General features: G+C 55.3%; 56 protein-coding genes and 1 riboswitch (1 of these 57 running past the window's edge). Of the genes, 25 read left to right on the top strand and 31 right to left on the bottom strand.

Annotated elements, in window-relative coordinates; translation table 11 throughout:
* Positions 1-749 carry the end of a sensor histidine kinase gene (locus CPJ18_RS10250; RefSeq protein ID WP_245445386.1) on the top strand. It extends 1,069 nt beyond the left edge of the window, so the window shows 749 of its 1,818 coding nt (coding positions 1,070-1,818); its start codon lies off the left edge, out of view; the stop codon is at positions 747-749.
* A gap of 1 nt (position 750) precedes the next feature.
* Positions 751-2,109 (top strand): sigma-54-dependent transcriptional regulator, encoded by a 1,359-nt coding sequence (locus CPJ18_RS10245; protein ID WP_103658020.1) that lies wholly within the window; start codon positions 751-753, stop codon positions 2,107-2,109.
* Between the two features lie 46 nt (positions 2,110-2,155).
* Here the strand turns inward: CPJ18_RS10245 and CPJ18_RS10240 are convergent, their stop codons facing one another.
* From CPJ18_RS10240 to CPJ18_RS10215, 6 genes are all read right to left on the bottom strand, one after another.
* On the bottom strand, positions 2,156-2,638 hold the full coding sequence (locus tag CPJ18_RS10240; RefSeq protein ID WP_077103429.1) for a BA14K family protein: 483 nt from the start codon (positions 2,636-2,638) through the stop codon (positions 2,156-2,158).
* Between the two features lie 118 nt (positions 2,639-2,756).
* On the bottom strand, positions 2,757-3,503 hold the full coding sequence (locus CPJ18_RS10235) for an aspartate/glutamate racemase family protein (RefSeq protein WP_103658018.1): 747 nt from the start codon (positions 3,501-3,503) through the stop codon (positions 2,757-2,759).
* Positions 3,504-3,513: 10 nt separating this feature from the next.
* A complete protein-coding gene (locus tag CPJ18_RS10230; protein ID WP_077103433.1) occupies positions 3,514-4,332 on the bottom strand; it encodes an ABC transporter permease in 819 nt (272 codons plus the stop codon).
* Between the two features lies 1 nt (position 4,333).
* Positions 4,334-5,245 carry an ABC transporter permease gene (locus CPJ18_RS10225; protein ID WP_103658256.1) on the bottom strand — a complete coding sequence of 304 codons (912 nt, stop codon included), beginning with the start codon at positions 5,243-5,245 and terminating at the stop codon, positions 4,334-4,336.
* Between the two features lie 73 nt (positions 5,246-5,318).
* Complete coding sequence (locus CPJ18_RS10220) at positions 5,319-6,608, bottom strand: ABC transporter substrate-binding protein (protein WP_103658016.1); 1,290 nt, start codon at positions 6,606-6,608, stop codon at positions 5,319-5,321.
* A 27-nt stretch (positions 6,609-6,635) separates the two neighbouring features.
* Complete coding sequence (locus CPJ18_RS10215) at positions 6,636-7,721, bottom strand: ABC transporter ATP-binding protein (protein WP_103658014.1); 1,086 nt, start codon at positions 7,719-7,721, stop codon at positions 6,636-6,638.
* A 260-nt stretch (positions 7,722-7,981) separates the two neighbouring features.
* On the opposite strand from CPJ18_RS10215, the gene CPJ18_RS10210 reads away from it, so the two are divergent.
* Positions 7,982-8,692: a GntR family transcriptional regulator gene (locus tag CPJ18_RS10210; RefSeq protein ID WP_103658012.1), complete on the top strand. Its 711-nt coding sequence runs from the start codon at positions 7,982-7,984 to the stop codon at positions 8,690-8,692.
* Between the two features lie 39 nt (positions 8,693-8,731).
* Here the strand turns inward: CPJ18_RS10210 and CPJ18_RS10205 are convergent, their stop codons facing one another.
* Both CPJ18_RS10205 and alr read right to left on the bottom strand, forming a co-directional pair.
* Complete coding sequence (locus tag CPJ18_RS10205) at positions 8,732-9,988, bottom strand: D-amino acid dehydrogenase (RefSeq protein ID WP_103658010.1); 1,257 nt, start codon at positions 9,986-9,988, stop codon at positions 8,732-8,734.
* Between the two features lie 7 nt (positions 9,989-9,995).
* On the bottom strand, positions 9,996-11,162 hold the full coding sequence (alr, locus tag CPJ18_RS10200; protein WP_103658008.1) for an alanine racemase: 1,167 nt from the start codon (positions 11,160-11,162) through the stop codon (positions 9,996-9,998).
* A gap of 125 nt (positions 11,163-11,287) precedes the next feature.
* Here alr and CPJ18_RS10195 point away from each other — a divergent pair, with 125 nt between their 5' ends.
* On the top strand, positions 11,288-11,749 hold the full coding sequence (locus CPJ18_RS10195; RefSeq protein ID WP_077103445.1) for an Lrp/AsnC family transcriptional regulator: 462 nt from the start codon (positions 11,288-11,290) through the stop codon (positions 11,747-11,749).
* 3 nt (positions 11,750-11,752) lie between these two features.
* Here CPJ18_RS10195 and thiD read toward each other — a convergent pair whose 3' ends face one another.
* The 10 genes from thiD to CPJ18_RS10145 form a co-directional block, all read right to left on the bottom strand.
* Positions 11,753-12,553, bottom strand: coding sequence for a bifunctional hydroxymethylpyrimidine kinase/phosphomethylpyrimidine kinase (gene thiD / locus CPJ18_RS10190; RefSeq protein ID WP_103658006.1), 801 nt, complete (start codon positions 12,551-12,553; stop codon positions 11,753-11,755).
* Positions 12,550-13,206, bottom strand: a complete 657-nt coding sequence (thiE, locus tag CPJ18_RS10185) for a thiamine phosphate synthase (RefSeq protein WP_103658004.1) — start codon at positions 13,204-13,206, stop codon at positions 12,550-12,552. The genes thiD and thiE overlap by 4 nt, the downstream gene beginning before the upstream one ends.
* On the bottom strand, positions 13,196-13,933 hold the full coding sequence (locus tag CPJ18_RS10180) for a hydroxyethylthiazole kinase (RefSeq protein ID WP_103658002.1): 738 nt from the start codon (positions 13,931-13,933) through the stop codon (positions 13,196-13,198). Before CPJ18_RS10180 ends, thiE begins: the two co-directional genes overlap by 11 nt.
* A 66-nt stretch (positions 13,934-13,999) precedes the next feature.
* A riboswitch (TPP riboswitch) is annotated at positions 14,000-14,102 on the bottom strand.
* A gap of 82 nt (positions 14,103-14,184) precedes the next feature.
* Positions 14,185-15,177 carry an inositol 2-dehydrogenase gene (gene iolG / locus CPJ18_RS10175; protein ID WP_103658000.1) on the bottom strand — a complete coding sequence of 331 codons (993 nt, stop codon included), beginning with the start codon at positions 15,175-15,177 and terminating at the stop codon, positions 14,185-14,187.
* A 149-nt stretch (positions 15,178-15,326) separates the two neighbouring features.
* On the bottom strand, positions 15,327-16,058 hold the full coding sequence (locus CPJ18_RS10170) for a FadR/GntR family transcriptional regulator (protein ID WP_103657998.1): 732 nt from the start codon (positions 16,056-16,058) through the stop codon (positions 15,327-15,329).
* Between the two features lie 2 nt (positions 16,059-16,060).
* Positions 16,061-17,095 carry a four-carbon acid sugar kinase family protein gene (locus CPJ18_RS10165; RefSeq protein WP_167397875.1) on the bottom strand — a complete coding sequence of 345 codons (1,035 nt, stop codon included), beginning with the start codon at positions 17,093-17,095 and terminating at the stop codon, positions 16,061-16,063.
* 173 nt (positions 17,096-17,268) lie between these two features.
* Positions 17,269-18,393 (bottom strand): iron-containing alcohol dehydrogenase, encoded by a 1,125-nt coding sequence (locus CPJ18_RS10160; protein ID WP_103657994.1) that lies wholly within the window; start codon positions 18,391-18,393, stop codon positions 17,269-17,271.
* An 11-nt stretch (positions 18,394-18,404) separates the two neighbouring features.
* Complete coding sequence (locus CPJ18_RS10155; protein ID WP_103657992.1) at positions 18,405-19,319, bottom strand: dihydrodipicolinate synthase family protein; 915 nt, start codon at positions 19,317-19,319, stop codon at positions 18,405-18,407.
* Positions 19,312-20,271, bottom strand: coding sequence for a 4-hydroxythreonine-4-phosphate dehydrogenase PdxA (gene pdxA / locus CPJ18_RS10150; protein ID WP_103657990.1), 960 nt, complete (start codon positions 20,269-20,271; stop codon positions 19,312-19,314). Before pdxA ends, CPJ18_RS10155 begins: the two co-directional genes overlap by 8 nt.
* Positions 20,268-21,440, bottom strand: a complete 1,173-nt coding sequence (locus tag CPJ18_RS10145) for a sialidase family protein (RefSeq protein ID WP_103657988.1) — start codon at positions 21,438-21,440, stop codon at positions 20,268-20,270. The genes pdxA and CPJ18_RS10145 overlap by 4 nt, the downstream gene beginning before the upstream one ends.
* Before the next feature lie 288 nt (positions 21,441-21,728).
* Between CPJ18_RS10145 and CPJ18_RS10140 the strand changes: the two genes are divergently transcribed.
* The 4 genes from CPJ18_RS10140 to CPJ18_RS10125 all read left to right on the top strand — a co-directional run bounded on the left by CPJ18_RS10140 (position 21,729) and on the right by CPJ18_RS10125 (position 26,760).
* Positions 21,729-23,237: an ABC transporter substrate-binding protein gene (locus CPJ18_RS10140; protein ID WP_103657986.1), complete on the top strand. Its 1,509-nt coding sequence runs from the start codon at positions 21,729-21,731 to the stop codon at positions 23,235-23,237.
* Positions 23,238-23,308: 71 nt separating this feature from the next.
* A complete protein-coding gene (locus tag CPJ18_RS10135; protein ID WP_103657984.1) occupies positions 23,309-24,223 on the top strand; it encodes an ABC transporter permease in 915 nt (304 codons plus the stop codon).
* A gap of 4 nt (positions 24,224-24,227) precedes the next feature.
* Positions 24,228-25,163, top strand: a complete 936-nt coding sequence (locus CPJ18_RS10130) for an ABC transporter permease (protein WP_103658254.1) — start codon at positions 24,228-24,230, stop codon at positions 25,161-25,163.
* Positions 25,156-26,760: an ABC transporter ATP-binding protein gene (locus CPJ18_RS10125; RefSeq protein ID WP_103657982.1), complete on the top strand. Its 1,605-nt coding sequence runs from the start codon at positions 25,156-25,158 to the stop codon at positions 26,758-26,760. Before CPJ18_RS10130 ends, CPJ18_RS10125 begins: the two co-directional genes overlap by 8 nt.
* Before the next feature lie 34 nt (positions 26,761-26,794).
* On the opposite strand, the gene telA is transcribed toward CPJ18_RS10125, so the two are convergent.
* The 5 genes from telA to CPJ18_RS10100 all read right to left on the bottom strand — a co-directional run bounded on the left by telA (position 26,795) and on the right by CPJ18_RS10100 (position 34,659).
* The gene (gene telA / locus CPJ18_RS10120) at positions 26,795-28,132 is read right to left on the bottom strand and encodes a telomere resolvase TelA (RefSeq protein ID WP_103657980.1); all 1,338 of its coding nucleotides are present in this window, start codon (positions 28,130-28,132) and stop codon (positions 26,795-26,797) included.
* A gap of 79 nt (positions 28,133-28,211) precedes the next feature.
* Positions 28,212-29,375: a M24 family metallopeptidase gene (locus CPJ18_RS10115; protein ID WP_245445385.1), complete on the bottom strand. Its 1,164-nt coding sequence runs from the start codon at positions 29,373-29,375 to the stop codon at positions 28,212-28,214.
* 58 nt (positions 29,376-29,433) lie between these two features.
* Entirely contained in the window at positions 29,434-30,804 is a 1,371-nt protein-coding gene (locus CPJ18_RS10110; RefSeq protein ID WP_103657976.1) for an AcvB/VirJ family lysyl-phosphatidylglycerol hydrolase, read from the bottom strand.
* Positions 30,801-33,401, bottom strand: coding sequence for a bifunctional lysylphosphatidylglycerol flippase/synthetase MprF (gene mprF / locus CPJ18_RS10105; protein ID WP_103658252.1), 2,601 nt, complete (start codon positions 33,399-33,401; stop codon positions 30,801-30,803). Before mprF ends, CPJ18_RS10110 begins: the two co-directional genes overlap by 4 nt.
* Positions 33,402-33,621: 220 nt before the next feature.
* Entirely contained in the window at positions 33,622-34,659 is a 1,038-nt protein-coding gene (locus tag CPJ18_RS10100) for a dipeptidase (RefSeq protein ID WP_103658250.1), read from the bottom strand.
* A gap of 118 nt (positions 34,660-34,777) precedes the next feature.
* On the opposite strand from CPJ18_RS10100, the gene CPJ18_RS10095 reads away from it, so the two are divergent.
* Positions 34,778-36,289, top strand: coding sequence for a serine hydrolase domain-containing protein (locus CPJ18_RS10095; protein WP_103658248.1), 1,512 nt, complete (start codon positions 34,778-34,780; stop codon positions 36,287-36,289).
* Positions 36,290-36,311: 22 nt separating this feature from the next.
* Here CPJ18_RS10095 and CPJ18_RS10090 read toward each other — a convergent pair whose 3' ends face one another.
* The 5 genes from CPJ18_RS10090 to CPJ18_RS10070 form a co-directional block, all read right to left on the bottom strand.
* The gene (locus CPJ18_RS10090) at positions 36,312-37,178 is read right to left on the bottom strand and encodes a D-amino-acid transaminase (protein WP_103657974.1); all 867 of its coding nucleotides are present in this window, start codon (positions 37,176-37,178) and stop codon (positions 36,312-36,314) included.
* Positions 37,179-37,189: 11 nt separating this feature from the next.
* On the bottom strand, positions 37,190-38,254 hold the full coding sequence (locus tag CPJ18_RS10085; RefSeq protein ID WP_103658246.1) for a P1 family peptidase: 1,065 nt from the start codon (positions 38,252-38,254) through the stop codon (positions 37,190-37,192).
* Between the two features lie 192 nt (positions 38,255-38,446).
* Positions 38,447-39,202 (bottom strand): amino acid ABC transporter ATP-binding protein, encoded by a 756-nt coding sequence (locus CPJ18_RS10080; protein ID WP_103657972.1) that lies wholly within the window; start codon positions 39,200-39,202, stop codon positions 38,447-38,449.
* Positions 39,199-39,879: an amino acid ABC transporter permease gene (locus tag CPJ18_RS10075; protein WP_167397873.1), complete on the bottom strand. Its 681-nt coding sequence runs from the start codon at positions 39,877-39,879 to the stop codon at positions 39,199-39,201. Before CPJ18_RS10075 ends, CPJ18_RS10080 begins: the two co-directional genes overlap by 4 nt.
* 105 nt (positions 39,880-39,984) lie before the next feature.
* Positions 39,985-40,758 carry an amino acid ABC transporter substrate-binding protein gene (locus CPJ18_RS10070; protein ID WP_077106051.1) on the bottom strand — a complete coding sequence of 258 codons (774 nt, stop codon included), beginning with the start codon at positions 40,756-40,758 and terminating at the stop codon, positions 39,985-39,987.
* 339 nt (positions 40,759-41,097) lie between these two features.
* On the opposite strand from CPJ18_RS10070, the gene minC reads away from it, so the two are divergent.
* The 3 genes from minC to minE are packed head-to-tail and all read left to right on the top strand — an operon-like array spanning position 41,098 to position 42,936.
* Complete coding sequence (minC, locus tag CPJ18_RS10065) at positions 41,098-41,835, top strand: septum site-determining protein MinC (protein WP_077106052.1); 738 nt, start codon at positions 41,098-41,100, stop codon at positions 41,833-41,835.
* Between the two features lie 31 nt (positions 41,836-41,866).
* A complete protein-coding gene (gene minD / locus CPJ18_RS10060) occupies positions 41,867-42,679 on the top strand; it encodes a septum site-determining protein MinD (RefSeq protein WP_067646708.1) in 813 nt (270 codons plus the stop codon).
* Complete coding sequence (minE, locus tag CPJ18_RS10055; RefSeq protein WP_045229302.1) at positions 42,676-42,936, top strand: cell division topological specificity factor MinE; 261 nt, start codon at positions 42,676-42,678, stop codon at positions 42,934-42,936. The genes minD and minE overlap by 4 nt, the downstream gene beginning before the upstream one ends.
* A 57-nt stretch (positions 42,937-42,993) precedes the next feature.
* Here the strand turns inward: minE and CPJ18_RS10050 are convergent, their stop codons facing one another.
* On the bottom strand, positions 42,994-44,199 hold the full coding sequence (locus tag CPJ18_RS10050; RefSeq protein ID WP_077106053.1) for an MFS transporter: 1,206 nt from the start codon (positions 44,197-44,199) through the stop codon (positions 42,994-42,996).
* A 101-nt stretch (positions 44,200-44,300) separates the two neighbouring features.
* Here CPJ18_RS10050 and CPJ18_RS10045 point away from each other — a divergent pair, with 101 nt between their 5' ends.
* Positions 44,301-45,152: an AraC family transcriptional regulator gene (locus tag CPJ18_RS10045; protein ID WP_077106054.1), complete on the top strand. Its 852-nt coding sequence runs from the start codon at positions 44,301-44,303 to the stop codon at positions 45,150-45,152.
* Here CPJ18_RS10045 and CPJ18_RS10040 read toward each other — a convergent pair.
* A complete protein-coding gene (locus tag CPJ18_RS10040) occupies positions 45,149-46,042 on the bottom strand; it encodes a choline sulfate utilization transcriptional regulator (protein ID WP_077106055.1) in 894 nt (297 codons plus the stop codon). The two genes, CPJ18_RS10045 and CPJ18_RS10040, sit on opposite strands and share 4 nt — an antisense overlap.
* 95 nt (positions 46,043-46,137) lie before the next feature.
* Here CPJ18_RS10040 and CPJ18_RS10035 point away from each other — a divergent pair, with 95 nt between their 5' ends.
* From CPJ18_RS10035 to CPJ18_RS09990, 12 genes are all read left to right on the top strand, one after another.
* The gene (locus CPJ18_RS10035; RefSeq protein ID WP_077106056.1) at positions 46,138-47,091 is read left to right on the top strand and encodes a choline ABC transporter substrate-binding protein; all 954 of its coding nucleotides are present in this window, start codon (positions 46,138-46,140) and stop codon (positions 47,089-47,091) included.
* A 17-nt stretch (positions 47,092-47,108) separates the two neighbouring features.
* Complete coding sequence (gene betC, locus CPJ18_RS10030) at positions 47,109-48,623, top strand: choline-sulfatase (protein WP_077106057.1); 1,515 nt, start codon at positions 47,109-47,111, stop codon at positions 48,621-48,623.
* A 634-nt stretch (positions 48,624-49,257) separates the two neighbouring features.
* On the top strand, positions 49,258-50,697 hold the full coding sequence (locus tag CPJ18_RS10025) for a DUF6538 domain-containing protein (protein ID WP_146258671.1): 1,440 nt from the start codon (positions 49,258-49,260) through the stop codon (positions 50,695-50,697).
* Positions 50,698-50,780: 83 nt separating this feature from the next.
* Positions 50,781-50,954, top strand: coding sequence for a hypothetical protein (locus tag CPJ18_RS26795; RefSeq protein WP_153366805.1), 174 nt, complete (start codon positions 50,781-50,783; stop codon positions 50,952-50,954).
* A gap of 11 nt (positions 50,955-50,965) precedes the next feature.
* The gene (locus CPJ18_RS26790; RefSeq protein ID WP_153366807.1) at positions 50,966-51,142 is read left to right on the top strand and encodes a hypothetical protein; all 177 of its coding nucleotides are present in this window, start codon (positions 50,966-50,968) and stop codon (positions 51,140-51,142) included.
* Between the two features lie 12 nt (positions 51,143-51,154).
* Entirely contained in the window at positions 51,155-51,490 is a 336-nt protein-coding gene (locus CPJ18_RS10015) for a hypothetical protein (protein ID WP_103657964.1), read from the top strand.
* Between the two features lie 85 nt (positions 51,491-51,575).
* The gene (locus tag CPJ18_RS10010; RefSeq protein WP_103657962.1) at positions 51,576-51,890 is read left to right on the top strand and encodes a hypothetical protein; all 315 of its coding nucleotides are present in this window, start codon (positions 51,576-51,578) and stop codon (positions 51,888-51,890) included.
* Positions 51,891-52,247: 357 nt separating this feature from the next.
* Positions 52,248-52,721, top strand: coding sequence for a hypothetical protein (locus CPJ18_RS10005; RefSeq protein ID WP_245445384.1), 474 nt, complete (start codon positions 52,248-52,250; stop codon positions 52,719-52,721).
* Entirely contained in the window at positions 52,699-52,857 is a 159-nt protein-coding gene (locus CPJ18_RS26785; RefSeq protein WP_153366809.1) for a hypothetical protein, read from the top strand. Before CPJ18_RS10005 ends, CPJ18_RS26785 begins: the two co-directional genes overlap by 23 nt.
* A 274-nt stretch (positions 52,858-53,131) precedes the next feature.
* Positions 53,132-54,178 carry a hypothetical protein gene (locus tag CPJ18_RS10000; RefSeq protein WP_103657960.1) on the top strand — a complete coding sequence of 349 codons (1,047 nt, stop codon included), beginning with the start codon at positions 53,132-53,134 and terminating at the stop codon, positions 54,176-54,178.
* A gap of 2 nt (positions 54,179-54,180) precedes the next feature.
* A complete protein-coding gene (locus tag CPJ18_RS09995) occupies positions 54,181-54,900 on the top strand; it encodes a hypothetical protein (RefSeq protein ID WP_146258670.1) in 720 nt (239 codons plus the stop codon).
* Between the two features lie 30 nt (positions 54,901-54,930).
* A complete protein-coding gene (locus CPJ18_RS09990; protein WP_103657956.1) occupies positions 54,931-55,638 on the top strand; it encodes a DUF2971 domain-containing protein in 708 nt (235 codons plus the stop codon).
* A 92-nt stretch (positions 55,639-55,730) separates the two neighbouring features.
* Here the strand turns inward: CPJ18_RS09990 and CPJ18_RS09985 are convergent, their stop codons facing one another.
* Complete coding sequence (locus tag CPJ18_RS09985; RefSeq protein ID WP_103657954.1) at positions 55,731-56,309, bottom strand: recombinase family protein; 579 nt, start codon at positions 56,307-56,309, stop codon at positions 55,731-55,733.
* Between the last annotated feature and the right edge of the window lie 300 nt (positions 56,310-56,609).

Genomic DNA, 56,609 nt, shown 5'->3' with positions numbered 1-56,609 from the left:
GCGACCGTCTTCAGGCCGAAATCATCCGACACGAACAAACGACTGAAGAGTTGCAAAGCGTGCAGCACGAACTGGTCAAGGCCAACCGCCTGTCTATTCTCGGCCAGATTGCCGCAGGCGTCGCCCATGAAATCAACCAGCCGGTTGCGACCATCCGCGCCTTTGCAGACAACGCCCGCGTTTTTCTCAAGCGGGATCGCAAAAAGGATGCGGACGAAAATCTCGAAAGCATTGCTTCATTGACGGAACGCATCGGCGTCATCACCAGCGACCTCAAAATACTGGCACGCAAAGGCCGAACAGCGGCCGAGCCTGTCAGCCTTCGTCTCGTCATCGAAGGTGCGGTCGTGCTGCTGCGCAGCCGTTTTGCGGGGCGAATGGATGCCTTGGATATCACCCTGCCGGATGAGAGCGTCATGGTGTCCGGCAGTCGCATACGGCTGGAGCAGATCGTCATCAATCTTCTGCAAAACGCGCTTGAAGCGCTGGAAGACAAGCCAAATGGCCGGGTCGAGGTTCAAGTAAAGACTGCAAATGACGAGGTTGTTCTGACCATTACGGATAACGGACCGGGCATTGCAGCGGATATTCTTGAGCAATTATTCTCTCCCTTCAATACATCGAAGGAGGGCGGTCTAGGGCTTGGGCTGGTTATCTCGCGCGATATCGCTTCCGATTATGGCGGACGCGTTGATGTGGAAACCGGCGAAAATGGAACGTGTTTTTCTGTTTATTTGAAACGGGCATGAAATGACGATGAGCGGTACGGTTTATCTGGTCGATGACGATTCTCAACTGCGCAAGGCCATGCGCCAAACGCTGGAGTTGGAAGGCATAACGGTCATGCCGTTCCCACGGGCAGAGCAGGCTCTGGAGGCCCTCTCGATAGACTTCGACGGGGTCGTTATCACTGATGTGCGTATGCCCGGCATGGACGGCTTGCAATTTTTTAAGCGTCTGCGCCAGATCGACCCAGATCTGCCGGTCATCCTCATTACCGGCCACGGTGATGTCCCGATGGCGGTCGCGGCTCTTCAAAAAGGCGCTTATGACTTCATTTCAAAGCCGTTTCCGGCGGAGCGCATGGTCGAAAGCGCGCGCCGCGCTATCGAAAAGCGCCGGCTTGTCATGGAAAACCGGGCTTTGAAACGGGTGGCCCTGCAAGCGGAGGACGATCTCCCTCTCATTGGCCAGACACCCGCCATGGAGCGGCTACGCAATACTTTGCGCCATATTGCCGATACGGATGTTGACGTGCTGGTAGCCGGTGAAACCGGTAGCGGCAAAGAGGTGGTAGCGACGGCCCTTCATCGTTGGAGCAAACGCCGCGCGCAGGGAAATTTTGTGGCATTGAATTGCGGTGCATTGCCAGAGACTGTTATCGAAAGCGAGTTGTTCGGCCACGAGGCGGGTGCGTTTACCGGGGCGCAGAAAAAACGCATAGGACGCATCGAACATTCCAGCGCAGGCACCCTGTTTCTGGATGAAATCGAGAGCATGCCGCCCGCCGTCCAGGTCAGAATGCTGCGCGTTCTGGAAATGCGAAAGGTGTCACCTGTTGGCTCCAATGAGGAACGCGCCGTCGATATTCGTGTGGTCGCGGCGGCCAAGGTTGATCTCGGAGACCCTCTATTGCGTGGCGATTTTCGTGACGATCTTTATTACCGTCTCAATGTCGTGACGCTGTCCATTCCGCCTCTTCGCGAGCGGAAAGCGGATATCCCACTGCTCTTTTCGCACTTCATCAAAAAAGCGTCGACGCGTTTCGGCATGCCGGTGCCGGGCATCACGTCCCCCGTGTCGCGCTATCTTAATGACCATGACTGGCCGGGAAATGTCCGCGAACTTGGCCACTTTGCCGAGCGCGTTGTGCTGGGTCTGGAGGGTTCGGGAGCAGATAACCCATCCGCCGATGCCCGCGTAACGTCAGGGACACTTTCCGAGAGAATGGACCGGGAGGAGGCGCAGATCATCCGCGAAACGCTGGAGAAATTCGATGGCGATGTCTCCAGCACCATTGGCGCGCTGGGGATCGCCCGTAAGACGTTCTACGACAAGCTTCAACGACACAATATAAACCGGACGGAATATGTCCAGAAGGGATCATAGTTCCTCATTCCTGTCGGAAGGACAGGAATGAGGAAATTGTAATCTATCAGCCCGCGACGCAGAAATGGTTCTGCCCATCGTAACCCATGTAGGTTCCGGTGCGGGAATTAAAGCTGCCGTAACGCTGCGAGCAGTAATCATACCAGGCCGATGTCCAAGGCTCGATCGTGCGATAGGTCGGCCGAGGCTGATAGGCGCGGCGAGTATCGTAAACTGGCTGCGCGCGGTAAACCGGGCGCGGTGCCTGGCGATAGTAGTAGTTATCGTCGGGCTCGTTGTAGGTGTAGCGCGGCTGATACGTCTGATAGTGACGGACAGGCGGTTCGTCATAAACCCTCTCATCCGAGTAACGCGGCTGGGAAAGGGCGGAGCCGACGGCAACACCGGCGGCAAGGCCAAGCACGCCGCCGAGAAGGGCGTCATCCCTGTTATGGCGACCCCAGTCGTCGGCGGATGCGGAGTTTAGGGGAACGATGACAGCTGCAGAGACTGCAAGAGCCAGAAGAGTTTTTGCTGCAAACGAGGCCATTTTCGTTTTCCATCCAAAGGGCAGATGAGCTGCCAGTTGTTATTCAATGGTTAAGAATTAATGGCTTTCGGCTGAACCGGTGCTGAACGAATTGTGGCAGTGCCGAGGCGACGCCGCACTAGATATTCAACATCGCTGCCGGCGCGAAACCGTTCAGCATACCCAGATATGGCTTGTCGAGAGGGGCTGCATAGGCTCCTCGCTTGGCGGTTTTCAGTCCAAGTGCAATCAGCCCCTCGGCATGTTTGACCGCAGCCGTCACGCCATCGACGACAGGCACGCCGAACTCGGCAGAGAGTTGGGCAGCAAGGTCCGCCATGCCGGCGCAGCCCAGCACGATTGCCTCCGCCTTATCCTCGCGGATGGCCGCCGCAATCTCGAAGCGCAATCGCTCCAGTGCATTGGAGGTTGGGTCTTCGAGCGACAACACCGGGATATCGGCGGCGCGAACCTTGGCACGATTGCTCATACCGTAGCGGTGTACCAGATGCTCCACAGGCAGGCGTGACCGCTCCATCGTGGTGACGACGGTGAATCTCTGGGCGATGAATGAGGTCATGGCAACGGCGGCTTCGCAGATGCCGATGACCGGGATAGTCGCGAGCGCCCGTGCAGCATCCAGTCCCGTATCGTCAAAACAGGCGATGATAGCTGCTTCGGCACCGGCTTTTTCACCCTTGGCAATTTCCGCCAGCATGCCTGGAATGGCGAAGACCTCGTCGTAATAGCCCTCGATGGAAACAGGACCCATCAGGGAGGTGACGGCGACGATGTCCGTACCGTGGCCTGCGACGCTTTTGGCGGCGGCTGCGACGGTGGCCGTCATGGAGGCGGTGGTGTTGGGATTGACGATGAGAATGCGCATGATGTTTCGGTCAGGCCTTCAACTGGCGGCGGTTGAGATAAACGATAAGGCCAAGCGTTGCGGCAATCACCAGGAACGAAAAGAACGTGGTGACCGCACCCAGCGCATAGAGAACCGGTGTCGTGACATTGGTGGTCATGCCGTAGATTTCCAGCGGCAGGGTGTTGTAGGTACCTGACGTCATCAATGTGCGGGCAAACTCGTCATAGGAGAGGGTGAAACCGAACAGGCCGATGCCGATCAGGCTCGGCGCAATCATCGGCAACACCACTTCGCGAAAGGTCTGCCAGGATGTCGCCCCCAAATCGCGGGCAGCCTCTTCATAGGAAGGGGAGAAACGGTTGAAGACGGCGAGCATGATCAACACACCGAAAGGCAGCGTCCAGGTCAGATGCGCGCCGAAGGCGGAGCTGTACCATGACGGTTCTAGGCCAAGTTGCTGGAACAAAACGCCGATGCCCAGCGAAATGATGATCGATGGCACCACGAGACTGGCGACGGAAAGATAGAACAAGGGTGTCGCGCCGACGAATTTGCGGCGAAACGCAAGGCCCGCCAGAAGCGATACCAGCACGGTCGCAATCATCACCATCAATCCCAGGAAGAAGGAACGGCGGAAAGATCCGCCGAAGTCACCCACGGCCTGCTGCTGGAAAAGATTGGCGAACCAGTGAACGGACACACCGTTGAGCGGGAAGGTGAGGCCGCCATTCGGACCTTGAAAGGCCAGAATCAAGATGGCCGAAAGCGGTCCATAAAGAAAGAGCACGAACAGGGCGAAGAAGAAGGAGAGCACATAGAATTCGCGACCGCGTTTTTCCGAAAACATGTCAAAGCTCCTTTCTGATATCGACGATCCGCAGGATGCCCGCGACCATCAAGAGAACGAGTGCCAGCAGAATGACGGCATTGGCCGCCGCTGCCGGATATTGCAGCAGCGACATCTGGTTCTTCATCATCAACGCCACAGAGGCGCTCTGCCCGCCGGACATGACCTGAACGGTGGAGAAATCCGCCATGACCAGCGTCACCACGAATATCGTACCGATTGCAATTCCGGGCTTTGCCAGAGGGAGAATGACGTTCCAGAGAATTTGCCAGCTGGTTGCACCAGCATCGCGTGCCGCTTCGACCAAGGATTTATCGATACGCATCAGCGTATTGAAAATCGGGGTGACCATGAACAGCGTGTAGAGATGCACCATGGCCAGAACCACGGCAAAATCAGAGTAAAGCAACCATTCGATCGGGGCCGGAACGATGCCCATATTGACGAGCGCGCTGTTGACCAACCCGTTGCGACCCAGCACCGGTATCCACGAGATCATGCGGATGATGTTGGAGGTCAGGAACGGCACGGTGCAGATGAGAAACAGCACCATCTGCATGGTGGTGGTGCGAATGTGAAACGCCAGAAAATAGGCGACCCAGAAGCCGCAAAACAGTGTGATGGCCCAGACGATGGCCGCAAATTTCAACGTGTTGATATAGGTCTGCCATGTCACCCAGGATCCCAATGTTTCACCATAGTTAAAGGTGACGAAACCGGGATACATCTGGGCAAAATCATAATCCCAAAAACTGACGATGGCGATCATCAGAATGGGCAGGGCTAGAAAGAAGCCGAGGATCAAGGCAAGGGGTGCCGCCTGCAGATAGGCAACAAGCTTTGCTGGAAGCGCAAAGCTGCGGCTTTTCTTGTCCGTCTTATCGCTGACGCCGATCAGTCTGACTGTTACCACGGCCCGTCTCCTCGCTTTGGTGTAGGCGGATGCGCGGACAAAAATCCGCGCATCCCGTGTCATCCTGGTCTTATCAAGCAGCGATGAATTCGTTCCAGCGACGAACCATATAGCGGTCTTCGTCCATGACGGAGTTCCAGCATGCAACCTTGCCCATGCGTTCCTGGAAGGAACCGCCATCGCGAACGGCACCGGCTTTTTCCATGACCTTGCCATCGGGGGCGATGATGTCGCCCTGCGCGGCCTTGCCTTCGACCCAGTAACCCCATTCGTCGGCGGTCATGTGTTCCTTGGCCGTGTCCATGGCAGCGGAGTAGTAACCCTGACGGTTGAGGTACGCGCCGACCCAGCCGGATGTGTACCAGTTGATGTATTCATAGGCAGCATCCAGCTTGGCACCCGAAAGATGCTTGGCAAGGCCAAGACCGCCGCCCCATGAACGGTAACCTTCCTTCAGCGGCTGGTATTTGCAGGCAATACCCTTGGAGCGCACGGCCGCAACGGCGGGCGACCACATGGACTGAATGACGACTTCGCCAGACGCCATGAGGTTGACGCTTTCATCGAAGCTCTTCCAGAACGCACGGAACTGGCCGTCCTTCTTGGCCTTGATCAGGAAGTCGATCGTCTTGTCGATCTCTTCCTTGGTCATGTTGCCCTTGTCGGCATATTTGATGTTGCCCATGGCTTCCATGATCATGGCGGCGTCCATGATGCCGATCGATGGAATGTTGAGGATCGCCGCCTTGCCCTTGAACTTCGGGTCCATGATGTCGGCCCAGCTGGAAATGTCGCGGCCAACCAAGTCGGGTCGGATGCCCAGCGTGTCGGCATTGTAGATCGTCGGAACCATGGTGAAATAATCGGTTTCACCCTTGGCGAATTTCTTGTCGCCAGGCTTTTCTACGAAGCCGACGGTGTGCGGTGCCGTGCCCTGCGCGATGACGCTGTCTGGCGTCAGCTTGCCGTTTTTGAACAGCGGAACGATCTTGTCGTAATATTTCAGCTTCTTGATTTCCATCGGCTGGATGACGCCCGATGGATAGACTTTCTTGAGAATCCAGTATTCGATATCGGCGATATCGTAGGAGTTCGGCTGCGTCACGGCGCGCTGTGCTGCCGCATCCGAATCTGTTGCCGTCATTTCCAGCGTGATGCCGAGGTCCGCTTTGCACTTTTCAGCAATGGCGTTGAGGTTCGACACGCCGGTGCCGAACTGGCGCAGCGTAATAGGGTTCTGCGCCCAGATGGTTGGGAAGCCGGTGATGAGGCCGGAGCCGATGGCGGCACCGGTGGCTGCCGCACCCGCCTTGAGAAGGCCGCGACGCGACAGGCCCTTTTTGCTGTTGGAAGTATTTGTCATGACAGTTCTCCTCTGGTTGCTTTTTGCTTATTTTTCTATCCGGCCGAGCACGATGGCATCTGCCGCATTCCATGAAAGTGGTATCGCTTCACCCACCCTGATTGGTTTTTCGAAGAAGGCGACGTCGCTGAGGATGACGTTGAAATCCTCGATGCCCGCACCGGCCACGACGATCTTCACGCTCGCTCCGTGATATTCGACGTTGGAAACGATGCCGGTGAAACCATGTCCCGGTACGTCAGCCTCAGCCACACGAACGCGGTCCGTCCTGACGGCGATATCCACCAGTCCGTCCTGCATCGCCTCACCCGCTGCGATGAAAGAACCGCCGCCGGGCACATCCATCGTCACCAGTTCGCCGTTCTTTTCTCTCATGCGCCCGGAAATGACGTTGTGATTGCCCATGAAGCGGGCAACGAAGCCCGTTGCCGGACGCTCGAACACTTCGCGCGGCGTTGCCGCCTGTTCGATGCGCCCGTCATTCATGATGACGATGATGTCGGCCAGTGCCATCGCCTCTTCCTGACTGTGCGTCACATGAACGAAGGTTATGCCAAGCGAGGTCTGGAGCTTCTTCAGTTCCGCACGCATGCGAATTTTGAGAAACGGATCGAGCGCCGAAAGCGGCTCGTCCAGCAGCAGCGCTTCCGGGTCGGTAATCAGCGCACGGGCCAGCGCCACGCGTTGTTGCTGGCCGCCGGAAAGCTGGGCCGGGCGGCGGTTGGCATAGGGTTCCAGCTGCATCAATTGCAGCATTTCCATCGCCTTGGCGCGCCGCGCATCTTTGTCCACACCCTTCATCTTCAGGCTGAAGGCAACATTATCAATGAGGTCGAGATGTGGAAAAAGCGCATAGGACTGGAACATCATCGCCGTGCCGCGCTGGGCGGGCGGAAAGTCAGTGACCACGGTATTACCAAGCCGCACATCGCCGCTTGAAATCGTCTCATGGCCTGCGATCATACGCAGCGTCGAGGTCTTGCCGCAGCCAGACGGGCCCAGTAGGCAACAATAGCTGCCCGCCGGAATTTTTAGGCTGATGGCATGGACGGCGGTCGTGGTGCCGTAGACTTTCGAAACGGAAGCAATATCGATTTCGGCGGCTTTGCTCATGCATGTTCCCCTGCTGTCGAGGAATACTCTGCATAAGCCGTGCCAGTTTCTTGTAGCCGTTGCTAAGTCTATAGATCAAAAGGACTTTTTGTTTTCTGTTGAGATAGGTAGCTTATCGACTTCTGGCCTGTGATTAAAAAATATGCGATTGTTCGCGATAGTGCATAAGGATTGTATCCAATCTTTTGATCGAATGAAGACGTTTTCTATTTTCAGAATTCCCGGTTCGGAGTAGAAGAAAACGGACGACGGATAACAACATGACCATTGCCGATATCAATCCAGAGACAGACATTACGCAGGAAGATCGCGCGCAGGCCATTCGCGATACGCTTCGTGATGCAATCGTGGACAGACGCCTTGCGCCGGGCACGAAGCTTTCCGAGGCTGAGGTCGGTACCCTGTTCGATGTCAGCCGCACGGTTGTGCGCGCGGCCCTTCAGATGCTGGCCTTCGAAGGTCTGGTCAAAACGGAGCGTAATCGCGGTGCCTTCGTCTCCAACCCGACACCGGATGAGGCTCGGCAGGTTTTCTCATCCCGCAGGCTGATCGAGCCCGGCATTATCCACGCGGCGATCGAACGGCTGACGCCCTCTGCCATTGAAGACATGCGCCTTCATCTGACGGAAGAGACCCGCCACCAGCATGAACGAGGCCCAAGCGCCCGCCGTGCCGAAATCAAGGCATCGGGTGATTTTCATCTGATGCTGGCCTCTGTTGCCGGCAACGCCATTCTTGAAAAATTCATGGCCGAACTCGTCGCTCGCTCGTCTCTGGTGATTGCTCTTTACGGGCGCTCAGGCATTTCAAGTTGCGGTCACGGCGATCACGCCTCGATACTGGATGCCCTAGAGCAGGGTGACGCTGAAAAGGCCAAAAGCCTGATGCTGCATCACATCGACCACATTGAAGCCGATCTCGACTTGCGCAACACAGAGGGATTAGCGCTGAAGGATGCGTTGTCTTTGTAGGTATCAGCCGCATTGCACGGCTGATACGGGTAGAAACGCTTATGCTGCGTAGCGGCTGATCGCCAAATCCGCAGTTTCGATCTCAGGCGTATTGCCGCTGATAAGGTCGGATAAAACGCGCGCGGAACCACAGGCCATCGTCCAGCCCAGCGTGCCATGGCCGGTGTTGAGGTAAAGGTTGCTGTAGCGGGTAGCACCGATCACCGGTGTGCCATCGGGCGTCATCGGGCGCAGACCGCACCAGAATTTCGCCTGAGACTGATCGCCAGCGCCGCCGAACAAATCCTCAATGGAATGCGTCAGGGTCGCTTGGCGCTTCGCAGGCAAATCCTTGTTGAAACCGGAAATCTCGGCCATGCCACCTACACGAATGCGGTCGCCCAGACGGGTCATGGCGATCTTGTGCGCCTCGTCCATGACGGTCGAAACCGGCGCGCGCGCGGCATCAATGATAGGCACGGTTATCGAGTAACCCTTGACCGGATACACCGGCAGGTCGATGTTCAGATGCTTGAGAAGCTGTGGCGTATAGCTGCCCAAGGCACCAATGAAGACATCTGCCTCGATGGTCCCCTTTGTCGTCTCGATGGCCTTGACGCGATTGCCTTCGGTAATGGGGCGCATGATGCCTGTGTCATATAGGAATGTCACGCCAGCCTGTTCGGCAAGCTTCGCCAGTTCAGTGGTGAACATGAAGCAATCGCCGGTCTCGTCGCCCGGCAATCTCAGGCCACCGACGATCTTATCCTTCGAGGTAGCGAGACCCGGCTCCACGGCTGCGCAACCGTCGCGGTCCAGAATTTCATAGGCCACGCCGCCAGCTTTCAGCACGGCGACATCCTTGCCGATGCCATCGAACTGCTTTTGCGTGCGGAAAACTTCCAGTGTGCCTTGGGTGCGCTGATCGTACCGAATACCGGTTTCTTCACGCAGCGCCATCAGGCAGTCGCGGCTGTATTCCGCCACGCGCACCATACGGCTTTTGTTGACGGCGTAGCGCGCGGATGTGCAGTTGCGCAGCATCTGGCCAATCCAGCGCAAGGCGGCAGGGTCCAGTGTCGGGCGGATGATCAACGGCGAATGCTCCATGAACAGCCATTTCACGGCTTTCATCGGAATGCCTGGTGCAGCCCAGGGAGAAGAGTAGCCGGGTGAAACCTCGCCTGCATTGGCAAAGCTGGTTTCAAGTGCTGCTGCAGGTTGGCGGTCTATGACCGTAACCGAATGACCGGCCTTTGCCAGATACCACGCGGATGTGACACCGACGACACCGGCTCCGAGAATGACGATCTTCATGTTGCTCTCACTCGTCTGCGTTTATTGTGTCGCCCGCTTTCAAGCGCGCGTCTGGCTGAATATAGGTGCGGCGATAGCGATGGCCGAGACCCGTCAGAATTTCGTAGGCAATCGTACCTGCATCTTCGGCAATGTCTTCCAGAGATTGATCCGGTCCTATCAATTGAACGAGGCTGCCATGGGTTAAGGTTCCCTCCGGCAGTGCCGAAATATCCAGGCTGATGCTGTCCATGGAAACGCGCCCGGCAATGGGCAGTCGCACGCCGTTGAAATAGGCTGCGCCCCGACTGCTCAACGAACGCGGAAGGCCATCCGCATAGCCCGCGGCAATGGTGGCTAGGCGCGTTTCACCCGTCGTGCGTAAAGACCCGCCATAACCGACGAGCGTATCTGCAGGTACGGTCCGGGTTTGCACGACCGCCACATCCAGCCGCACCACTGGCTTCATAGGGTTGGGGCGCGCAGAGGAGGGCGCACCGCCATAAAGCGCGATGCCCGGCCGCATCACTGCGTTATGATAGTCCGCGCCCAGAAAGATGCCGCCTGAATTGGCAAAACAGACTGGCGCGTCCGGAAACATTGCCGACGCCTTGCGCAGGACGGCAAGTTGCGCACCGTTGGCAATGTGTTCAGGCTCATCCGCGCAGGCCAGATGGCTCATGACGAAGGTGATCGCAATGCCGTTCAGCAAGTGAGGCGAGGTCTTCAGCGTCGCAAGTTCGGACGATGCCATGCCCAGGCGCGACATGCCGGTATCGATCTGGATTGCTGCTGGCAGCGTCTTGCCCAGAATCGCGGCATGCGCCGACCATTGCGCCAGTTGCTCCAGCGAGTTGATAACGGGCGTGATGTTCATCGCCGCGCAGGATGTCTCGTTGCCGGGTTGAAGGCCGTTCAGCACGAAGATGTCCGCATCACCGGCAATGCGAAGACGCAGCGCGATGGCCTCATCGATATGTGCAACGAAGAAGTGACGGCAACCGGCATTGTAGAGAACGGGTGCGACCATATCCGCACCAAGACCATAGGCATTGGCCTTGACCACGGCGCTGGTCACGGAGTTCGGGGCCATGGCCCGCAGCATCAGGTAATTGTCGCGAAGTGCGCCAAGGTCTATTGTCAGATAACCGCTGGCACCACCACTCGCCTTCTGGCGATTGATCGTCATGTCCATCGTCGTTCCCTTATTATTTTCCAACAGACTATTGCAACGATCATCGAATTTTCGCAGTTTGAGGCGTGGATAATTCGAAGATTGGCGATCGAACGCAATTTTCGACGGCGAAACGGAATGATTTTATGTCAGCTTTGGACGCTACCGATCGTCACATCATTCGCGTGCTTCGGCTCAACGCCCGCATCAGCAATGCAAAGCTGGCAGCGGAGGTCGGTTTGTCGCCCTCGGCATGTCTGCGGCGGGTGGATATTTTGGAGCGAGAAGGGGTCATTCGCGGCTACACGGCGCTGACGGGAAGTGCAGCGGGCGGCGAGGTCATCTCAGTCATCGTGCAGATCACGCTCGATCGCCAGACTGAGGATTTTCTCAATCGCTTCGAACATGCTGTCAGACGTTATCCAGAAATTCGCGAGTGCTACCTGATGACCGGTGGCTCCGATTATTTCCTGCGAGTGGAAGTGGAAAGTGCAGGCGATTTTGAGCGCGTTCACAAGGACATACTCTCGAAACTACCCGGCGTTTCGCGCATTCATTCCAGCTTCGCCATCCGCAACGCACTGGCAAGCCCGAAGCCAAGGAACTGAGCGTCAGGCATTCCACCAGCGGTAAAAATGGTGCACAGGTCCGTGACCATGGCCGACATGCAGTTCTCTCCCCGCTGCCAGTGCACCCTGAAGAAACTCCTTCGCCAGCCCAATCGCATCAGCCAGAGAGTATCCAAGCGCCAGATTTGCGGTAATGGCCGATGCCAATGTGCAGCCGGTGCCGTGGTCATTGCGGGTGTCTATGCGCGGCATGGAAAACTCCTGCATTCCATCACTGTCCAGCAAAAGATCGACACTTTCCGACCCGCCGCCATGCCCACCCTTTATCAGAACAGCGCGAACGCCGGTTTTCAATATCGCTTCGGCCTGGCGGATCACTTCTGACCTGTTCGTCGCGATGGGTTGCCCACTCAGAAGCGCTGCCTCCGGCAGGTTTGGGGTGGCGAGCAGCGCCAGCGGCAGCAAAGCGCTGCGAAGAGTTTCTATGGCATCTTCCTGCAACAGGCGGTCGCCGGATGTTGCCACCATCACCGGGTCCATGACAATAGGATTGCCCACCTCACGCAGCTTTGCAGCGATCGTTTCGATGGTCTCGATGCGCGAAACCATGCCGATCTTGACCGCGCCGACATCAAGATCGGACAAAACCGCGTCCATCTGGGCGGCAATCATGTCGGTTGATATGTTTTCGACAGCGGTTACGCCTCTCGTGTTCTGAGCAGTGATGGCGGTGATGACGCTTGCGCCATAGACGCCGAGCGCCGAAAACGTCTTCAGATCGGCCTGTATGCCCGCGCCGCCGCCACTGTCGGACCCGGCAATCGTCAAGGCTATCGCCGTCATCCGCGTGCCTCCAGCGCGAGGTCCACTTTGCGGCGAAAGTCCACTGTCGCCGCCGCAATATCGACGGCGCGGAACAGAGCGGAAATCAGTGCGACACCATCCGCACCCGCATTGATAACGGGTTCGACCCTCTCCAGCGTGATGCCCGCAATAGCGCCGACGGACATCTCCGGACGAGAGTTGCGAAGATAGTTTCTCAGTTCGCGAAGACCCTCCAATCCCACTGGCGCGTCTGAATTGACCTTGGAGACAGTATCGAAAACACCGCCGATGCAGGCATAGTCTGCCGGTGCTTCAGCGACACGCTGGGCGTCAGTCATATTCTTGACGGTCATGCCGATGATTGCATCATGCCCCAACAGGCGTCTGGCCGTTTCGGCGTCCATATCGTCCGCACCCAGATGAACGCCATCTGCGCCGGACGCCAGCGCCACATCGACACGGTCGTTGATGACGAGGGGAACGCCGGTTGCCTTCAGTGCTTCCACCATCAGCCGCGCCTGCTCGATCATGTCTAGGGTAGAGGCTTGCTTGTCGCGATACTGGATGATGGTTGCGCCATGCCGTGCCGCAACGGCTGCCAGTTCCGGCAAGGGCGCGATATCGGCAAGCGAAGCATCCACCAAAGCGTTCAGTCTGTAATCAATTTTCATCGTGCTCGATCCTCGCAAGGGAAAGAATGTCATTGCCGTCGATAGCGTCCAACGCATCCAGAAAGGCCGCCTCGAATGTACCAGGACCGCGTGCCTGCGTTGCCGCAAGTTCTGCCGATACGCCGGTTACCGTCAGTGCTGCTGCTGCCGCGAGCAACGGGTCCGATTCCACCGCCATGAAAGCGGCTATCACTCCACCGGAAAGACATCCGGTGCCGGTGACCTTCGCCATCCATGGGTGGCCATTGGTGATCTTTGCGCTTCTGGCCCCATCGCGAAGCAAATCCTGCGGGCCGGTCTGGATGCGCAATGTGTTGCCGACATCGCCAATGACAGCCATTTCCGCCGCGTTTCCACGCACGATGGTTGGGTGGAGAGTGATGAGTTCATGGGCGAAATCCAGCCGGGAGGGCGAGTAATCGCAATGCACGGGGTCGACGATCCAGGGTTTACCTTTGTCGTTCGCCACGCCCACCGCCATGCGAATGACCTTGCGGCGTGCGGCATCCAGCGTGCCGAGGTTGATCGTCAGAGCGTCGACTTTGGAAACGAAGCTTTCGATTTCTTCTTCCGAAGATGTCATGGACGGAATTCCGCCAACGGCGGTTATGCCATCGGCAGTAAATTTCTGAACGACGGTGTTCATCAGGCAATGAACCCGCGGTCGCCGTTGCCGCACCCGCGCCAGAAGCTCTGCTGCGGTTTGTGCTGTGGGAAAACTCGACATGGGTCATTGAACTCCAGATATACAATCACGGAGACCCAGGTTCAGCGCGGAAAAGAAAAGCATGGCCAGCGGCGACTGTTCCGTTCCTACGCCGGCATGACCCGGATCAGGTTCAAGGGTCCGGCTCAGCGCCATCTCAGCATCGTGCGATGCTCCCCTCGGAATGTCTGGAAGGTGTCGTTTTTTAGTTGTGCTGTCAATAACATTCAGGAAGACGCAAGGCCGATAAACCGCGTCTTCCTGAAATGTGATCAGGTAATTTGGACGAGCACTTTTTCGCGCACCGACTTCAGCGCAGCATCCGCCAGCTTCAGCGCAACCAGGCCGTCCTGGGCGGAAGGCGAGGGGGCGACGTCGTTTTCGATGGCATCGATGAAGGCGGTGATTTCCGCCGCGTAAGCCGCCGTATATCGCGTCATGAAGAAGTCGTGCAGGGGTGGGCGGGTGTAACCGTCCTTGGTGGCGATTTCGATAGACACCGGGCGCTGATTTTCGGCAGCAACCGAGCCCAGCGAGCCGTGGACTTCGATGCGCTGGTCGTAGCCATAGGTAGCGCGGCGCGAGTTGGAGATAATCGCTTGACGCCCGCTGGCGGTGGTCAGGATGATGCTGGCACTGTCGTAATCGCCGAGTTCACCGATCTTCGGATCGACCAGAACGGAGCCCGTGGCGAAAACGCTGACGATCTCTTCGGCCAGCAAAAAACAGGCAATGTCGAAATCATGGATGGTCATGTCACGGAAGATGCCGCCGGATACCTTGATATACTCAGGTGGCGGCGCGCCCGGATCGCGGCTGGTGATGGTCACCATCTCGACCTTGCCGATCTGTCCGTCATCGATCGCCTTGCGAACGGCGCGGAAATGTGGATCGAACCGGCGGTTGAAGCCGAGCATGATCTTTGCGCCGGTTTCCTTGACCACGTCGATGCAGGCTTGCGCACGCGCGACATCGAGATCGATCGGCTTTTCGCAGAAGATTGCCCTACCCGCACGTGCAAAACGCTCGATCAGATCGGCGTGGGTGTTGGTGGGCGTGCAGATGATGACGGCATCGATGTCGGCGTTTTCAAGCACGGCATCTATGGTGCTGATTGCGCAGCCGGTTTCGTCTGCAATTGCCTGTGCGGCATCGGGAAACGCATCGACCACCGCAACCAGTTTGGCACGTTTGTCGGATGCAATCGCCTTGGCGTGTACTTTTCCGATGCGCCCAGCGCCCAGCAAAGCCAATCTCGTAACCATCGTTTCCTCCCGATATGGTTATCCCGATCCGTGGAACGTTGATGCGAACTGCGGACCATTTTGGAATATATGTTCCATCTTGCTAGAACGCCGATTCATGCCTGTCAAGTCGTGCGTGACGTCTGGAATGCGCTGGAGTGAGAAAGCGCTTACTCCGCGTCCTGCGCTGCAAGCTGAGGTTTTCGCCCTTCAAACAGGCGCGAGCGTGAGCCGTGAAGATGCTGGCGCATCAGTCGCCTTGCGAGATCGCAATCGCGATTGCGAATAGCCTCGAAAATCGCAGCATGTTCATCATAGACATGCTGAAGGCCCAAAATGGAATTTTTAAGTGAAAGACCGTGGAATTGCATTCCAACGGCAATATGGTCCTTCAACGCTTCCATGGCGGTCGAAAAATAGGTGTTGCCGGATGCGTTGGCGATGGCGAGGTGGAATTGGAAGTCGGCATCTTCCCGGTGGCGCTGCCGGTTCGTTGCCTCCTTGAGGGAGGCGAGAGCTCGGCCGATCAGCAGAAGTTCAGCATCGCCATAACGCTCCGCTGCGCAGGCGGCGGCCTCCGGCTCCACCGTCATGCGGAATTCATAACAGTTCTGGAGGTCGGCTATGTTCTCAAGAGGGCTGAAACCGAGCGCTTGTTTAACGCCAATGCTGCGAACAAAACTGCCCGCACCCTGGCGGGAGTAGACGAGGCCCTTGTCACGCAATTTCTTCAGTGCATCGCGCACGATGGGGCGAGAAACCTCAAACTCGGCGGCAAGATCATGCTCGGTCGGCAGACGCTCGTCGTTTTTGTAGGCACCGGATTTTATGGCATGCTGAAGCCGCTCGTAAACGACGTCGCTCAAACTCTTGCGATGAGAAACCTGTTCTATCGCCCCCATATTTACGCTTCCCCTCCTGTTATGGTCTCAGCCAGTCGGAGAAGTGTGTCTTCCGATCCAAAGCCGCCTGATTTGGTAATGTAGAAGGTGCCATTAAATTCGGCAACGGGTAGGCCCGGCAAAGCCTCGCCCGCAAAGCCGAGCACATGAAGTCTCTGATCATCGAAATAGGCTTCTGCCGTTGCCCCGCCGGATAGCAGAATCGTATCTCCGGCATGGGCATATTCTGCAATGCTGGCAGCCAATGCGCTTGCAACCTGCATGGGGCTGACTTCAGTTTCGGACGGCATGGCCTGTATGAGTGTGATGGATGCACCGCAATGCTTTTCTGATGCCAATGCGGCAATGCCATTTGGCGCAGGAACATGGAGAAGATCAGGACGGGCGGCTTTCAGCCTTTCGACCTGTGCAAGGGTAATGGGGTCGCGTGAACCGATTGCCATGAGGATTCGCCTGGTGGGGTAGGTAAGGGGGGGAGGATGGCTTTCACCAGCAACCGCCTTTGCCAGCGAAAGCGCGCCCACCATCAGTTCATTTTCCTCAATGGTATCAGCGGCGTCGCGCATGTCTTGGGGTGTCAACGTATCTGGAAACCGGCATCGGTGTGCCAGCGCTCCAAGGCGTTCTGCAATAGAGATGGGCGTGTCCACACCAAATCCGTCAATCAAGCCGTCTGAGACGATGCGGCCAAATTCCGGAATGCCGGGCAGAACGACGGCGCGTTCGAATGCCAGCTCAGTGAGTTCTGCCTCCAGATTGCCTTTCAGCCGAGAGTCCACCTTCTTGAACAGGCGGATACCCGGTTTCAGCGCGGCCTTGATGCAGACAATGCGATTGGCCGCCTCATCAGCCGGAATTTCCCGGCTGCGCGTCGTTAGGGTTATAACATCTGCATCGCTGTCGAGTGCTTCGGCGATGAAGCGATGATCGGCTACAACGGTGACTTTATGGCCACTGGCAGCGAAGGGTGCTGCGGTGTCTAGCGCGCCCGTCAAATCGTCTGCAACGATCAGAAGTCTGTTGAAATGCCTGTTCATTGCTGTGTTCATCCTCACGTGCAAGCGCGCCAGAATACGGTCGCGGCTGTTTGCGGCTATCTCTCCACCTGCGTCATCCTCGGGCTTGACCCGAGGATCTATTCCCGTTGCAAACATTGAAACGTTGGCAGATGCTCGGGACAGGCCCGAGCATGACGACGGTGGGTATCGCCCTAATAGGCCGCCTTATAAATCGACAACACGTCACCCACAGCCATGTCGCGGGGATTGTTGTTCATGAGGCGGCGGATGGCGTGCGCCTCTTCGGCCCAGCTTTGTAAATCACCCTCGTTTGCCTTGTGGGCCGACAGCTGCATTTCCACTCCGAGGCCTTTACAGAAACCGTAGGCCGCTTCCAAAACACCTTCCGGCTCGTTGGAAACAGCAAGGCCCAGCGCTTCCAGCACTTCGGCAGTCTTGTCCACATGCACAGGCACATTATAGGCCAGCACATGCGGGAAGATGATGGCGTTTGCCAGACCGTGAGGCAGCCCAAGCCGGGTGCCAAGCGGATAGGCGAGCGCATGACCCGCTGCCGTATTGACGGGGCCGAGACAAATGCCGCCGTAATAGGAGGCCAGCATCATGCCCGCACGCGCCTCGGTGTCCTTGCCGTTTTCAACGGCGCGGGCGAGGTACTTGCCAACGAGACGAATGCCCATGCGGGCATAACCATCGATCAGGTCATGCGCATTGATGTTGGTGAAGGCCTCCACGCAATGCGCCATGGCATCAATGCCAGTCGCTGCCGTTACCGCCGGTGGAACAGACCATGTCAGTTCCGGGTCGAGAATGGCGATATCGGCCAGAAGATGCTGGCTTTCGACTGCTTTCTTGGAGTGCGTGCTGCTGTCGGTAATCAGAGCGCGAATACCGGCTTCGGAACCCGTTCCCGCCGTGGTGGCGATCTGTGCCAGACGCGTGCGTCTGCCCGCAACCTTGTCGGGGCCAACGACATCGTCCAGAGACTGCCCGCCATCCCACAATGCAGCCACCAGTTTTGCGACGTCCAGAACAGAGCCGCCGCCAAGGCCGACGACGAGGTCTGGTTTCAGCGAACGCGCCACTTCGATGGCCGCATCCAGCGCCTTGTCATCCGGCTCCGGCGGAATGTCAGAGAAGACTTTGACATCGCCGGTAAGCTTCAGCCGATCGACGAAGCCGACCGTATGTTCGGTTGCGATGACCAGCACGCGCTGTGCGCCGTCTGCCCATTCTCCAAGCTTGCCGGAGGCACCTGCGCCGATTTCAAGGCGCCTGGGTTGATGCAGGGTAATTGGCCGTGCCATGGCATCCATGAGCCCGCTCCTTATTGGTTTTCAAGCGCGTCCATGCGCGCCCAGACGGTTTCTCGTTCCGCATCGGAAAGCTCGATGAGTGGAGGATGCACCCGCAGCCAGCCATTATCGCCACGACGCTTGGCGACCATGGCCTTGACGGTGGGAAGCTGCACATAGGCGTTGGTCAGCTCACGCCACGCAACGATGCGATCTTGCGCGGCCTTGACCACATCTTCCTTGCCAGCGACGTTCCAGTGGTCGAAGACGATGCGCAGATCGGACGCGACGAGGTTGGAGCTGGCAGTGATGCAGCCCGCACCACCCACTTGCAGTAGTGGCAACAGCACAGGGTCCGCACCGGCCAAGACGCCGAAGCCGGGGAATGCGGCAACCATGGCCTTCATGTTTTCCAGATCGCCGGAACTGTCCTTGATGCCGACGAAGACGCCGGGGAAATCATTGCGCAGTCGGGCGATGACATCGTGGGGAATGGCAACGCCGGACACTTGGGGGATGTGGTAGAGAATGACCTTCAGCCGGTTATCCTTCACACCTTCGACCACCTTGGCATAGGCGCGGTAAATACCCTCTGCGCTCACGCCCTTGTAGTAGAACGGCGGCAGCAGAACCACGGCTGGCACACCAGCTTCCACCGCATGGCGGGTCAGTTCAACGGTATCGGAGACAGCCGTCTGGGCCGTGCCGGGCAAAAGCTTCTGTGCGGGCACGCCGCCTGCAATTGCCTTTTCCAGAATGTCCATGCGCTGTTTCAGGCCGAAGGAATTGGCCTCGCCGGTGGTGCCGAGAAGCGCCACGCCATCGCAGCCTTCTTCGATCAACGCCTTGCAGTGGGCGGTGAACAGGCGGAAGTCCGGCGTGCCATCTGCGGCAATTGCGGTGGTTGCGGCGGAGTAGACGCCACTAATTTCAAAGGTCTCAGCCATTGTTCTTCTTCTTTCCTGCAATCAGCTTGCGGGCATAGGCAATGGCCGCATTCATGTTGACGTGGTTGGCCTTGCCTGTTCCGGCGATATCGAAGGCCGTGCCATGATCGACCGAGGTGCGGTCGATGGGCAGGCCGACGGAGACGTTGACGGCGGTGTCGAAGGCGACCAGCTTGATGGGGATATGCCCCTGATCGTGATACTGCGCGATGACCAGATCAAACCCGCCCTGATAGGCGCGGTGATAGACGGTATCGGCGGAAATAGGGCCGTACACATCGATGCCTTCAGCCCGCGCCTGCGCCACCGCTGGCGCGATGAATTCATCGTCTTCCGTGCCGAACAGACCGTTCTCGCCGCAATGCGGATTGATGCCCGCGACCGCGATCTTGGGCTTGTCATAGCCGATGCGCTTGAGGTGATCGTTTCCGGCGCGGATGGTCGCCAGAATACGCTCCGGCTTGGCGCGGCTGATGGCGTCCTTCAGGGAGACATGGGTGGAAACGTGGATGACCTTCAGTCGATCCGATGCCAGCAGCATGAAAGCGGATTTCGAGCCGGTCAGCGATGTCAGCATGCCGGTGTGGCCATCATAATGGTGGCCTGCCGAGTTCAGCGCTTCCTTGTTGATCGGTGCCGTCACGATGCAGCCAATCTTGCCAGCCGTTGCGGCTTTCACCGCGCTGTCGATGAAGCGGAAGGAGGCATCGCCGGACACGGCGCTGAGCTTGCCCCATTCGACCGGAGCACCTTCGATGTCGATGTTTTCGACAAGGCCGGTCAGGTCCAGATCAGAGCCAAGCGCCGTGCGGGCGGCCTCAAGCTGCTTGAGGTTGCCGAAGACGCGGGTATTGGCCCGGTCTTGCTCACTCATTTCAGCCAGTGCCTTGATGGTGATTTCGGGGCCGACGCCAGCCGGATCGCCCATGGTTATGCCAACGATATCGCTCATGCGTTTTCTCCGTCGATCCAGCCCTTGTCGAGGCGGACATATTTGATGGCGCGACGATGGTAGGTATAGGCGAGGTGCAGCGCACCGTCCTTGCCTTCCAGAAGCGCGGGATAGGACATTTCCTTGTTGCGGCCATCCACCGAATTGTTGGACAGGCATGTGCCGGGGCCATCTTCAACGATGCGCCGCTGCGGGAAGCTCTTGCCGTCATCCGTTGACACGCACAGCGTAACCGGTGCGCGTGGCACGCCCCAGATAGGCGTAATGCCGCCTTCCGCATTGGGGCGGTGGTCGTCTTCGCCCAATTCATCGTACAGCGACTCGCGACGTGCGTCTGACGTTGCGGCGGAGACCGGGTTGCACAGCAGCGCAACGCGACCATCTGCCAGACGGGTAGCGGCAATGGAGGAATTGTTGTTGGGCACATCGGTTGCGACAGGCGCAGACCAGCTGCGGCCGCCGTCATGGCTTTCCGTGCGATAGACGAAATCCGACTGGCGGCGGCGGAAGAAGGCGGCCATGTCCTGTCCGTCCAGCGGCACGATGGTCATGTGTACGCAGCCATAACTCTCCGGCACGTCAGCCACCGACCATGTCTTGCCCTCATCCGTGCTGACGGCGACGGCTGCGGTGTCATGCGTGCCGGTCCATTTCGCGCCGAGGCGGGGGTTGCACAGAAACAGTGGCAGCATCCACGCGCCGTCATCACGGCGCACGATGGTCGCGCGAATGAAGGTGCCGTTGGCAAGGCCGATGTCACGCGACGGGCCGGAGGTGATCTTGCCGTTTTCAAACGCAAGATCATGCGTCACCACACGGCTTTCATCCTGATTGCCGGAAGGCTGCGCCGTGTGGAAAAGCGCGATCTTTCCATCGGGCCTGACGAAAATCATCGGGTTCTGTTCAGAGCGCTCTTCATCATGGCTCGCCAAAGCGGCCTGCGACCAGGTGTCTGCACCATCGCCCAGGGTGGAAATGTGAATGGAAATGTCGGACTTGCCTTCCAGCGTGCCGCCAAACCAGGCGCAGGCCAGTGTGCCACCCGGCAGGAAGCTCAAAAATGCCGCGTGGTTCTGGATTTTCGGTGAAGGCAGGTAAGCCTCTTTGCGTCCTTCGCCTGCCGCAAAAAGATGCCCATCCATCTTTGCCGCAATCTCTTCAGGCGTCATGAATTTCCTCCCGTCACATCAGTTATTAACAGGGATAATCTGCCTACAAACAAATGTTGTCAAGTTGGAGTGATTTGTAATTTGCCGTAATCAATTTGTATTATCTATAAATAAATCAATAAAAACAATGTTAAATTGAAATTGTCGACGACGATTTTTATTTGTTCGAGATGTTAAGTTGACAAATTATGCCCTTTGATCCAAGTTTGTATCAGTTAATGTGAGGAGCATCGACGAGCGGTCGCACGCTTTCAATGGCGCGACGCTGTTTCATCAGGGAGGAAAGTTATGACAAGCAAAACATTGCTCATCGGCGCGCTCTTGGCCGCCTCGTCAATTACGCCCAGCTACGCGCAAAGTGCGGGTAAGGATGTGACGATTGTTCTGGACGAGGAAGTCGATCTGGTCGAGCCGTGCATGGCCACGCGCTCGAATATCGGCCGTATCGTTCTGCAGAATATTTCCGAGACGCTGACCGAGCTGGATGTCCGGAACAACAAGGGCCTTCAGCCCCGTCTGGCCGAAAAGTGGGAAGAAGCAAAGCCGGGCACCTGGCGTTTCCACCTGCGCAAGGGCGCGAAATTCTCTGACGGTTCCGCTTTCGATGCGGGCGATGTGAAATACTCCATCGAACGGGCGATGAGCAGCAAGCTTTCCTGCGAAACGCCGCGCTATTTCGGCGAAACCAAGATTTCCGCCAATGTGGTTGACGATAACACCATCGACATCACCGCAGATCCGGCCCAGCCGATCCTGCCGCTGCTGATGACGCTCGTCACCATCGTTCCTTCCGAAACGCCCATGGAATTCACCCGCAATCCCATCGGCACCGGCCCTTACAAGCTGACCGAATGGAAAGCTGGCCAGAACATCACGCTTGAACGCCGCAGCGATTATTGGGGCAAGGCACCCGATGTTGCAAAGGCGACCTATGTGTTCCGTGGCGATCCATCCGTTCGCGCAGCCATGGTCAAGGCGGGCGAGGCCGATCTGGCACCGAATATTTCCGAACTGGACGCGACAGACGCGAAGATCGATTTCAACTATCTGAATTCCGAAACCTTCTACATGCGCGTCGATACTTCCATCAAGCCGCTAGATGACGTGCGGGTTCGCAAGGCGCTCAACATGGCGCTGGATCGCGATGCCTTTATCGGTACGCTTCTGCCAAAGGGCGCGCTCAAGGCCGTTGCCATGGTGCCTCCAAGCACAATCGGCTGGAACCCCGATGTAAAGCCGCTGCCGTTTGATCTGGAAGGTGCCAAGAAGCTGCTGGCAGAAGCGAAGGCCGATGGCGTACCTGTCGATACGCCGATTACCATCGTTGGACGCACCAACAATTTCCCGAACGTCGTGGAAGTTCTGGAAGCCGCACAGCAGATGTTCGAGGCCGCCGGCTTCAAAATCAAGCTTCAGATGTATGAAGTGGCGGAGTTCGAAAAGCAGTATTCCAAACCTTACCCGGAAAATCGCGGTCCGCAGCTCGTTGCTGCCCAGCACGACAACTCCCGCGGCGATCCCGTCTTCTCGATGTATTTCAAGTACGATAGCAAGGGCCGTCAGTCCGGCATTGCCAATCCCGAAGTCGACAAGATGATTACGGATGCGACCGCCGCCACCGGCGACAAGCGTGTGGAAGACTGGAAGAAGCTCATCGCCTATCTTTATAATGATGAGGTTGCTGATGTTCTGATGTTCCACATGGTCGGCTTTGCCCGCGTCAACCCGCGCATCGCATTCACCCCCACCATCGCGACAAACTCGCAGCTGCAGCTTTCTGAAATCAGCTTCAAGTAATCCGTCGCTATCAGCCAATCGGAAAAGGCGGAATTCCTCTCCGCCTTTTCTCCATCACCGGAGAAAGTTCGATGGGAAAGAAGATTTTCAAGCGGATCGTAGCGAGCCTGTTCTCGCTCATCGCACTCATCGTCATCGTGTTCTTCCTCTCTCGTCTCACAGGCGACCCGGCGGCGCTGTTCCTGCCGGTCGATGCCTCCCAGGAGATGCTGGACAAGTTCCGTGAACTCAATGGTCTCAATGACCCGCTTATCGAACAGTTCGGACGCTACGTCTGGGACGTGCTGCATCTGGATTTCGGTGACAGCCTGCGCAAGGCCCGCCCCGCTATCGATGTGGTGCTGGAAGCCTTCACCTGGACGCTTCAACTGGCGCTGATCACCATCACGCTGGTGACAGTCGCTGCAATCGTCATCGGTTCCATCGCCGCCTTCCGTCCCGGTGGCGTGTTTGATCGCTTCGTATCGCTGATCTCGCTCATCGGTGCCTCCGCACCTGACTTCTGGATCGCAATCGTCGGTATCGTCGTCTTCTCGGTCACGCTCGGCTGGGTGCCGACATCTGGTACTGGCACCATCTGGCACTGGATTTTGCCGATTGCGGTTCTCTTCATCCGCCCCTTCGGCCTCATCCTGCAAATCGTGCGCGGTTCCATGCTGTCTGCCTTCGGCTCAGCCTATGTGAAGACCGCGCGGGCAAAGGGCGTCAACAACCGCACGATCATCTTTGTGCATACGCTTCGCAACGCCATGCTGCCTGTTATCACTGTCATTGGCGACCAGGCGGCGGCGATGCTGAACGGTGCCGTGGTGGTGGAGACCATTTTCGGTTTCCCCGGTGTCGGCAAGCTGATGATCGATTCCATTCTTCAGCGTGACTTCAACGTCATCCTCGCGGCGATCATGGTTACAGCGATTGCCATTTTCATCATGAACCTGCTGATCGATCTTGCCTATGCGGCACTCGATCCGCGCCTGCGGACTTGAGGTCATGACCATGTCTAGTACACTTCCCCATGTCCAGACCATTGACGCCAAGCCTCGCGGCCGTGTGTCCGTTATTCTTGGAATGCTGTGGCACGATAAGTTCGCCTGTTGCGCTGCGGTTTTCCTGATCATTGCGGTGTTCTGTGCTCTGTTCGGCCCGATGCTGATGGGCGATACGGCGGTTTCCATGAACCTGCGCGCCCGCAATCTCGCACCCTTTACCGTTGATAAGGGCTGGCTTTTCATACTGGGCGGCGATGCTCTTGGTCGCTCGCTGCTGGCGCGCATCATCGTGGCGGCACAAAATACCCTGATGATCGCCGCTGGAGCGGTGGTTTGTTCCGCCGTCATCGGCTCTCTGCTGGGCCTGATCGCCGGTTATGCCTCAGAACGCGTGTCCAATATCATCATGCGTCTGGCGGATGTCATCATGTCCTTCCCGTCGCTGCTTTTGGCGGTGATCGTGCTTTACATGCTGGCACCATCGGTCGGTAATATCATCATCGTTTTGGCCATTACCCGTATTCCAGTCTATCTGCGAACCACCCGCGCCGAGGTCATGGAAATTCGCCAGCGCATGTTCGTGCAGGCAGCGCAGGTCATGGGTGCCTCATCCATGCGCATCGTCTTCCGCCACATCCTGCCCATGGTGTTTCCAACGCTGGTGACGATTGCGACGCTCGATTTCGCCTTCGTCATGCTGGCTGAATCCTCGCTGTCCTTCCTCGGTATCGGCATTCAGCCGCCGGAAATCACCTGGGGTTTGATGGTGGCGCAGGGCAAGCAATATCTGACCAATGCCTGGTGGCTGGCCTTCTGGCCGGGGCTGGCGATCATTCTCACCACGCTCTCCTTGAACCTGTTGTCGAACTGGATGCGTGTCGCGCTTGATCCCGTCCAGCGCTGGAGACTGGAAATAGGAGGCAAAAAGAATGGCTGATCATCTGCTGGAAGTCCGCAATCTCTCCGTCCAATTTCACACGGCGGGCGGCATCGTCAATGCGGTAAAGAACATCAACTGGTATCTGGATCGTGGTGAAACGCTGGCCATTCTGGGCGAAAGTGGCTCGGGCAAGTCAGTCTCGGCATCCGCCATCATGAACATTCTGGATATGCCGCCGGGTGAAATCACCAATGGCGAAATCCTGTTCTCGGGGCAGGACCTGCTGAAAATGACCAGCGAGGAGCGCCGCGCCGTCAATGGCAAGCGCATCGCCATGATCTTTCAGGACCCGCTCAGCCATCTCAACCCGGTCTACACCGTCGGCTGGCAAATTATCGAGGTCATGACTATCCACGGCGTGACGGCGGATACGGCGCGCAAACGTGCGCTGGAACTCTTCGCCCGCGTCGGTCTTCCTTCGCCGGAAGCGGCGATGGACAAATACCCGCACCAGTTCTCCGGCGGCCAGCGCCAGCGCATCATGATTGCCATGGCGCTGGCCATGAAGCCCGATATCGTCATTGCGGATGAGCCCACCACTGCGCTCGACGTGACGGTGCAGGCGGAAGTGCTCAAACTCTTGGGCGAGCTGCAAAAAGAGACTGGCATGGGCCTGCTGCTGATCACCCACGATCTCGGCGTCGTGGCAGAGATCGCAGATCGTGTCGTCGTCATGAACTCCGGCGAGATCGTTGAATCCGGCACGCCGGACGAGGTCTATCACAACCCCAAACACCCTTACACGCTGAAGCTCATCTCGGCTGCCCCCGGAAAGGGCAAGATGCATGAGCCGGACGCCAAGGGCGAGCCGCTTCTGCATGTCGAAAATCTCGAAAAATCCTACGGTGCCTTCAAAGCGCTGAAGGGTGTGTCGTTCGATCTGATGGCCGGCGAAACGCTTGCTATCGTCGGTGAAAGTGGTTCCGGTAAATCGACGCTGGCCCGCGCACTGCTGCGGCTGGAACCGGCAGATTCCGGCAAGGCTTTGTGGAAGGGACGCGATCTTCTGGCCATGCCCCCGAAGGAGCTTTACGGTCTTCGTCGCCAGATGCAGATGGTGTTTCAGGACCCGACGCAATCGCTTAATCCACGCATGTCCGTCTATCAGCTGATTTCGGAAGCATGGGTCATTCACCCGGAAATTCTGCCGAAAGCGAAGTGGCGCGCGCGTGTCGATGAACTGCTCGCACAGGTCGGTCTGTCGCCAACCCACGCGGCCCGCTACCCGCATCAGTTTTCCGGAGGCCAACGCCAGCGTATTGCGATTGCCCGCGCCTTGGCGCTGGAGCCGCAACTGATCGTCTGCGATGAGGCGGTGTCAGCGCTCGATGTTTCCATTCAGGCGCAGGTCATCGCGCTTCTAGACAAGCTGCGCAAGGAACTCGGCATCGCCTTCATCTTCATCGCCCATGATCTACCCGTGGTGCGGGACTTTGCGGACCACGTCATGGTCATGCAGCATGGGGAAGTGGTGGAAATGGGGACCGTCAGGCAGATATTTGAAACGCCTGGAATGGATTACACCCGCAAGCTGCTGGCGGCGGGTCTTGATCCAGATCCGCGGGTGCAGGCGGCGCGCGCAAGCGCCTTGTAAGGATAAAAGATATCCCCGGTTAGACCGCCGGGTGCTACGTCTGCGGCATGCCCGGAATTCGGTTCACCTCGACCATCTGCCGAATCGTTCGATCAGCGACCTTTTCAGCGCGAGCCCTGGATACGTCCGCATCCTCTGGAAATGTGTAGGTCATATACGACAATGACGTTTCGAGGTCGTTGTTGTTATGGCCTAGAATGGCGGCAAAATAGCTGTTCTTGGTAACGCTGGATGGTGCGAAATTGCGGAAGGCGATTTCGGCGTAGAGATGACGCAGGCCATAGGGTTTTGGCGGCTCTTCCTTGGGCCAGATATCCTCGAATTTGCTGATCACCTCATCGCGTAGCGGCAGGCGGACCTCGGACGTAAAATCATCGACGCTGAGCCCCAGCCACAGCTTGCCATCGCTGCTGTCCCGCAGGCGGCGATAGGCATCAAGCACGGTTTTCGACTGTTCCAGCACCGGGATTTCGTAGGTGACGCCGAACTTCGTGCCTTCGCCCTGTTTGGTTTTAGCCTGTCCGTTGAACAACACGCTCCACTTGGAAACACCCTTGCCATAGGCGGCGGGCGTCAGTTCGGCCTGCGTGAAGATTTCATAGGGACGCCGGCCCGTCGTTCCCATCAGGCCGATGGCGATTGTCATGGGGTCGGAGGATTGCAGGTAGCGGCGACACCGTCTCATGACCTCGGCATAGTTGTCGAAGGTGATGAGCGAGCCATGCTTGTTGGCGATCTTCGCCATCTTGATCTTGCGCGCTTCGTCATAAAGCTGCGGCGTGCCCGCTGCGATGCGCAGCATGGGGTGGTCGTCACCGAAGGCCTCACGCAGCGCATTACGGTATTTGGTGATGTAGGAGATGACGGTGGCCTGCGCCTTGTCTCCCATGGACGCCATCTCTGCGTCCCACAACGCCTGCATTTCCGCCTTGGTGGTGAGGCCATTGGTTGCGGCGATGAAATCCGAAACGCGCAGAAGGAAGCGTGGCTTGCGCCCTGCCATGTTGTACTCTGCTCGCTCAAGCTTTTCCTGGATCGAACTCGCAACACCTCTCACAGGATATTCTGCGGTCTTGATATAAGTATCCAGCCGCTCACGTAGTTTTTTCATGTTACAGATGGCAAGTGGTGTCGTCTTGGGGCCAAACGCATCTTTGAGCGCATATCTATATTTTACAATATACAGTTCGAGCGTTTTTTCCGTCCGGCCATTTTCAAAATGAAAACGGACCTCTTCATTCCACAAAGCACCGATCTTCTTTGTGTCGAATGTGCCATCCGGCTTTTTAGTAGACTGTATTTTCTCGATAAAGTCCGCGATCCGCTCTACCAGAATAGGTGTCTTCGTTTTTCTTTTTTCGGCAACGGACATCGTCAGCTCCAGAGATATGATTCGCGGCTAAAAAACTATATTTTAGACCTAATAGAAACGTAGCAATTTATTCGCGTTTTCAGGAAAATGGTTCCGTAGGTGATTTTGCCGGCTGGGTGAACCAGTTTGCGCCTTCGCTGCTCATATAAATGTGGTCCTCCAGGCGAATGCCGAAACGGTCGGGGTAAACAAGCATGGGCTCGTTGGAAAAACACATGCCTTGCGCCAGCGGAAGAGAATTCCCGCGTACGATATAGGGCTCTTCGTGAATTTCCAAACCGAGGCCATGGCCAGCCCGATGCGGCAGACCCGGCAGCGCGTAATCCGGCCCCAGTCCATGCTTTATCAGAACGTTGCGGGCGGCATCGTCGAGACTGCTGCAGGGGGCACCGAGTTCTGCGGCATCAAAAACGGCTTGTTGTGCTTCGCGCTCGATCGCCCAGGCCTGCGCAAAATCCGCTGCCGGGTTTTCAAGGACATAGGTGCGTGTGATGTCGGAATGGTATCCATCGATGCGCGTTCCGGTATCTACCAGAATAACGTCACCATCCTGTAAGGTCTGGTCACCATCTGCCCCGTGCGGGAGCGAAGTGGCTTTGCCGAAGGACACTATGCAGAAATAGGAGCCGCCTTCACCGCCAAGCTCCAGATGCTGCTCGTCAATGTAACGAACCACTTCCGATGCGCGGATGCCAGGTTTCATCAAACGATGGGCTCGTTTATGCACCTCCAGAGTCAAATCCATGGCGTATTGGATAATGGCGATTTCAGACTGCGATTTTTGAATGCGCAAGCCGCTGACCAAAGGCCCACCGTCTATCAACCGGTCCTGCCCAAGCTCTCTTACGAGGCTGTGATAGATAAAAAGCGGTAGACCTTCATCCAGTGCGACCCGGCCCTGCCGACCAACCAGCGAGCCGACGAGTGTCGCGGGGTGCTGCTCTTCCTGCCAGATATGAATATCGCCATCGATGTGCGGCAGCGTATCGACGCGGCTCTTTTCGAAGCCGGGAACGATGTAATGCAAATCTGTCGGGGTGACGACAGCGCCCAACAGCCGTTCGCTCTGGTGCCATACCAAGCCGGTGAAGTAACGAAGGCTTTCGGTAGAGCCGAGCAGCAGAGCGGCAATATCCTGTTTAGCCATTTTAGCGCGGAGGCGTTCGAGCCTCTCGAACCGTTCTGCATTACCGATAGGTGCTGGCTTGGTGCCGAGGAACATGAGTGGGGCTTTCGTTGACATCATGGCAACGGATACAGAGTTGAAGCGGTGTATTCAATATGTCGACAAAGAATTTCGGTTACGGTTGCTGCTGCAACCGCTTTTTGAGGGAGGCGACGATTCTCTTTGTGAGCGCCTCATAATCCTCATCGAAGTGATGTCCGCCATCGATGCCGATGATTTCCGCGCCTTTGTCCTTCAGGTCTGGGCAGGCGGCGTCTTCATCGTCCGTGCCATACACGCACTGTACGATCTTCGGGTTGATTTTCTCAAGATCCTTAACCGGGTCTTGTGTGCCTGAACCGGAAACGCCCAGCCACCCGCCGACCGAGATTTCATAGGAAACCTCATGGGATAGAGACAGCAGGCTCATCTGTACGACACGGCTTTTATCTTTTTCCGGCAGCAAGTTGAAGGTAACAGGCAAAACGTCGGCACCGAATGAATAGCCGATCAGCATGACATTCTTGACCTTCCATTCCTTGCGGTAGGTGTCGATGATGCGCGAGAGATCGGCCGCAATATCGTCCGGTTTTTTCTCGGACCAGAAATACCGCAGAGAATCCACGCCGATGGTGGGCACACCATCCTGCTGGAGGAAGCTGCCGACATCCTTGTCCAGATCGCGCCAGCCACCGTCACCGGAATAGATGATCGCCATCGTATCCATGGTTGGTTTGGCTTCCAGGACAGTCAACGGCAGACCCAGGGGATTATCCGAATTTCCGGCCGCATCGATACGGTCTTGCAGTGTCTGCGCCAGGGCTGCCTGCGCATCGTCTGTCACGTCCTTGATGTCGATATCGGCGTGGGATTTCAAGAGGTCTTCGACGTGGGCGCGGCCCTTGGCATCCGCTTTAGGCGTGAACACGACGCTGACAGGTGCCGGCAGCGGACCATCGGTCAGGCCATAGATTGTCCGGTCATTATCCTTCTGCTTTGTGGCCGGTGTGCAAAGTATTTTCTCCAGTGGAATACCGGCAACAGGATCGACTGCGACGGCCTCGCCGATCGTTGCCGCTGGGCTCTGCGCAATCATGGCAAGGGCAAGCGTCGCACCGTCACCGATTCCAGCGATGATAGGCGGGCGATAATTGGAGACGCCGGCCTTGCGCTGTATTTCCTGCGCAAGCTCCTCGATGTCCGAGATCATGTAGATGCACTCATCATCATCTGCCTTGAGTGCTTCGATATATTTCGGGAAATCGATGCCGACGACGGCAGCACCTTTTTCGACCAGCGCTTCCGCTTCGGTTTGCTCTGCTTCACCCCAGCCGGTCGGGCCAGATATCAGGAAGATATTGGCGCTGACATCACCGTCCGGCAGCATGATGTGATCGGGAGGGATCATGCCTGTCTGATAGCCATTGGCGTCTTGTGCTGACACGTGAAATGGAATAGAGAGTGTCGCTGCTACCAACGCTGCTTTCAGATATTTCAGGCCTGTCATTTACCAATCACTCCTCTGACGCCGCCGCTGATGAGAACGGTCGCGTCCATTAGGGCCAAAGCGGCGCTCGTGCCGTTGGAAACCGCGACATAACGCGGCTCCCATTTCGGGTGGAACTTCGATTTGAACGCTCTCAATCCTTTGAAATTGTAGAAACGCTCACCGTGTTCGAATAATGTCCCGCCAATCCGATCCCAGACCGGAGCCGCCTCTCTTTTGGACATGCCAGAAAGCGGAGCCATGCCCAGGTTGAAATAGGAGTAACCCTGTTCGCGCATATATTCAATAATGCTGACAAACAGGAAATCCATCGCGCCGCGAGGTGCATCCGGGGAGAAGCGCATGAGATCGACGGTCACTTCTTTTTTCGTTTCCGTCATCAACAGGTTGGCGAAAGCGGTAACCTTGCCATCCTTGTGCAGCACCGCAACGGGTTGCGAGAGAATGTAGTCCTTCTCGAAAGAGCCGAGGGAGAAGGTCTTTTCACGGGTATTGTGGTGCTCGAGCCAGGAATCGGAGACGCGTTTGAGGTCATCATAGATATCCGCAACTTGCGGAGTGTCTATGACGGAAAATGTCAGCCCGTCCCGCGCGCCACGGCTGAGTGATTGGCGCAGATTGGCCAATTTTCCACCCTTCAGCTCGAAGCGGGTGAGGTCGACCATGGCGAGTTCGCCCAGCTTGAAGGCGCGCAGGCCTGCATCGGCGCAGTGGGTGAGAATAGCCGGTGATATCTGGTAAAACACCGCCCTTCCACCAGATGAGCGGGCTGTCTCCACGAATTGCCAGACCAGATCAGCGAAATCGTTTTCGTCCCCGACAGGGTCAGCCAGCGCAATCCAGGAGCGACCGCGAATACCGTACATGATGAAGGCTTTGCCGCTCTCGGACAGCATGACGTGTTTGTCACCCATGCGCACGAGATTGGCATCCGCCACATCCTGTTTCTCAACAATCGCTGTGGCTTTCTCTATATCATCAGGATGTATCTCTTCGGGGCGATACATGACTGGCCGCAAGAGGCTGAAGATCGCGACCGTCGATGAGGCGAGTACCAGTCCCAGCAAGGCGCGCAGACTGCGTGGTGCCTCTTCCGAGAATTCGAACTGCCACCAGAGCGTCTGGCTATAGTCGGTATCGCGGTAAACGAAGAACAGGATGGTCGCCGCACCCGCAACGATGACGGCCATGGCGGCGAGCCATGTCGGTCCCAGCGCCTGACGCAGAAGTGAAGCATGGCGGGTGAAGCTGCGAATGTTGAAGAATAGCGCAACGATGAAGATTCCAAGGAAGATCGCCTCGAAAACAGCGATAGCCTTGATCAGCGACAGGAAAAGACCGCCAGCCGCAGCAACCAGCGCCACCCACCACGCGCCATCGAGTCTCTGGCTCAAACCACGAGATGCGACCACGAGGACAAGGCCGAGAATACTGGACAGAAAGTGCGCTGCTTCGATGATCGGCAAGGGTACGAAGCCGGAGAGGAAATCGAGATTGCTATCCGGAGTTGGCGTCACGCTCGAAAAGATCAGCATGGTGCCGAGAATGAGCGCATAGGCCGAAAGCAGAGACGGTGCCAGCCGCCCGGCAAGATGGCCGATATCGGCCATGACGGGCTTGGAAGCAAACTGCTTCATCTCCGTTGCCAGCATCAGGATGATGGCGACCAGAAGCGGAAGCACATGGTAGATCATCCGGTAAAGGACGAGCCCGCCCAGCAACTGATCCAGGCTGATGGCGTTGCCGAGTCCTGCGACCATGACCGTTTCGAAAACGCCGAGACCGGCGGGCACATGGCTGAGAACGCCCAAGCCTACGGCTGTCGCGTAGATGGCAAAGAAGCTCGGCCAACCCACATTGGTTTCCGGCAAGAGCACGTAGAGAACGGAAGCAGAGGCGGCAATATCGAGGGCTGACACCAAAAACTGACGCGACGACGTGCGGCTGTCGGGCAAGCGCAGTTTCAGGCGTTTGATCTGGATGACCCGGCTGTTGCGGCCCAGATACATCAACGTCGCCATGATGCAGATGACCGCCAGCGCGCCGCCCCTCAACCACGTTGGATCGACACCAATAATGGTCGCGATGCGCGGGGCCACGATTAGCGTTGACAACGCGCTGACGGCAAGCAGTCCAAGACCGAAAGACAGTGTCACAAAGGCAATGATGCGGGCAATATCAGAGGGGGTAAGCCCCATGCGTGAATAGGCGCGGAACCGGATAGCGCCACCGCTCAGGGGGCCGAAACCGGCCGTATTACCAACAGCATAGGCAATGAATGCGGTGGCAATGACGGAAGGGGTGGGCAGCTTCTTGCCGATATATTCTATGGCGTTCAGATCATAACAGATCAAGGCAGCAAAGCTTAAGCCCGTGAACAGAATCGCGAGTGCCGCAGCCTTCCAGCTGGTGTCCGCAAGCGCATCGACAATGTCGTCATAACGGACTTCGGAGGTCAACTTGTAGATGGTGAAGGTCATCATCACGAAGACGACCGTCACCGTAATAGATGTGAGATGCGGCCTGTACCGCTCAAAAAAGCCTTCGAGACCGGCATCGGCCTCTTCGATCTGCGCTACGTCTGTCTTCTCTGTCATATGCTTTTCCACAGGATCAGATTGCGTCTGGCCAACCACAGCATTGTGACGCTAGTTCGTTGTGTTTTCACAAATACGAAGATTTGATTTTTATTTCATAAATTCTTCGAGAGAACAGCACAGCGAAACAGCCTGCAGTATTACTGCGACGGTTTGTGGTCCGCCGTCGAACTGAAAGCAACTGACCGCAGGCTGTGAATGGAGAATATTTTAACCTGGTCTAAGCGCCCCAGGTCGTTTCCAAAACTCTGACCCAGTTGCCGTGGCAAATCTTATCGAGGGCTGCCTGGTCGTAACCGGCGTCACGCAAGGCATCGACAAGCAATTGCAGGTCGGAGGCATCCTTCATCGCTGCCGGAATGGTCGTGCCGTCGAAATCCGATCCAAGTGCGACATGGTCGATCCCCATGCGCTCCACCATGTAATCGACATGGCGAACCAGTTCGGAAAGATTGGTGTCAGGATTTTTGACGCCGTCCTGCCGCACGAACAGCACACCGAAATTGATACCCGCCAGCCCACCGGTATCCCTGATAGCATACAGCTGACGATCGGTCAGGTTGCGACTGTGGTTGCACAGCGCATGCGCGTTGGAATGGGATGCGACAAGTGGGGCGTTGGAAATCTTGGCGATATCCCAAAAGCCTTGTTCGTTCATGTGAGAGAGATCCACCATGATCTTCAGTTCGTTACAGGTCTTTATCAGCCGTGTCCCAGCCTCTGTCAGGCCCGGTCCAATATCCGGTGTGGAGGGGAAGCGGAACGGAACGCCGTGCGCGAACATGTTCGGACGGCTCCACACCGGTCCCAATGTGCGAAGCCCTGCCTGGTGGAGAACATAGAGCGCATCCAAATCGGCATCGAAAGCTTCTACGCCTTCAATATGCAGAACGGAAGCAAATGCGCCGTTTGCCATCGCGTCACGAATGTCCGAAGCACTTCGGCAAACCTTGAGTTTGCTGTCGGATGCGGATTCAATACGAAACAGGAGGCTGGCCATTCCCAAAGTTGTGGCGAGAGCATCTGACTGGCTTGGCGGAATAAAATTGCGGTCAGCGTCAAAACCCTGCGGCGAGGGAACGAAAATCGCGCATAGACCGCCCGCGAGACCGCCTTTTTTTGCGCGGGGCAAATCGATATGCCCGACCGTGTCGCCTTCAATGAACAATGTTTCCGGTGCGGGATTGCCGGAAAGTTTCAGACGCAAAAGAACGTCGTTATGGCCATCGAATACTGGCACGGCATTGGGGCTGGTCATATGTTGGTCGCTTTCGGAAGGTCTGACAGAGGGCATTGCTGTAAGCGTCAGATAGGTGCAAACGCAACGTCTGAACAGGGTCCTTTGCATTGCTGGGACATTTTGAATGGAAAAATACATGCTGGATAATCAAGATTGGACCGCCGCGTCAGACATTGCGGAAAATTTCGTTTCCCAATGGAGCAACAATGAGCCGGGCGGTTCCATCATTGGCTTTGACCTGTCAGGTCTGCGGTTTGCCTGCTCGGGTGGTGTTGAAAGTCTGGCGACATACACGCCCTTTTCTCCCAAAAGCGTCGTGCGCTACGCATCCGTAACCAAGCATGTGTTTTGCGCCATGGTGTTGGAAAACACTCATCTAATTACGCTCGAGGACCCGCTTGGCAAGCACATCGAAGAACTGCAACCGCCGCTCCGCGATGTAACGGTTGGGCAGGCGCTGGATATGAGCGGCGGATTGCCTGACGTGCGCGAGTGCCTCTCGCTTCTTGGCCTTTCGGTCTATACAGAAACGACAGCCGGGCCGCTTCTGAACTATGTTTCGCGGCTGACACGGTTGAATTTTCCCGCAGGCAGTGAGGTATCCTATTCCAACACCGGCTACCGTCTGGTGGAGGCGGCGCTGGAGCGTAAGGGACTGCGGTTCGACGATTTTGTGCAGGAGAAAATTGCCTTGCCATTCGGCATCGTTCTCAAGGCACCGGATGTCTGGAACGACCCGGTAACGGGACTTGTGCCAGGATATTGGAAATCCGATCGCGGTTGGCAGCTTTCATCCGCTGGCCTTCACATTTCGGCGTCTGGCAGTCTTGCAGGGAGCGCCGAGGCACTTGTGCGCTGGTTGCAGGCACTATTGAATGGTGAGCAGGGTTTTGAAGGTGTGTTGAAAGCACTCTCGTCAGAACGTCCCTTGGCAGATGGAGGGATGAGCGAATACGGGCTTGGCCTGCGCTGGTCGCATCTCGGCGACCGCCGCTTCATTGGCCATGGCGGCTCACATCCCGGCTATAAGACGTATTTTTTGCTCGACCCGGAAAACGGTACGGGCTTTGTCGTTGTATCTAATCGCGAAGACACGAATGGTTTCAAGATCGCGCTGGAAAGCATGGCGGCATTGACGGGTCTGCCGCTGCCAGAACCGGCGAGCAACCTGCCCGATGGTCTCTATGTCACGGAAACAGGTCCATGGTGGCTGGAAATCAAGGGAAGTGCCTGCACGTTCATCGATGCGGACGACACGCTGTATGATGATGGCGATGGTTGGACATCCTCACGCTCGGCCTCATCACCCATGCGTCTTCGCGTAGAGGGCGACGCCTTGGTCGGGGAAGCGGGACATGCGCCGCGGCGCTTTATGCCTGCGGGCAAGCATGACGTTCCATCGACTCTTTCGGGTCTTTGGTCCTCAGAGGAGGGGGCTGAATTCGTGATCGAGGGTGGCATTCTCTCGATGGGCGTTGGCCCGACCCGCCAGTCGATGCCGCTGACAGCGTTGGGGAATGGTCGCTTCCTGTTTACGCTGAATGATGGGCCATGGACGAAACGCGTCTGTATCAACCTGCTGGACAGCGACCGCCTGGAACTGGTCTCTAGCCGCGCGCGTATGATGGAATATCGGCGCTCGACCTGAGGAGATCAAGCGCCGCCAAACGTTAAATCGCCGTGCGGTGGGCGTTTTCAAGGTAGAGCTCGCGCAGCCGCGTAACCAGCGGACCGGGTTTGCCATCGCCCACCGGCTTGCCGTCGATTTTCGTGACGGGCATGACGAAATTGCCCGCGCTCGTCAGCACGGCTTCCTTTGCTTCCAAAGCTTCCTGCAGAGTGAAGGGGCGCTCTTCCAGCGTCAATCCGGCCTCCACGACCAGTTGCAGGGCCGCCTGGCGTGTGCAGCCGGGCAGCGTTTTATTGCTGTTGCCACGTGTGACCAGCTTGTTGTCAGATGTGATGATATAGGCGGTGGAAGACGCGCCTTCCGTGACGAAGCCATCCTCGATCATCCATGCCTCATCGCAGCCTTCCGCCTTGGCAATACGCTTTGCCATGACCTGTGGCAGCAGGCAGACCGATTTGATATCGCGGCGTGCCCAGCGTTGATCCGGAACAGACTTGATTGAGAGGCCTGTTGCCTCCTGCGGACTGCCGACAAGCTTTTTCACTTGCGGAAACATCACGAGTGTCGGAGCGAGATCGTCTGCAAACAGGAAGTTGCGGTCTTCTGCACCACGTGTCAGCTGCAGATAGATCAGGCCTTCCGTCAGATTGTTGTCCTTGATCAGACGACGTTCGGCCTCGACAACCTGCTGGGTGGTAATCGGCAGCGTTATATCGATTTCACCGGCGCTGCGTTCCAGTCGCGCCATGTGCAGATCGCTGTCGATCAGCTTGCCGTCCAGAACAGATGTCACCTCATAGATGCCGTCTCCGAACAGGAAACCACGATCAAAAATGGAAAGTTTGGCTTCGGATTCCTGCAGAAATTCACCGTTGAGATAGACGATGCGGTCTGTAGCGCTAGGCATGATGGGTCCTTTTAGTCTCGAGAGAAAAGCAGCGCTTTCAACGCTTCGATGGAAATGGCGGGAATGGTTGATGGTTTGGCCTTGGCGGCATTAAAGCCGCGCGTAAGCGAGGCCATGCAAATCGAGTTCAAAATAGCTTCTTCCGTCGCTTCGATGGCGGCCTCGAAAAGCGAAGAGATGACGTCGTTGGAAAGCTCGGGATAGGCGTAAAGGCCCTTGCGGCGTTCCGGCGTACGGCGAACACTTTCTGCGGTTGAAAATGCGAGCGCATAATCACCGGAGCCGTTGCTGAGCGCTGCTCCCGTGCGCGCCAGTCCGCCGAAAGAGCGCGCAGCCAACCGCTTCAAATTGCGCGAAGACAGGGGCGCATCGGTGGCCAACACGATGACGATGGAGCCATCCTTATCCAGATGCGGCGGGGCGACATAGGGTTTTCCGCAGACGAGAAGATTGCCGCCATAATTGGATTGCACAAGAACGCCCAACGTGTAGTTTTCACCGGCAATAGACAGGACGCGGGAGCTGGTGCCAATGCCGCCCTTCAGGCCGAAAGCGACGGTCCCGGTGCCTGCTCCGACTCCACCCTCATCGACCCCACCTTCGCGGGCATTGTCCAATGCCAAAGCGATTTCGTCTATGGTCGGGCGACCGGCGCGAATATCGTTCAGACGGGAATCATTCGTCTCGCCCACCACCGCGTTCAGCGAAACAACCTTCTCATTGCCGGGTTGGGCAAGCGTGTAACGGATGATGGCCTCAATGGCACGGCCTGTTGCGAGTGTGTTGGTGAGGATGATTGGCGTTTCGACTTCACCCAGTTCCTCGATTTGTGTCGCGCCGACGAATTTGCCAAAGCCATTATAGACCGCAAGCGATGCCGGGACCTTGTCTTGAAACAGATTACCGCCATGGGGAATAATGGCGGTCGCCCCGGTGCGGATGGTGTCGCCTTCTATGACGGTCGAATTGCCGACACGCAGGCCTGAAACATCCGTGATGGCATTCAGCCTGCCTGTTTCGTAAACACCCGGAACAAAACCGATATCGCGCAGTCTCACTCGGGTTTCGTTAGGCATCAGCATTACTCGTTTGGCATTCGCCAGAGGTGAGAGAAGTGTCTCAGAGACTCATGTTCGGGTTAGCTTTAACGCGATTTGTGGCAAAACGGCAGCGCAAAACGCGGGCGTCCCCTCCTCAAACTTATCTCATCCATTGCGCGGTGGGTTACATCAATGTGGTATTCGTCGAAAGTGCCTCCATCGAGAGGATCAGAGGGATTGTGCGGCGTTGATGGAGGAAACGAAGCGGCGTGTACGCTCTTGCTGGGGAGAGCGGAAAATGGCGTCGGACGAGCCCGTTTCAACGACCTTGCCAGCTTCGAGAAACACCACGTTGTTGGCAATGCGGGAGGCTAGGCGCAGGTCGTGTGTTGCCATGACCATGGTCGTGCCTTCGCGGGCCAGTTGGCCCAGCACGTCGACCACTTCCTCCGACAGTTCCGGGTCGAGCGCTGATGTTGGTTCATCGCACAGCAGAACCTGCGGCGATGGCCCGAGAGCACGCGCAATGGCAACGCGTTGCTGTTGTCCACCCGAGAGATTAGCGGGCCAGGCATCGGCCTTGTGCGCCATGCCAACCTTGGTCAGAAGCTCCATGGCGCGGTCTCTTGCCTTTTCACGCGACCATTTCTGCACGATCAGCAGGCCTTCCATGACATTTTCAAGTGCTGTGCGATGCGGGAAAAGTTGGAAGTTCTGAAATACCATGCCGGTCTGCCGACGGATTTTCTGGATCGACTGCCAAGAAACCTTGCGACCTGCGGTAAAGGTAACCGCATCGTTGCCGATCTTTACTATTCCCTCAGTTGGTATCTCCAGAAGGTTGATGCAGCGAAGCAGGGTGCTTTTGCCGCCGCCGGATGGGCCGACCAAGGCGGTCACACTGCCTTCGGGAAAGGTCAGCGAAATGTCCTTGAGGATGACGGCTTCGCCGAAGCGTTTTTCGATATTGGAAAGCTCTATCATTGGCTGTTCTCCATCATGCCGCCATAACGGGCAAACCGCTTTTCCAGCCGCGATTGCAGGTTCGACAACACGGAGCTCAAAGCCAGATAGATGATCGCCGCCTCGATATAGAGAATGAGAGGTTCATAGGTGGTGGCCACGATGCGTTGCGCCGATTGGAAAAGCTCCGGCACCGTAATGGCAGCAGCAAGCGATGTATCTTTCACTAGCGATATAAAGGTGTTGGACAACGGTGGCACGGCCACCCGGCTGGCTTGTGGCAAAATCGTGCGCTGCATGGCCTGACGCCAGTTCATGCCGGTCGAAAATGCCGCTTCCCACTGGCCCTTATGAACAGATGAAATGGCTGCGCGGATGATTTCAGAGGTGTAGGCACCGACATTCAGCGTGAAGCCGATGAGGGCCGCTGGAAACGCATCCAGCAAAATACCAATGCTGGGAAGGCCGTAGAAGATCACGAAAAGCTGCACCAGCAGCGGTGTGCCACGGATGACCCAGACGTAAAACCGCGCCAGCAGCCGAAGCGGTGTCGGGCCGAAAAGACGCGCAACGGCTGTTACGAGGCCCAGCGTCAGACCGAACAGAAATGACAGCAATGTCAGCGGAATGGTGAATTTCACACCTGCCCAAAGCAGTGTGGGCAGAGAATCCATCATCAGTTGAAGCCAATGCGGCACGGCAAACCCCTCAAAACTGCGAAGTCCGGCGCTGAACGCCGGACTTTATGATCTTATCTCGACAATGGCCTATTTCCGCACAGGAGAATAGACGGGACGTTACCTTTACTTGGAGACGTCCTGGCCGAAATACTTGTCGGAAATCGTCTTGTATGTGCCGTCGGTCTTGATGTCGGCTAGTGCCTTGTTGATGGAGGCGACCAGCTCGCCGTCGCCCTTGCGCACGATGATGCCGGAATAGTCGGCGTCAGGCTTTTCAGCCACGATCTTCACTGGTGCGTTTGCCTGCTTCTTCTTGAAGTCGAGGAAAGACAGGCTGTCGTTGATGGTCGCGTCGGCACGACCGGTCAGAACAAGCTGGATCGACTGGTCGAAACCATCGGTGCCAACAAGCTCAGCACCGGCTTCCGTTGCCAGCTTGCCGAAGTTGCTTGTCAGCGACTGGGCTGACTTCTTACCCTTCAGGTCCGCGAAACCTTTGATTTCTTCATTTTTCGTGCTGACGATCAACACAGCCTTGGAGGCAATGTAGGGTTCGGAGAAGGCGTATTTCTGTTTGCGGGCCTCGGTGATGCCGACCTGGTTGATGACAGCGTCATAACGCTTGGAATCAAGCCCGGCAATCAGGCCATCCCACTTACCTTCGACGAACTCGGCCTTGACGCCGAGCTTCTTTGCCACGGCTTCACCGATTTCGACGTCGAAACCGACGAGCTTGTTGGCAGAATCATGGAAGGTGAATGGCGCGTAGGTGCCTTCGGTGCCGATCTTGATGACGCCTGCGGACTTGATCTGGTCAAGATTTTCGCCAGCAAATGTTGGAGCGAACATGGCAGCGTTCAGGGCTGCGGCGGTTGTGATTGTCTTGAGCCAGCTCATGGTATTCCTTTCAGGATTTTCTAATGATGTCTCATCCCATAAATCATGCGCGTTTAAACGGCAGAAAGCCGCAAAAAGATGCAGTTTAGGAGAATATTTTTCTCTTCTTCTGCGTGGCGTGTGGATTACCAAGGCATATGCTGGATTTCCGCCACTCAAACTCAGGTTCAGTGTCGTGGCTCAAGGGAGAATCACTTTAAATTTCAGCGCTATGGCCTCTGCCGTTGCAAGGCTGTCAAGGTCGATTTGAGGTTAATTTCTATTGCCCGAAAAGGTGCCCGTTAACCATTTGTTAACCACATTTGCGGTACCTCATTTGTCAATGATTTCTTTACCAAGATGACCAAAGTGCTAACAGACACCTCACGCTCAATCCGCATCAAAGGCCGCTCGTTTCTTGCGGTCGTGCTATCTCCTGAACAGCCCCTGGACCAATGGCTTGAGCGACTCGATGATCTGGCAGCGCGATCTGCGGGTTTCTTCCTGTCGCGGCCGGTCGTTCTGGATGTGGCGGAGCTGAAGCTCGACAAGGCAGGGCTTAAGGCGCTTCTGGCCGAACTTTTCTCGCGCAACGTGGCCATCATGGGCGTAGAGGGCGCTCGCCCGTCCATGATCGAGCCGGGCATGCCGCCAGCTTTGAAGGGTGGAAAGGCAGCGTCGGATGTCGATGTGGAACCGGTTTCGCTCGCCACTACCGAAGTGGCAGAGGAAGTTTCGAAGCCACCGGTTACGGAGATTCGCAGTGTGGTTGCGTCCCTGATGATCAGCGAGCCGGTGCGTTCCGGCCAGTCGATCATCTTTCCCGAGGGTGATGTCACGGTCGTGGGATCTGTGGCGTCGGGTGCCGAAGTCATCGCTGGTGGTTCGATCCACATCTACGGTGCGCTGCGCGGTCGCGCCATGGCGGGTTCGCTGGGCAACGCTTCGGCGCGGATATTCTGCAAGAAGCTGGAGGCCGAGTTGCTGGCCATCGATGGCGTCTACAAGGTGGCCGAAGATATCGACCCGAAGTTTCGCGGTCAGGCCGTCCAGCTGTGGCTGGAGAACGATACAATCAAGGCGGACAAACTCAATTAAGCCGCAAGCGGCAAACGAACAGGAGAGCAGGATGGGGAAGGTAGTCGTCGTTACTTCCGGCAAGGGAGGCGTTGGTAAAACCACGTCGACAGCCGCGCTCGGTGCAGCGCTGGCCCAAAACGGGGAAAAGGTCGTCGTCGTCGATTTTGACGTCGGTCTTCGCAATCTCGATCTGGTCATGGGTGCGGAACGCCGCGTCGTTTATGACCTCGTCAACGTCATCCAGGGCGATGCGAAGCTGCCGCAGGCGCTGATCCGCGACAAGCGTCTCGATACCCTGTTTCTGCTGCCTGCATCGCAGACGCGCGATAAGGACAATTTGACGCCTGAGGGTGTCGAGTGGGTCATCGGCGAACTGAAGAAGCATTTTGATTGGGTCATCTGCGATAGCCCGGCCGGTATTGAACGCGGCGCTACGCTCGCCATGCGCCATGCGGATGTTGCCGTCGTCGTTACTAACCCGGAAGTGTCCTCTGTTCGCGATTCCGATCGCATTATCGGCCTGCTGGATTCCAAAACGCTGAAGGCTGAGCGTGGCGAGCGGATGGAAAAGCACCTGTTGCTGACCCGTTACGATTCGGTTCGTGCCGAGCGTGGCGATATGCTGAAGGTCGAAGACGTTCTAGAAATCCTCTCCATTCCGTTGATCGGCATCATTCCTGAAAGCATGGATGTTTTGCGCGCATCGAACGTCGGTGCGCCCGTCACGCTGGCGGACGCCAAGTCTCCCCCAGCCATGGCTTATTTCGATGCGGCACGCCGCCTGCGCGGTGAAGACGTTCCAATGATGATTCCCGGCGAAAAGCGTGGCATCTTCGCCAAGTTCTTCGGGAGGGCCGCATGAGTATCTTCAACCTTTTCCGCAAACAAAAATCGGCGCCTCTTGCCCGTGAGCGGTTGCAGGTTCTGCTTGCGCATGAACGCAACGGTGTTGGCAACGAGCTCGTTGCTCTGTTGCGTGAGGAAATTCTCGCCGTGATCGCCAAGCACGTCCAGATCGATAGCGACAAAGTTCATGTCAAGATGGACAGCGACGAGCATGTCTCGCTGCTGGAGATCGATGTTGAGATTCCACTGGCCGCGAGCTTGCGCGCTGCTTGATCGTGATGAAACAAAAAGCCGCCCGGAATGATGTTCCGGGCGGCTTTTTTATTGGCTTCAGGCAGCTCTGCGGCGGCTGGGCAATTGCGGCAGGAACACCGTAAGCAAGCCGAGCAGCGGCATGTAGGAGCAGATGCGGTAGACGAACTCTATGCCTTCCCGGTCTGCGAAGACGCCGAGTACGGCTGCGCCAATGCCGCCGAAACCGAAGGCAAAGCCGAAGAACATGCCAGCGATCAGGCCGACACGTCCTGGCACCAATTCCTGCGCAAACACGACGATGGCAGAAAACGCCGATGAAAAGACAAAGCCGATCAAAACAACGAGAATGGCAGTCCACATCAGATTGGCGTAGGGCAGAAGCAGTGCAAAGGGGATGACGCCAAGGATCGAGAACCAGATCACGACGCGCGAGCCGAACTTGTCACCGATCGGACCACCGAAGAAAACGCCCGCAGCGGATGCGCCGAGGAAAAGGAATAGCAGCAGCTGCGCATCTTGAACCGAAAGGCCGAACTTCTCAATCGTGTAGAAGGTAAAGTAGCTGGACAGGCTGGCGAGATAGGCGTTCTTTGTCGCCGTCAGGATGAGCAGGACGACCAGCGTCATGAGCACCTTGTTTTTGGCCAAGGGCAAAGTACGGCTTACGGGCGGGCGGCCAGCATTGCTGCGGCGGTGACGGCTGTACCAGACGCTGACCCAAGACAGAACGGCAAAGCCGATCAGGGCAATCACGGAAAACCAGCTCAGGCTCTCTTGCCCCATAGGAAGCACGATGAAGGCGGCGAGAAGTGGGCCGATGGCCGTGCCAGTGTTGCCGCCCACCTGAAAGAAGGACTGTGCAAGCCCGTGGCGACCGCCCGAAGCGACGCGCGCCACGCGCGATGCTTCCGGGTGAAAAATCGCAGAGCCGATGCCAATCATGCAAGCGCCGATGACCAAAACCGCAAAACTATGGGCGTAGGCAAGTGTAAATAGCCCGGCGCAGGTGGAGAGCATCGCAACAGGCAGCGAAAACGGCATCGGCCATTTGTCTGTCGCTATACCAACCGCCGGCTGCAACAGTGAGGCCGTGACCTGAAAAGCGAAGGTCAGCAGGCCGATCTGCATGAAATCCAGCGCATAATTAGCCTTGAGAAGCGGGTAGAGCGATGTCAGCAACGACTGCATGATATCGTTGAGCATATGGCAGAAGCTGGCTGCGGCGATGATGGAAAACGTCGTTCTTTCGGCACTGAAGCTCGTGCTGGTCACACTCGCCATGGGTTTCTCTCCAGATAGTCGTCATGATTTTGCGCACTTCTACCCCCATTGTTTTCGGCCTGCTTTTGTGGTGTGGTCTAGTTTTTACGAGAGTGGGCCAAATGCTTAACGATCAGCCCCAAGGATTAAGCTTTCTGCGCAGTGACGAGCATGACGCCATGCTCAGTTTTATCGATGGCAATAACGAATCCGTGCTGGCACTGCGTCGCCTGTATCCTGAAGGCTTCAAGAGCCCGGTACACTTGCACCGAAAAACACAGTTGTGGTTCGCCCATAGCGGTGTCGTGATCGTCAGCACCGGCGACGGGCGCTGGATGATCCCCCCCGGCCATGGGCTCATCATTCCCGCCGGATTGCATCACTCCAGCGAAATGATCAGCGACGTGGAAATGCATTCCGTCTACGTGCACCGCGATGTCATCAAAACCGACAGGCCACGCGTCGTGGAGGTCACTGTTCTCGCTGGCAACCTGATCGAGGAACTGGTCCGCGATGATCTGAACCGCGTGAATCTTCGAAGGCGGGAACTGGTAATGGAGTTGTTGATGGATGAGATAAGCCGGCTCCCGGAGCAACCGCTGGGACTTCCGTTTCCGTCTCATCCAAACATAGCGGCTCTGTGTCGACATTTTCTGAGTGCGCCGGAAGCCAATGCCAGTATCGATGACTGGGCGCAAAAGCTGGGCATGAGCCGCCGTACCTTTACCCGTGTTTTTCGGGCCGAAACTGGTGTGAGTTTTGTGACATGGCGTCAACAGGCCTGCATCTTCGCCTCTTTGCCGCGTCTGGCGAGCGGGGAGGCTGTAACGAATGTTGCGCTGGATGCGGGTTACGAGAATGTGTCCGCCTTCACCACCATGTTCCGCCGCATGCTGGGCAGTTCACCCAGCGCATATTTGAAGTCATCGGGTATGAAACAGGGTCAAAGCTCTACCAGATTAGACTATCGTTAAGGTGCTTGTTCGAGAAGCCAATCCACCAGTTTCGCTGTGGCACCCTTTCTGACTGATGAGCCCATCAGCCAGTAGCCCCGGTCTTTTGCCTCAAGCTCGGGTCCGACGCTGACAAGCGCGCCGCTTTCCAGCAAATCATCGACCAGACCCGCCCAGCCGAGCGCTAACCCTTGATGCCCAATGGCAGACTGGACCACGAGCGAGTAGGTATTGAAGCTGATATCGCCGCGGCCATATTCGGGGCTTCTGTTGACGCCGAGACTTGCGAGATAGCTGGGCCAATCATGCCATGTCGACGCCCAGGAACTCTCCAGATGGATGAGCTTGAGCTTTGCGAAGTGTTCCGGGGTCGCCATTTCGGCTGCGCTTTCCAGAAAACCCGGTGCGCAAACGGGTCTGACCTTTTCCGGCAACAGCAACGTTGCGTTATTCCCTGCTTCTTCACGAGAGCCGAAGATCACCAGGACGTCATTTTCACCAGCGCTTTGGCGGAGTGGATTCTGTGTTGCGGCAATCTGGATGTTGATATCGGGATAGCGCGCGCGGAATTCCTGCATTCTAGGAAGAAGCCATAGTGAGGAAAAAGCATAGTCGGTGTGCAGCCGAACGGTCGGTCGTTCATTGGTTTTGAACTCTCCCGCCAATAAATCGATTTCGGCGACATGGCGGCTGACTGTGTCGTAGAGGCGTCTGCCTTCGGGCGTTAGTTCAACACCGCGGTGCTGGCGTTTCAGCACACGGATGCCCAGTTCCTCCTCAAGACGTCTGATCTGGTAACTGACGGCAGGCTGCGTCAGGCCGAGTTCTTGTGCTGCCGCGGTCAGGCTGCCGCGCTTGCCGATTTCCAGCAAAATTCGCATCCATCCCAGATTGATCGGTCGCTCAGCCATAAAAAATCCTTTTGCCAGATATCAAAAAATATCCGCTTCACGGCAGAGATCAATCCGTTGTTCACTAAATTACTCGATTAATCCGGAGAACAGCGATGAACAGGAATTCTCGTATAGCGCAGATCACCTCAGGCATTTTTCTGATCGCTGCTGCTTTTGCCAGCAATGCGCACGCAGCGGATGATGCCGCCTGCAAGACGATCCGGTTAAGCGATCCCGGTTGGACGGATATCACCGCCACCAACGGCGTCGCATCCGTTGTGCTGGGTGCGCTGGGCTACAAGCCAGACGTCAAGACGCTTTCGGTGCCCATCGGCTATCAATCCATGAAGAACGGCGAAATCGATGTGTTTCTCGGCAACTGGATGCCAGCTCAGAAATCTTTCGTTGATGATTTGAACGCCGCAAAGGCAATCGAGGTCGTCGGCCAAAATCTGGAAGGCGCCAAATTCACGCTCGCCGTGCCGTCCTACATGGCGGAAAAAGGCATCAAGGATTTTGCCGATCTGTCGAAGCATGCTGATGAGTTCGACAAGAAGATCTATGGCATCGAACCCGGCGCACCGGCCAACCAGAATATTCAGAAAATCATCGCGGATGAAAAATTCGGTCTGAAAGACTGGGAACTGGTCGAATCCGGCGAGCAGGCCATGCTGGCGCAGGTCGACCGTGCCGGTAAATCCAAGAAGGGCGTCGTGTTTCTCGCTTGGGCACCTCATCCGATGAACGAGAAATTTTCCATCGAATATCTCTCCGGCGGTGATGATTACTTCGGTCCGAATTTCGGTGGCGCGCAGGTCTACACACTGGCAAGAACCGGTTGGACGGCGCAGTGCCCGAACGCCGCCAGCTTGTTTAAAAACCTGAAATTCGATGTCGGTATGGAAAACAAGCTGATGGGCGAGATCCTCGGTGGACAGACGTCTACCGATGCGGGAACGGCTTGGCTGAAAGCCAATCCGAAAATCATCGATACATGGCTCTCCGGTGTGACGACGCTGGACGGCAAGCCCGGTGACGCTGCAGTCAAGGCTGCGGTCGGTCTGTGATTTCAGGATAATATTGCATGACGCGTCAGAATATTCTCATCCTCATGGTCGATCAGTTGAACGGAACGTTCTTTCCCGATGGACCAGCGGATTTTCTCCACGCGCCGCATTTGAAGGCCTTGGCGGAGCGCTCCGTGCGCTTCGCCAACAGCTACACGGCAAGTCCTCTCTGTGCTCCGGCGCGGGCATCCTTCATGTCGGGACAACTGCCGAGCCGCACACGCGTCTACGACAATGCTGCCGAATTTGTCTCGGATATCCCGACATATGCGCATCATCTGCGCTCGGTGGGTTACTATACCGGCCTGTCCGGAAAAATGCATTTTGTCGGACCGGACCAGTTGCATGGCTTCGAAGAGCGACTGACGACTGATATCTATCCCGCAGACTTTGGCTGGACACCTGACTATACCAAGCCCGGTGAGCGGATCGACTGGTGGTACCACAATCTCGGCTCCGTCACTGGCGCTGGTGTCGCCGAAATCACCAACCAGATGGAATATGACGATGAGGTCGCCTATCACGCGACCCGCAAGCTTTATGACCTTTCGCGCAAGCTCGATGACCGCCCCTGGTGTCTGACCGTCAGCTTCACGCATCCACACGATCCCTATGTTGCACGGCGCAAATTCTGGGATTTATACGAGGATTGCCCGGCGCTAGACCCTGAGGTCGAAGCGCTGCCTTTCGCTGATCAAGATGCACATTCCCAGCGACTGCTGGAAGCCTGTGATCACCGCTCTTTCGATATTACGCCAGAGCAAGTGCGTCGGGCACGGCAAGGCTATTTCGCCAACATTTCCTATGTCGATGAGAAAATCGGCGAAATCCTGGACGTGCTGAAAAGGACGAGAATGGATGAGGACACGATTGTCGTCTTTCTGTCCGACCACGGCGATATGCTGGGCGAGCGCGGGTTGTGGTTCAAGATGTGCTTCTTCGAGGGGTCGGCCCGCGTGCCATTGATGATCTCCGCCCCTCAATGGAGCGCTCGCCGCGTTGATTTACCGGTGTCCACTCTCGACGTGACGCCAACCCTGTGTGCGCTCGCCGGTCTGGATATCACATCTTTGAAACGTTGGACGGATGGCGAGGAGTTGTCCGGGCTTGCTGAGGGTGTTTCGGAGCATGGCCCAGTTGCAATGGAGTATGCCGCTGAAGGCTCGATCGCGCCTATGGTTGCCATACGCAACGGCAATTACAAACTATGCGTCTGTGAAGCAGACCCTCCCATGCTCTTCAATCTCGAAAACGATCCACAAGAGCGTCGCAACCTAGCAGGCGACCCTAATCACCTGAATATCATGGCATCGCTAATGAAGCAGGTAAGCACCCGTTGGGATCTGGCCACTTTCGACACATCCGTCCGCGAGAGCCAGGCACGCCGACAGGTTGTCTACAAGGCGCTTCGCAACGGTGCCTACTATCCTTGGGACCACCAGCCACTTCAAAAAGCCTCGGAACGCTATATGCGAAATCACATGGACCTAAACGTTCTTGAGGAAAACCAACGTTACCCCAGAGGCGAATAGTCTGGAAATATCAAAAGGCCGTTGCCCAAATTTATCGAATGCGGTATCGAAGCCTTGAGATGTCCACGTAGCTCAGTAGGATAGAGCACAGGATTCCTAGTTGTAAATTGGGGGCTGCGCAGCGAAAGGGTGCAGTCGATTTGCTCAAAGTCGGGGAACGCTTCGCTGAACTCTCAGCATGCCAATCCCGAGCCAAGCTTCGGAGAAATCCGTTGAAGGTGTAGAGACTGGATGGGCAACACCTAAAGGCCTTGGCCCATGGTGAAGGGACAGTCCAGACCACGAACGCCCTCGGGCGGCGGTTAAAGCCGAAGTGGTATGAATCCTGGGGTCGGAGGTTCGAATCCTCTCGTGGACACCATTTTTTTCAATAAAATCAATGAATTGCGGGTTTTTAGCCCCAATTTGCTACATTTTTCACGGGGCTTTGCTACAATTTGGAAGCGAAGAGCGTCTGCTGATGCGTGCAATTCCGCCACGACAACGTCACCAAGTATAAAATCAATTTGTTTTCAAAACAACTTAGCGACGGATCGCCTTTATAAGTTTAATTTTCAAAAAACGTGTATAGAAGCGTTGACAATTGCCGGTTTCTCGCGCATTTTAATACCTGATCCCGACATTGCAGTGAGTATTGAGGGCTGCGACGACATTTTATGTCGAATATATTTTAATTATGAATTTAGCTTCCGGGCGTTTCTGTCGTCCGTACATGCAGTATCTACTTTATCTTGAAAGGCAACTTATGCGTCTCGACGTAAAACATGTATTCAACCGCAACGGCATCTATCAGTTCAGGATCGTTGTGCCTTTGTCCCATCGAAGGAAATTCAAACGCCGCGAGTTCTGGCATTCATTAGGAACACGATCTGAAAATGAAGCCGCTGTGAAAGCCGCTTCTCTACTTACCCATTATCGCAACCTGTTCAGCGCCACGGAAATCTCCGATCTGGAACGACCGACTTTTGATGAGCTTACAAAAGTTTCTGATAGGCTAGGGGTCAAGTACCAGCCCGCGCTTGAGGTTGAACTGGCGTCGATACGTGATTCAGTGTCGATGATGGCAGGGCAACTCAAAATGCTGAGCATTATCCAAACTCCGGACCATGCTGAAATAGCTGCTCTTGGTGGTGTTGTTGACAAGCCAGCGATGACGATTTCTCAGGCTCTCCAGCGATACATCAATCTTAACAGCAAAAAGCTAGAAGACGGAAATTACAGAGAGTCGGAAAAGAAATATGCGGTGTACCGGGAGGCTGTGAACAACTTCATCAGTTTAATGGGTGATCTGGATGTTCTCGACATAACCGCGACGGTTGCCCGCGATTACAAGCTAAAGCTAGCGCCTCGTCTTGATGCGCCAACGAAAAAAGAAGGTTTGATCGCTCCAGCTACAGCCAACAAGAAATTCATGTGGTTGAAAGTTGTAGTCAAGGAGGCACTGCGCGAACTCGCCCCTGATCGCGCTCATATCAATCCATTTGATAATCTTGATTTTGAAGCGAAGGATGGAAAGCGCGTAGCTTTCACTGAAGCGGAAGCGAGACAGGTTCGGGCAAAAATACAAGGCAGCAAAGCCAATGAGGAATTGAAATGTATCGCGCTGGTAGGTGAACTGACAGGTGCCACATGTAAAGAGATTGGCTTCCTAACAAAGGACGACATTCATCTTGAAGCCCCGATCCCATACATTTCGATCCAGCCTAACGCGCTTCGGAGTAAGACAAAAGCGGAGTGCCGTGTAAGGGACATTCCACTTTTACCGGCTGCTGTGAAAGCCTTAAAGAAGTTCCCGAATGGCTTCCAACGCTATGACCACGCGACAGGACCGGAAGCGTTCTCCGCCATGGTGAACAAGCTCATTCGAAAAGTCACACCCGACAAAACATTCTATTGCTACCGCCACCTATTCGCGGACAGGCTCAGAAATTCCGGCTGCAACGACACACTCAAGAATAGCCTTATGGGGCATTCCAGTGCTGGCATGATGATGCGGTACGGCGCTGGATATGACCTGAAAAATAAGCTGGAGGCTCTTCAAAAAGCCTTTCCGGATGAGATCAACCAAACCTGAAACCTACGTATGACTTGACTGTGACGGCGTGAGCCAAATTTTTATTATGAAAACAAAGTCATATCCAAACATGGATATGCAAAATGAAGGAATTTACATTCGAAAATATCATCAAACATTCAGAGGTGCGAGATGAGTATTTTCACCAATATGATCGTTTGATTGGTGAACTAAAGACCAAAGGCTATTACGACGCAGCGATTATACATGCGCGCAATAAAAACCGAATTTATGCGGAAATCGCCTTGCTGCTTTGAAGGATTTTTACGTGACGAAATACACTTTCGAGAAGCTGGCAAACAGCGAGAAATTACGAACGGAATTCTTTGAGGGTATGGATTGGCTCATCCGCAGTGCCCGCGACAAAGGATTTACAGATGCAGCCCTTTCTCACGCCAAGGTGAAGAAGCGGCTTCAAGAAGAACTTGAACTTATCATCAACTAAGGGAGCGAAAATATGGACCGTGAAAGCGTAAAGAAGGTACTGACAGACTCGATCAAGAGCGATCTTCACATAACGGCGATCATCAAATTCGAAGCCGAAGCTATCGAAGGCGTTGCAACCCCGATTAATAATCCAGCCGCAAGTGCTGCACAGACGGTGATCGAATCCGTAGGTGAAGTGACAAGCCTTTATGAAAGAGCGTTAGAAATTGTTGCTGACGATCCTCAAGGGGCTGTTGACCTTTTCCGTGATGCCCAACCGCACCTAGAAAAGGCAGATGCGTTTCTTGGAAAAGCCAGAGAATTTCTTATCGACCCAATCTATCCAAAGAAGGGCGACCATCCATGACCGAGATCACAATGGTTTGGTATGAAGCCGTTATGTTGGCTGTTTTCACGTTCTGTGCAGGCTACATCCTGATACGGAGATCGCTATGATTACGATGTCCCTTCCGCTCTTCCTCATTGCAGGTCTCGTCATCTTTATTGTCGGCATGAAGTTTGCCAAGCGAGCGAACCGACAAGTGATAGCATTCGAAAACCAAATCCGAATGGATGCCGTTCGAGCATATGTATCCACGTTGACGGACCAATCTGACCAGATAAGCCGATTAGAGAAGATGGTGATGTGGCTTCCTGAGAAGGTAGTGGATCACATCGAGCACAAACATAAGATGAAAATCAAGGATCGTGAAGATGCCCTGATGTTCATGGCGATGGGCGCTCCCGTCAAAATCGAAGAATTATAAATACAGATGATCCGGTCAACAACGGTCAAACATCAAAAGGCTTCTGGTTCTCTCCTGTCCAGAAGCCTTTTTTGTTGCCGCCAACAAATACCCCTGTAATCTAAGGGTACTATGTGACCGTGCGGGAACAAGGATGAGCATATGAAATATGGCGTTTGGTTCAAAAACACTGATGGCGAAAAATTGGTTTTCGAATCTGAAAGCATGTACGAATGTCATCGGTACACGGTCATCGAAACAGAACGAAGCACCGACAAGGGTAAGCCTACTTACCGAATTGGACTGATTAACGAAGCCTCCTAACGGGGGCTTTTTGCTTTCCGCCATAAATACCCCTTTAAATGCAGGGTATTTTTAATGTGGCTCTATCATGGAAAGGAATTCATTTCCGCCGACATCAACGAACACTACGGCTTCGTCTATTTGATCACTGATACCGAAACTGGTCGAAAATACATCGGTCGCAAAATCTTCTGGTCAAAGCGCACCCTTCCCCCACTCAAAGGCAAAACCCGCAAGCGCAAAGTCATCACCGAAAGCGATTGGCAATCGTACCACGGCTCAAATACCGCCCTGAAGGAACTAGTCTCACTGCATGGCTCTGACAGGTTCAAGCGAGAAATCCTGCATCTATGCCGCTCTTCCAGTGAATGCGCCTATTGGGAGTCGAAGCTCCAGTTCCAGTACGATGTGCTTTTGGATGATACGTTTTTCAACGACATGATTATGTGCAGGATTTCGGGTCGTCATGTTAAAAATCTTGGAATGTATAAATACGCCTGTGAATTGATAGGGACAGGAGACCGCAATGATGAACGATCAAGCCTTTAAAGATTTTCGAGTCGCTCTGGAAGAAGCGAAATCCCTCACACAAGAGATGTTGAGGCTGACGAAGCGCGATTTGAAAACAGTCCGACGTATCGAACAAACTGTGAACGATCTACAGTCCAAAAAAGCTGTCGATTAATTAGTGCGGGATACAAGCTCCCGTCTGTGTTGACGGAATCACTGCACATTGCGACACTGCGCAGCAGCAAGCAGCACCACCTTCACTTTATTTTAAATGGAAAGGTGCGCGCCCATGGATCAACTCTCAGTTAAATTCCTGTTCTTCGAAGCCAGTGCATCTGGTCTCGTCTCAGTTGTCCTCATCTTTATTCTTGCAATCATGGCTATGGGTCTTGTCGTCTACAAAAAGTGATGCTTGATCGGTGTCGGGTAGAGTCGAAAGGCTGGGTTGCATGTTCAAGGATAATACGGTTTTTGTGGTTGGTGCTGGTGCAAGCGCTGAGTTTGGATTGCCGGTAGGTTGGGATTTGCTCCAGACGATCAAAACCAATTGCAATTTCGAAGGTAAGATGTGGCACCTCTTAAGAGAGGGTCCCGCAGCGATATTTAATCACTACCGGGACATCTTTGGGTGCAATACACCAGACGAAAACTGGGACTTTCAATTGAGGATGATTGCATCCGCTCAAATTCTCGCTGGGATTGAGAGTGCTGATAGTATCGATGAATACATCTTCCGATACACGCATGACCCAATCATTGCTGAAGTTGGAAAACTTCAGATTACCTATGCCATCTCACTCGCTGAGAAAAGCTCAACCATGGGGGATAGCTTTGAGCGTTTGCCGCAAAGTCTTGATGGAACTTGGATTTGGGCATTTACGAAAGCGCTTATCAATGGTGTCAGAGCGGATCAAGTAGACAGCATTGGGCAAAACATTACGATAATCTGCTTCAACTATGATCGATGCATCGAGCATTATCTTGAATACGCGCTCGTTCGCAGTTTCCATGATCTCACCCACGCTGAAGCACGAAAGATTGTCGCCAAGATCAACATCATACATCCGTATGGCTCACTCGGTGATTTAGAGCAGTTCCCTTTTGGGCAAACGTTCGATTTCGCGAGAATGACTGGAAACATCATTACGTGGTCAGAAAGCGTCCGCGATCCAAAAATGGTGGAAGATATGCAGACGGCTATCAAAAGCGCCGAACAAATTGTCTTCATGGGTTTTGCATTTGCCACGCAGAACTTGAAGTTGATGACACCGCTGCCCGACAAATCTGTTCTATCCGCCTACATGACGCGAAAGCCACCCGATGTTTATGCAACAGCCTTCGCTATCCCTAAGGAAGTCGAAAACTCTCTAAAATCGAAAATAATTGAAATGTACATGGGGCAACTGAATATCTCCGCTCACCAAGCCATACACTTTCAATATGGAGCGAAATGCAAAGAATTTTTTGATATCCATCGGCTCAATCTGGTGAAATGACCATGCCCCAGTGGAAGAATATAAACTGGTTGAAAGCGGCAACCGTTGCCACGCTCCTTTATACCGTGAGTGTCGTTTGTTGGATCGGTTTTGACCGCATTCTTAGATATCCAACCACAAGTTCCCTCAACGAAGTTGGTGATTTTATAGCTGGTTTCTTTGCGCCGTTAGCTTTCGTATGGTTGGTGTCGGCGGTGCTCACACAGCGTCAGGAACTGACTGATACACGTGATCAGTTTGCTGAAAATCAGAAGGTTGTCGATGCTCAATTGAAAACGATCAACGAGCAATCCGTATTGCTTCAACAGCAACATACGTTGGCGGAAGACACAGCAAGGAAGACCTATCGGTTGAGCCTTTTTGAGCAGAGATACCGGTTGTATTCAGATTTTGTTTCGTTGGGAAATCGATATAAAAATCGCCACTTCACCGATGCGTATTGGGAGATGACTGAGTTGAGCGCACGGGCACGGTTTGTATTTCCTGAAGAAATTCAGCTTTGGTTCGAAGCGATTGAGAACGCCATTGAAGCCCTCAGTAGGGATCGATCTGAAAGTATGTTTGAGGACAATAATGCAGCCGGTGTCCACTGGTGGGCGTTTAGAACAACCGAAGATCAGGAAAGATGCGAACAGCAAGAAGAGTGGATATGCGAACAGTTTACAATGGTTGCTCAACGATCTGAAAGATTTGAAAGCTCAATGCGGATAAGTGACAATTAAAATATTCTCAATTTTCCAGGGCGTAGACAAATGGTTGCAAAGAAACCTATCTCATTCCAGACCTATCGAACACTATATTATTATACTAGCAAGGATTTTGCGCTGCAAAGCCTTCGGGATAAAAGAATAAAGATCGCGAGATTTACTGAGCTAAACGATCCATTCGACTTCTTAGGGATTTCTACAAAGGATTCTGGAGGGCGATTGCAGCTTAAGCCTATCAAAGAAGAACTCGATCAGACAACGGGCATTATTTGCATGAGCACCAGTTGGCAAGAGCCACTTCTATGGGGTCATTACGCTGACAAACACAAAGGCATATGTTTGCAGTTCCGATGTGCGTATGAGGATTGGGAGGAAATCAAATACCGTGCTGAGCGCCCGACACTCAGAACATTTGGAAAGACCTCAGTCGCTGCCCTGAGCAAACACGACTTACGTCGGCTGAGCAAAATGAAATTTAATCAGTGGGCTTACGAGAAAGAGTTCAGAAAATTTGTACCCCTTTCGAATCCTGATTTCGTGACAGGATTCTACTTCCATGACTTCTCAAGTCGAATGAAATTAAAAAGGGTGATCTTAGGTTCTAAATGCGATGTACCGGTGGAGATGATACATCGACTTTGTCTCCATAACGGGGATCAAGTTGGACTAATAAAATCCAAACCCGCGAATTTCTCATTTAAAGTCCTAGAAGACGTGCAATTCGAGCATTGTCTGCCGCCTGACGAGGACTGACCACATTTCCCGCCCCCGCCCGGTGCCGCTCCAGATTTCCCGCCAAAATCGCCCAAAAGTATGACTTTTCACTATTGTTGAACAATCTACGTTCAATTTAGCCTGTTTGCAGCCCTCATAATGGTGGCGCGGCTGGCTTTCATTTTGCGCGCCAAACCAGAGATTGTTTCTCCATTCGCGAGCGCATGACGTATGTCTTCCTTCTGCTTGTCAGTGAGGCTCTTTGGTCTACCTAGCGTCTTCCCTTGCGCCTTTGCCCTGTCCAACCCGGCTTTCGTTCTCTCGATGAGAAGATCACGCTCGAATTGAGCGAAAGCACCAATGATATTCAGCATCATCTTGCCAACAGCCGTGGTCAGATCGAAGCCAGCTAGGGCAATGCAATGGACATCGACTTCCATTTCGGAAAGTTTCTGCAACGTGGCTTGGACATCGACCGCATCTCTGCCAAGTCGATCAAGCTTTGACACGATCAACCTGTCACCCTTCTCCAGCTTGTTGAGAAGCTTCTGGAAGCCGGGGCGTTGTGCGGCTGGTGTTGATCCTGAAAACGTCTCAGAGACGATCCTGTGCGGCTCTACGGTGAAGCCCTTCCCGATAATCTCATTGATCTGATTCTCGGTGGTCTGTTCGCTCGTAGATACACGGACGTATGCGAAAGTGCGGCTCATTGCTTGCCTCAGGTGTTCAAAATAGGTGTGCAAAACATAGATGTGTTCAAAAGGCGAGTCAATACGTTTTTGAACAGGTCAATTCGCAGTGGTCGAAATCGCTCGTTTTTGAACATGCAAGACGCCCGGAAGGTGAAAACGCTACAGCCCTTATTTTGCAGGGGTTCTTGTCGATTTCCTTAAAACTAAACGCATTTAGTGTGAATGGGACCCATCCCAATACCAGTTCATGAAAATAAGCAAAATTTGCCTTTGTAAATCATTGAAATATAATGGTTATTTCGACCGATTTTAAAACGA

Source organism: Agrobacterium rosae (assembly GCF_002915175.1).
In the GTDB taxonomy this organism is placed as follows: Bacteria; Pseudomonadota; Alphaproteobacteria; order Rhizobiales; family Rhizobiaceae; genus Agrobacterium; species Agrobacterium rosae.
This window is presented reverse-complemented; position numbering and strand designations above follow the sequence as displayed.

Excerpts from the sequence above, each read along its gene's own strand:
- CPJ18_RS10245 (WP_103658020.1), top strand. The coding sequence starts at position 751 with ATGACGATGAGCGGTACGGTTTATCTGGTCGATGACGATTCTCAACTG.
- CPJ18_RS10240 (WP_077103429.1), bottom strand. The coding sequence starts at position 2,638 with ATGGCCTCGTTTGCAGCAAAAACTCTTCTGGCTCTTGCAGTCTCTGCA.
- CPJ18_RS10235 (WP_103658018.1), bottom strand. The coding sequence starts at position 3,503 with ATGCGCATTCTCATCGTCAATCCCAACACCACCGCCTCCATGACGGCC.
- CPJ18_RS10230 (WP_077103433.1), bottom strand. The coding sequence starts at position 4,332 with ATGTTTTCGGAAAAACGCGGTCGCGAATTCTATGTGCTCTCCTTCTTC.
- CPJ18_RS10220 (WP_103658016.1), bottom strand. The coding sequence starts at position 6,608 with ATGACAAATACTTCCAACAGCAAAAAGGGCCTGTCGCGTCGCGGCCTT.
- CPJ18_RS10215 (WP_103658014.1), bottom strand. The coding sequence starts at position 7,721 with ATGAGCAAAGCCGCCGAAATCGATATTGCTTCCGTTTCGAAAGTCTAC.
- CPJ18_RS10210 (WP_103658012.1), top strand. The coding sequence starts at position 7,982 with ATGACCATTGCCGATATCAATCCAGAGACAGACATTACGCAGGAAGAT.
- CPJ18_RS10205 (WP_103658010.1), bottom strand. The coding sequence starts at position 9,988 with ATGAAGATCGTCATTCTCGGAGCCGGTGTCGTCGGTGTCACATCCGCG.
- alr (WP_103658008.1), bottom strand. The coding sequence starts at position 11,162 with ATGGACATGACGATCAATCGCCAGAAGGCGAGTGGTGGTGCCAGCGGT.
- CPJ18_RS10195 (WP_077103445.1), top strand. The coding sequence starts at position 11,288 with ATGTCAGCTTTGGACGCTACCGATCGTCACATCATTCGCGTGCTTCGG.
- thiD (WP_103658006.1), bottom strand. The coding sequence starts at position 12,553 with ATGACGGCGATAGCCTTGACGATTGCCGGGTCCGACAGTGGCGGCGGC.
- thiE (WP_103658004.1), bottom strand. The coding sequence starts at position 13,206 with ATGAAAATTGATTACAGACTGAACGCTTTGGTGGATGCTTCGCTTGCC.
- CPJ18_RS10180 (WP_103658002.1), bottom strand. The coding sequence starts at position 13,933 with ATGTCGAGTTTTCCCACAGCACAAACCGCAGCAGAGCTTCTGGCGCGG.
- iolG (WP_103658000.1), bottom strand. The coding sequence starts at position 15,177 with ATGGTTACGAGATTGGCTTTGCTGGGCGCTGGGCGCATCGGAAAAGTA.
- CPJ18_RS10170 (WP_103657998.1), bottom strand. The coding sequence starts at position 16,058 with ATGGGGGCGATAGAACAGGTTTCTCATCGCAAGAGTTTGAGCGACGTC.
- CPJ18_RS10165 (WP_167397875.1), bottom strand. The coding sequence starts at position 17,095 with ATGAACAGGCATTTCAACAGACTTCTGATCGTTGCAGACGATTTGACG.
- CPJ18_RS10160 (WP_103657994.1), bottom strand. The coding sequence starts at position 18,393 with ATGGATGCCATGGCACGGCCAATTACCCTGCATCAACCCAGGCGCCTT.
- CPJ18_RS10155 (WP_103657992.1), bottom strand. The coding sequence starts at position 19,319 with ATGGCTGAGACCTTTGAAATTAGTGGCGTCTACTCCGCCGCAACCACC.
- pdxA (WP_103657990.1), bottom strand. The coding sequence starts at position 20,271 with ATGAGCGATATCGTTGGCATAACCATGGGCGATCCGGCTGGCGTCGGC.
- CPJ18_RS10145 (WP_103657988.1), bottom strand. The coding sequence starts at position 21,440 with ATGACGCCTGAAGAGATTGCGGCAAAGATGGATGGGCATCTTTTTGCG.
- CPJ18_RS10140 (WP_103657986.1), top strand. The coding sequence starts at position 21,729 with ATGACAAGCAAAACATTGCTCATCGGCGCGCTCTTGGCCGCCTCGTCA.
- CPJ18_RS10135 (WP_103657984.1), top strand. The coding sequence starts at position 23,309 with ATGGGAAAGAAGATTTTCAAGCGGATCGTAGCGAGCCTGTTCTCGCTC.
- CPJ18_RS10130 (WP_103658254.1), top strand. The coding sequence starts at position 24,228 with ATGACCATGTCTAGTACACTTCCCCATGTCCAGACCATTGACGCCAAG.
- CPJ18_RS10125 (WP_103657982.1), top strand. The coding sequence starts at position 25,156 with ATGGCTGATCATCTGCTGGAAGTCCGCAATCTCTCCGTCCAATTTCAC.
- telA (WP_103657980.1), bottom strand. The coding sequence starts at position 28,132 with ATGTCCGTTGCCGAAAAAAGAAAAACGAAGACACCTATTCTGGTAGAG.
- CPJ18_RS10115 (WP_245445385.1), bottom strand. The coding sequence starts at position 29,375 with ATGTCAACGAAAGCCCCACTCATGTTCCTCGGCACCAAGCCAGCACCT.
- CPJ18_RS10110 (WP_103657976.1), bottom strand. The coding sequence starts at position 30,804 with ATGACAGGCCTGAAATATCTGAAAGCAGCGTTGGTAGCAGCGACACTC.
- mprF (WP_103658252.1), bottom strand. The coding sequence starts at position 33,401 with ATGACAGAGAAGACAGACGTAGCGCAGATCGAAGAGGCCGATGCCGGT.
- CPJ18_RS10100 (WP_103658250.1), bottom strand. The coding sequence starts at position 34,659 with ATGACCAGCCCCAATGCCGTGCCAGTATTCGATGGCCATAACGACGTT.
- CPJ18_RS10095 (WP_103658248.1), top strand. The coding sequence starts at position 34,778 with ATGCTGGATAATCAAGATTGGACCGCCGCGTCAGACATTGCGGAAAAT.
- CPJ18_RS10090 (WP_103657974.1), bottom strand. The coding sequence starts at position 37,178 with ATGCCTAGCGCTACAGACCGCATCGTCTATCTCAACGGTGAATTTCTG.
- CPJ18_RS10085 (WP_103658246.1), bottom strand. The coding sequence starts at position 38,254 with ATGCCTAACGAAACCCGAGTGAGACTGCGCGATATCGGTTTTGTTCCG.
- CPJ18_RS10080 (WP_103657972.1), bottom strand. The coding sequence starts at position 39,202 with ATGATAGAGCTTTCCAATATCGAAAAACGCTTCGGCGAAGCCGTCATC.
- CPJ18_RS10070 (WP_077106051.1), bottom strand. The coding sequence starts at position 40,758 with ATGAGCTGGCTCAAGACAATCACAACCGCCGCAGCCCTGAACGCTGCC.
- minC (WP_077106052.1), top strand. The coding sequence starts at position 41,098 with ATGACCAAAGTGCTAACAGACACCTCACGCTCAATCCGCATCAAAGGC.
- minD (WP_067646708.1), top strand. The coding sequence starts at position 41,867 with ATGGGGAAGGTAGTCGTCGTTACTTCCGGCAAGGGAGGCGTTGGTAAA.
- minE (WP_045229302.1), top strand. The coding sequence starts at position 42,676 with ATGAGTATCTTCAACCTTTTCCGCAAACAAAAATCGGCGCCTCTTGCC.
- CPJ18_RS10050 (WP_077106053.1), bottom strand. The coding sequence starts at position 44,199 with ATGGCGAGTGTGACCAGCACGAGCTTCAGTGCCGAAAGAACGACGTTT.
- CPJ18_RS10045 (WP_077106054.1), top strand. The coding sequence starts at position 44,301 with ATGCTTAACGATCAGCCCCAAGGATTAAGCTTTCTGCGCAGTGACGAG.
- CPJ18_RS10040 (WP_077106055.1), bottom strand. The coding sequence starts at position 46,042 with ATGGCTGAGCGACCGATCAATCTGGGATGGATGCGAATTTTGCTGGAA.
- CPJ18_RS10035 (WP_077106056.1), top strand. The coding sequence starts at position 46,138 with ATGAACAGGAATTCTCGTATAGCGCAGATCACCTCAGGCATTTTTCTG.
- betC (WP_077106057.1), top strand. The coding sequence starts at position 47,109 with ATGACGCGTCAGAATATTCTCATCCTCATGGTCGATCAGTTGAACGGA.
- CPJ18_RS26795 (WP_153366805.1), top strand. The coding sequence starts at position 50,781 with ATGAAGGAATTTACATTCGAAAATATCATCAAACATTCAGAGGTGCGA.
- CPJ18_RS10015 (WP_103657964.1), top strand. The coding sequence starts at position 51,155 with ATGGACCGTGAAAGCGTAAAGAAGGTACTGACAGACTCGATCAAGAGC.
- CPJ18_RS10010 (WP_103657962.1), top strand. The coding sequence starts at position 51,576 with ATGATTACGATGTCCCTTCCGCTCTTCCTCATTGCAGGTCTCGTCATC.
- CPJ18_RS10005 (WP_245445384.1), top strand. The coding sequence starts at position 52,248 with ATGTGGCTCTATCATGGAAAGGAATTCATTTCCGCCGACATCAACGAA.
- CPJ18_RS26785 (WP_153366809.1), top strand. The coding sequence starts at position 52,699 with ATGATGAACGATCAAGCCTTTAAAGATTTTCGAGTCGCTCTGGAAGAA.
- CPJ18_RS10000 (WP_103657960.1), top strand. The coding sequence starts at position 53,132 with ATGTTCAAGGATAATACGGTTTTTGTGGTTGGTGCTGGTGCAAGCGCT.
- CPJ18_RS09995 (WP_146258670.1), top strand. The coding sequence starts at position 54,181 with ATGCCCCAGTGGAAGAATATAAACTGGTTGAAAGCGGCAACCGTTGCC.
- CPJ18_RS09990 (WP_103657956.1), top strand. The coding sequence starts at position 54,931 with ATGGTTGCAAAGAAACCTATCTCATTCCAGACCTATCGAACACTATAT.
- CPJ18_RS09985 (WP_103657954.1), bottom strand. The coding sequence starts at position 56,309 with ATGAGCCGCACTTTCGCATACGTCCGTGTATCTACGAGCGAACAGACC.